General features: G+C 67.8%; 54 protein-coding genes and 3 tRNA genes (1 of these 57 only partly in view). 43 read left to right on the top strand and 14 right to left on the bottom strand.

Annotated features, from left to right (window positions below):
- The 11 genes from dnaA (at position 1) to BWO91_RS00055 (ending at position 11,905) form a co-directional block, all read left to right on the top strand.
- The gene (gene dnaA, locus BWO91_RS00005; RefSeq protein ID WP_064294038.1) at positions 1-1,422 is read left to right on the top strand and encodes a chromosomal replication initiator protein DnaA; all 1,422 of its coding nucleotides are present in this window, start codon (positions 1-3) and stop codon (positions 1,420-1,422) included.
- A gap of 468 nt (positions 1,423-1,890) precedes the next feature.
- Positions 1,891-3,042 carry a DNA polymerase III subunit beta gene (gene dnaN, locus BWO91_RS00010; RefSeq protein WP_064294037.1) on the top strand — a complete coding sequence of 384 codons (1,152 nt, stop codon included), beginning with the start codon at positions 1,891-1,893 and terminating at the stop codon, positions 3,040-3,042.
- A gap of 17 nt (positions 3,043-3,059) precedes the next feature.
- Positions 3,060-3,950: a phosphogluconate dehydrogenase (NAD(+)-dependent, decarboxylating) gene (gene gnd, locus BWO91_RS00015; protein WP_064294036.1), complete on the top strand. Its 891-nt coding sequence runs from the start codon at positions 3,060-3,062 to the stop codon at positions 3,948-3,950.
- Between the two features lie 160 nt (positions 3,951-4,110).
- The gene (gene recF / locus BWO91_RS00020; RefSeq protein ID WP_079003766.1) at positions 4,111-5,340 is read left to right on the top strand and encodes a DNA replication/repair protein RecF; all 1,230 of its coding nucleotides are present in this window, start codon (positions 4,111-4,113) and stop codon (positions 5,338-5,340) included.
- Positions 5,333-5,857: a DUF721 domain-containing protein gene (locus tag BWO91_RS00025; RefSeq protein WP_064294035.1), complete on the top strand. Its 525-nt coding sequence runs from the start codon at positions 5,333-5,335 to the stop codon at positions 5,855-5,857. The genes recF and BWO91_RS00025 overlap by 8 nt, the downstream gene beginning before the upstream one ends.
- 123 nt (positions 5,858-5,980) lie before the next feature.
- A complete protein-coding gene (gyrB, locus tag BWO91_RS00030) occupies positions 5,981-7,990 on the top strand; it encodes a DNA topoisomerase (ATP-hydrolyzing) subunit B (protein ID WP_064294034.1) in 2,010 nt (669 codons plus the stop codon).
- Positions 7,991-8,097: 107 nt separating this feature from the next.
- The gene (gene gyrA / locus BWO91_RS00035) at positions 8,098-10,722 is read left to right on the top strand and encodes a DNA gyrase subunit A (RefSeq protein ID WP_079000358.1); all 2,625 of its coding nucleotides are present in this window, start codon (positions 8,098-8,100) and stop codon (positions 10,720-10,722) included.
- On the top strand, positions 10,712-11,119 hold the full coding sequence (locus tag BWO91_RS00040; protein ID WP_056010202.1) for a DUF3566 domain-containing protein: 408 nt from the start codon (positions 10,712-10,714) through the stop codon (positions 11,117-11,119). Before gyrA ends, BWO91_RS00040 begins: the two co-directional genes overlap by 11 nt.
- A gap of 87 nt (positions 11,120-11,206) precedes the next feature.
- Positions 11,207-11,280: transfer RNA gene (locus tag BWO91_RS00045), tRNA-Ile, on the top strand.
- Between the two features lie 55 nt (positions 11,281-11,335).
- Positions 11,336-11,408, top strand: a tRNA-Ala gene (locus BWO91_RS00050).
- 74 nt (positions 11,409-11,482) lie between these two features.
- Positions 11,483-11,905: an NUDIX hydrolase gene (locus BWO91_RS00055; protein ID WP_079000360.1), complete on the top strand. Its 423-nt coding sequence runs from the start codon at positions 11,483-11,485 to the stop codon at positions 11,903-11,905.
- Between the two features lie 70 nt (positions 11,906-11,975).
- Here BWO91_RS00055 and BWO91_RS00060 read toward each other — a convergent pair whose 3' ends face one another.
- A complete protein-coding gene (locus BWO91_RS00060; RefSeq protein WP_064294029.1) occupies positions 11,976-12,500 on the bottom strand; it encodes a hypothetical protein in 525 nt (174 codons plus the stop codon).
- A gap of 104 nt (positions 12,501-12,604) precedes the next feature.
- Between BWO91_RS00060 and BWO91_RS00065 the strand changes: the two genes are divergently transcribed.
- Both BWO91_RS00065 and BWO91_RS00070 read left to right on the top strand, forming a co-directional pair.
- Positions 12,605-13,162, top strand: coding sequence for a peptidylprolyl isomerase (locus tag BWO91_RS00065; RefSeq protein ID WP_079000362.1), 558 nt, complete (start codon positions 12,605-12,607; stop codon positions 13,160-13,162).
- Between the two features lie 165 nt (positions 13,163-13,327).
- Positions 13,328-14,020 carry a rhomboid family intramembrane serine protease gene (locus BWO91_RS00070; protein WP_240555610.1) on the top strand — a complete coding sequence of 231 codons (693 nt, stop codon included), beginning with the start codon at positions 13,328-13,330 and terminating at the stop codon, positions 14,018-14,020.
- A gap of 435 nt (positions 14,021-14,455) precedes the next feature.
- Here the strand turns inward: BWO91_RS00070 and BWO91_RS00075 are convergent, their stop codons facing one another.
- Positions 14,456-14,701 (bottom strand): cell division protein CrgA, encoded by a 246-nt coding sequence (locus BWO91_RS00075; RefSeq protein ID WP_064294026.1) that lies wholly within the window; start codon positions 14,699-14,701, stop codon positions 14,456-14,458.
- 78 nt (positions 14,702-14,779) lie between these two features.
- Between BWO91_RS00075 and BWO91_RS00080 the strand changes: the two genes are divergently transcribed.
- Genes BWO91_RS00080 through BWO91_RS00085 form a run of 3 tightly spaced genes read left to right on the top strand, consistent with a single transcriptional unit; the run spans position 14,780 to position 16,382 of the window.
- Entirely contained in the window at positions 14,780-15,586 is an 807-nt protein-coding gene (locus BWO91_RS00080; RefSeq protein ID WP_139382341.1) for a class E sortase, read from the top strand.
- Between the two features lie 2 nt (positions 15,587-15,588).
- Positions 15,589-15,750: a hypothetical protein gene (locus tag BWO91_RS19855; RefSeq protein WP_167620404.1), complete on the top strand. Its 162-nt coding sequence runs from the start codon at positions 15,589-15,591 to the stop codon at positions 15,748-15,750.
- Positions 15,747-16,382, top strand: coding sequence for an anthranilate synthase component II (locus BWO91_RS00085; protein WP_079000366.1), 636 nt, complete (start codon positions 15,747-15,749; stop codon positions 16,380-16,382). Before BWO91_RS19855 ends, BWO91_RS00085 begins: the two co-directional genes overlap by 4 nt.
- 74 nt (positions 16,383-16,456) lie before the next feature.
- Here BWO91_RS00085 and pknB read toward each other — a convergent pair whose 3' ends face one another.
- The 7 genes from pknB to BWO91_RS00120 form a co-directional block, all read right to left on the bottom strand.
- The gene (gene pknB, locus BWO91_RS00090; protein ID WP_079000368.1) at positions 16,457-18,148 is read right to left on the bottom strand and encodes a Stk1 family PASTA domain-containing Ser/Thr kinase; all 1,692 of its coding nucleotides are present in this window, start codon (positions 18,146-18,148) and stop codon (positions 16,457-16,459) included.
- 103 nt (positions 18,149-18,251) lie between these two features.
- Positions 18,252-19,994: a protein kinase domain-containing protein gene (locus BWO91_RS00095; protein WP_079000370.1), complete on the bottom strand. Its 1,743-nt coding sequence runs from the start codon at positions 19,992-19,994 to the stop codon at positions 18,252-18,254.
- A complete protein-coding gene (locus BWO91_RS00100) occupies positions 19,991-21,466 on the bottom strand; it encodes a peptidoglycan D,D-transpeptidase FtsI family protein (protein ID WP_079000372.1) in 1,476 nt (491 codons plus the stop codon). Before BWO91_RS00100 ends, BWO91_RS00095 begins: the two co-directional genes overlap by 4 nt.
- Positions 21,463-22,860: an FtsW/RodA/SpoVE family cell cycle protein gene (locus BWO91_RS00105; RefSeq protein ID WP_064294021.1), complete on the bottom strand. Its 1,398-nt coding sequence runs from the start codon at positions 22,858-22,860 to the stop codon at positions 21,463-21,465. The genes BWO91_RS00100 and BWO91_RS00105 overlap by 4 nt, the downstream gene beginning before the upstream one ends.
- Positions 22,850-24,094: a Stp1/IreP family PP2C-type Ser/Thr phosphatase gene (locus tag BWO91_RS00110; protein WP_079000374.1), complete on the bottom strand. Its 1,245-nt coding sequence runs from the start codon at positions 24,092-24,094 to the stop codon at positions 22,850-22,852. The genes BWO91_RS00105 and BWO91_RS00110 overlap by 11 nt, the downstream gene beginning before the upstream one ends.
- 4 nt (positions 24,095-24,098) lie before the next feature.
- Positions 24,099-24,632, bottom strand: a complete 534-nt coding sequence (locus tag BWO91_RS00115) for an FHA domain-containing protein FhaB/FipA (RefSeq protein ID WP_079000376.1) — start codon at positions 24,630-24,632, stop codon at positions 24,099-24,101.
- Entirely contained in the window at positions 24,629-25,375 is a 747-nt protein-coding gene (locus BWO91_RS00120; protein ID WP_079000378.1) for an FhaA domain-containing protein, read from the bottom strand. The genes BWO91_RS00115 and BWO91_RS00120 overlap by 4 nt, the downstream gene beginning before the upstream one ends.
- Before the next feature lie 238 nt (positions 25,376-25,613).
- Here BWO91_RS00120 and BWO91_RS00125 point away from each other — a divergent pair.
- The 6 genes from BWO91_RS00125 to BWO91_RS00150 all read left to right on the top strand — a co-directional run bounded on the left by BWO91_RS00125 (position 25,614) and on the right by BWO91_RS00150 (position 29,348).
- Positions 25,614-25,700: transfer RNA gene (locus tag BWO91_RS00125), tRNA-Leu, on the top strand.
- Positions 25,701-25,965: 265 nt separating this feature from the next.
- The gene (locus tag BWO91_RS00130) at positions 25,966-26,982 is read left to right on the top strand and encodes an ABC transporter permease (RefSeq protein ID WP_167620405.1); all 1,017 of its coding nucleotides are present in this window, start codon (positions 25,966-25,968) and stop codon (positions 26,980-26,982) included.
- Positions 26,979-27,401: a hypothetical protein gene (locus tag BWO91_RS00135; protein ID WP_153303326.1), complete on the top strand. Its 423-nt coding sequence runs from the start codon at positions 26,979-26,981 to the stop codon at positions 27,399-27,401. Before BWO91_RS00130 ends, BWO91_RS00135 begins: the two co-directional genes overlap by 4 nt.
- Complete coding sequence (locus BWO91_RS00140; protein ID WP_064294015.1) at positions 27,398-27,622, top strand: helix-turn-helix transcriptional regulator; 225 nt, start codon at positions 27,398-27,400, stop codon at positions 27,620-27,622. The genes BWO91_RS00135 and BWO91_RS00140 overlap by 4 nt, the downstream gene beginning before the upstream one ends.
- Complete coding sequence (locus BWO91_RS00145) at positions 27,619-28,578, top strand: ABC transporter ATP-binding protein (protein ID WP_079000384.1); 960 nt, start codon at positions 27,619-27,621, stop codon at positions 28,576-28,578. Before BWO91_RS00140 ends, BWO91_RS00145 begins: the two co-directional genes overlap by 4 nt.
- Positions 28,575-29,348, top strand: a complete 774-nt coding sequence (locus BWO91_RS00150; protein ID WP_079000386.1) for an ABC transporter permease — start codon at positions 28,575-28,577, stop codon at positions 29,346-29,348. Before BWO91_RS00145 ends, BWO91_RS00150 begins: the two co-directional genes overlap by 4 nt.
- A 24-nt stretch (positions 29,349-29,372) precedes the next feature.
- Here the strand turns inward: BWO91_RS00150 and BWO91_RS00155 are convergent, their stop codons facing one another.
- The gene (locus tag BWO91_RS00155; RefSeq protein WP_240555612.1) at positions 29,373-29,708 is read right to left on the bottom strand and encodes a substrate-binding domain-containing protein; all 336 of its coding nucleotides are present in this window, start codon (positions 29,706-29,708) and stop codon (positions 29,373-29,375) included.
- Here BWO91_RS00155 and BWO91_RS20050 point away from each other — a divergent pair.
- From BWO91_RS20050 to BWO91_RS00180, 6 genes are all read left to right on the top strand, one after another.
- A complete protein-coding gene (locus tag BWO91_RS20050) occupies positions 29,683-29,856 on the top strand; it encodes a hypothetical protein (RefSeq protein WP_240555614.1) in 174 nt (57 codons plus the stop codon). The two genes, BWO91_RS00155 and BWO91_RS20050, sit on opposite strands and share 26 nt — an antisense overlap.
- A 31-nt stretch (positions 29,857-29,887) precedes the next feature.
- Positions 29,888-31,129, top strand: a complete 1,242-nt coding sequence (manD, locus tag BWO91_RS00160) for a D-mannonate dehydratase ManD (RefSeq protein ID WP_079000390.1) — start codon at positions 29,888-29,890, stop codon at positions 31,127-31,129.
- A 166-nt stretch (positions 31,130-31,295) separates the two neighbouring features.
- On the top strand, positions 31,296-32,378 hold the full coding sequence (locus tag BWO91_RS00165) for a hypothetical protein (protein ID WP_205847555.1): 1,083 nt from the start codon (positions 31,296-31,298) through the stop codon (positions 32,376-32,378).
- 40 nt (positions 32,379-32,418) lie between these two features.
- The gene (locus BWO91_RS00170; RefSeq protein ID WP_064294006.1) at positions 32,419-32,931 is read left to right on the top strand and encodes a hypothetical protein; all 513 of its coding nucleotides are present in this window, start codon (positions 32,419-32,421) and stop codon (positions 32,929-32,931) included.
- 30 nt (positions 32,932-32,961) lie between these two features.
- Positions 32,962-33,867 carry an EamA family transporter RarD gene (rarD, locus tag BWO91_RS00175; RefSeq protein WP_079000394.1) on the top strand — a complete coding sequence of 302 codons (906 nt, stop codon included), beginning with the start codon at positions 32,962-32,964 and terminating at the stop codon, positions 33,865-33,867.
- Between the two features lie 86 nt (positions 33,868-33,953).
- Positions 33,954-34,235 (top strand): hypothetical protein, encoded by a 282-nt coding sequence (locus BWO91_RS00180; RefSeq protein WP_139205469.1) that lies wholly within the window; start codon positions 33,954-33,956, stop codon positions 34,233-34,235.
- A gap of 78 nt (positions 34,236-34,313) precedes the next feature.
- Here BWO91_RS00180 and BWO91_RS00185 read toward each other — a convergent pair whose 3' ends face one another.
- Positions 34,314-35,336 carry a LacI family DNA-binding transcriptional regulator gene (locus BWO91_RS00185; RefSeq protein ID WP_079000396.1) on the bottom strand — a complete coding sequence of 341 codons (1,023 nt, stop codon included), beginning with the start codon at positions 35,334-35,336 and terminating at the stop codon, positions 34,314-34,316.
- 151 nt (positions 35,337-35,487) lie between these two features.
- On the opposite strand from BWO91_RS00185, the gene BWO91_RS00190 reads away from it, so the two are divergent.
- The 5 genes from BWO91_RS00190 (at position 35,488) to BWO91_RS00210 (ending at position 42,814) form a co-directional block, all read left to right on the top strand.
- Positions 35,488-37,497, top strand: a complete 2,010-nt coding sequence (locus tag BWO91_RS00190) for a beta-galactosidase (protein WP_079000398.1) — start codon at positions 35,488-35,490, stop codon at positions 37,495-37,497.
- A complete protein-coding gene (locus BWO91_RS00195; protein WP_079000400.1) occupies positions 37,494-38,438 on the top strand; it encodes a carbohydrate ABC transporter permease in 945 nt (314 codons plus the stop codon). Before BWO91_RS00190 ends, BWO91_RS00195 begins: the two co-directional genes overlap by 4 nt.
- Positions 38,435-39,304: a carbohydrate ABC transporter permease gene (locus BWO91_RS00200; protein ID WP_079000402.1), complete on the top strand. Its 870-nt coding sequence runs from the start codon at positions 38,435-38,437 to the stop codon at positions 39,302-39,304. Before BWO91_RS00195 ends, BWO91_RS00200 begins: the two co-directional genes overlap by 4 nt.
- A 77-nt stretch (positions 39,305-39,381) precedes the next feature.
- A complete protein-coding gene (locus tag BWO91_RS00205) occupies positions 39,382-40,704 on the top strand; it encodes an ABC transporter substrate-binding protein (RefSeq protein WP_079000404.1) in 1,323 nt (440 codons plus the stop codon).
- A 7-nt stretch (positions 40,705-40,711) separates the two neighbouring features.
- Complete coding sequence (locus tag BWO91_RS00210) at positions 40,712-42,814, top strand: alpha-galactosidase (protein WP_346425810.1); 2,103 nt, start codon at positions 40,712-40,714, stop codon at positions 42,812-42,814.
- Positions 42,815-42,886: 72 nt separating this feature from the next.
- On the opposite strand, the gene BWO91_RS00215 is transcribed toward BWO91_RS00210, so the two are convergent.
- Positions 42,887-43,426, bottom strand: coding sequence for a hypothetical protein (locus BWO91_RS00215; protein WP_079000407.1), 540 nt, complete (start codon positions 43,424-43,426; stop codon positions 42,887-42,889).
- Positions 43,427-43,697: 271 nt separating this feature from the next.
- Here BWO91_RS00215 and BWO91_RS00220 point away from each other — a divergent pair, with 271 nt between their 5' ends.
- The 5 genes from BWO91_RS00220 to BWO91_RS00240 all read left to right on the top strand — a co-directional run bounded on the left by BWO91_RS00220 (position 43,698) and on the right by BWO91_RS00240 (position 49,828).
- Entirely contained in the window at positions 43,698-44,546 is an 849-nt protein-coding gene (locus BWO91_RS00220) for a carbohydrate ABC transporter permease (RefSeq protein WP_139205479.1), read from the top strand.
- Positions 44,543-45,481 (top strand): carbohydrate ABC transporter permease, encoded by a 939-nt coding sequence (locus tag BWO91_RS00225; protein ID WP_079000411.1) that lies wholly within the window; start codon positions 44,543-44,545, stop codon positions 45,479-45,481. The genes BWO91_RS00220 and BWO91_RS00225 overlap by 4 nt, the downstream gene beginning before the upstream one ends.
- Before the next feature lie 94 nt (positions 45,482-45,575).
- Positions 45,576-46,910: an extracellular solute-binding protein gene (locus BWO91_RS00230; protein ID WP_079000413.1), complete on the top strand. Its 1,335-nt coding sequence runs from the start codon at positions 45,576-45,578 to the stop codon at positions 46,908-46,910.
- A 46-nt stretch (positions 46,911-46,956) separates the two neighbouring features.
- Positions 46,957-48,861, top strand: a complete 1,905-nt coding sequence (locus BWO91_RS00235; protein ID WP_079003769.1) for a BNR-4 repeat-containing protein — start codon at positions 46,957-46,959, stop codon at positions 48,859-48,861.
- Between the two features lie 73 nt (positions 48,862-48,934).
- Entirely contained in the window at positions 48,935-49,828 is an 894-nt protein-coding gene (locus BWO91_RS00240; protein WP_079000415.1) for a LacI family DNA-binding transcriptional regulator, read from the top strand.
- Between the two features lie 61 nt (positions 49,829-49,889).
- On the opposite strand, the gene BWO91_RS00245 is transcribed toward BWO91_RS00240, so the two are convergent.
- Positions 49,890-50,711 (bottom strand): DeoR/GlpR family DNA-binding transcription regulator, encoded by an 822-nt coding sequence (locus BWO91_RS00245; protein ID WP_064293993.1) that lies wholly within the window; start codon positions 50,709-50,711, stop codon positions 49,890-49,892.
- A 95-nt stretch (positions 50,712-50,806) separates the two neighbouring features.
- Here BWO91_RS00245 and BWO91_RS00250 point away from each other — a divergent pair, with 95 nt between their 5' ends.
- The 4 genes from BWO91_RS00250 to BWO91_RS00265 all read left to right on the top strand — a co-directional run bounded on the left by BWO91_RS00250 (position 50,807) and on the right by BWO91_RS00265 (position 53,211).
- Positions 50,807-51,805: an acetylxylan esterase gene (locus BWO91_RS00250; protein WP_079000417.1), complete on the top strand. Its 999-nt coding sequence runs from the start codon at positions 50,807-50,809 to the stop codon at positions 51,803-51,805.
- A gap of 12 nt (positions 51,806-51,817) precedes the next feature.
- Positions 51,818-52,339 carry a GNAT family N-acetyltransferase gene (locus BWO91_RS00255; protein WP_079000418.1) on the top strand — a complete coding sequence of 174 codons (522 nt, stop codon included), beginning with the start codon at positions 51,818-51,820 and terminating at the stop codon, positions 52,337-52,339.
- Between the two features lies 1 nt (position 52,340).
- Complete coding sequence (locus tag BWO91_RS00260; RefSeq protein WP_079000420.1) at positions 52,341-52,781, top strand: DoxX family protein; 441 nt, start codon at positions 52,341-52,343, stop codon at positions 52,779-52,781.
- Positions 52,782-52,845: 64 nt separating this feature from the next.
- On the top strand, positions 52,846-53,211 hold the full coding sequence (locus BWO91_RS00265; protein WP_064293989.1) for a hypothetical protein: 366 nt from the start codon (positions 52,846-52,848) through the stop codon (positions 53,209-53,211).
- A 65-nt stretch (positions 53,212-53,276) separates the two neighbouring features.
- On the opposite strand, the gene BWO91_RS00270 is transcribed toward BWO91_RS00265, so the two are convergent.
- Positions 53,277-54,626: an MFS transporter gene (locus tag BWO91_RS00270; protein ID WP_079000422.1), complete on the bottom strand. Its 1,350-nt coding sequence runs from the start codon at positions 54,624-54,626 to the stop codon at positions 53,277-53,279.
- 162 nt (positions 54,627-54,788) lie between these two features.
- Between BWO91_RS00270 and BWO91_RS00275 the strand changes: the two genes are divergently transcribed.
- On the top strand, positions 54,789-56,499 hold the 5' portion of the coding sequence (locus BWO91_RS00275; RefSeq protein ID WP_079000424.1) for an FAD-dependent oxidoreductase. It continues 638 nt past the right edge of the window; 1,711 of the gene's 2,349 nt are visible here — the first part of the coding sequence; it begins with the start codon at positions 54,789-54,791; its stop codon lies off the right edge, out of view.

Consider the following 56,499-nt stretch of genomic DNA (forward strand, 5'->3'; position numbering starts at 1 on the left):
ATGTCGGACGCCGACGATGCGATCGCTGAGACCTGGCAATCGGTGCTCGAGATCCTCTCCGTCGACGACCGCATCACCCCGCCGCTCCGCGGGTTCCTCAACCTCATCGTCCCCAAGGGCATCATGGGCGGCACCTTCTACCTGGAGGTGCCCAACGAGTTCACGATGGGCATGCTCAACCAGCGCATGCGGGCACCGATCCTCGCTGCACTCGCTTCCATCGTCGACGGCGGTCCCGTCGGCAATTACGCGATCGTCGTCAACCCCGACATCGTCGAGGAACGGTACGAGCAGACCGGCTTCCAGCACATCGACCCGGCACCGCTCGAGTCACCGCAGCCGCAGCTGACCCCGACGCCCACGCTTCCGGCTCGCGAGAACGACACCCGACTCAACCCGAAGTACAGCTTCGACAACTTCGTCATCGGTCAGTCCAACCGGTTCGCGCACGCGGCCGCGGTCGCCGTGGCCGAAGCGCCGGCCAAGGCCTACAACCCGCTGTTCGTATACGGCGACTCCGGGCTCGGCAAGACCCACCTCCTCCACGCCATCGGCCACTACGCGATGAACCTCTACGCGGGGATCCGCGTCCGGTACGTGTCCAGCGAGGAGTTCACGAACGACTTCATCAACTCGATCGCCAACAACCGCGGCTCGTTCTTCCAGTCGCGGTACCGCGACATCGACATCCTGCTGATCGACGACATCCAGTTCCTCCAGGGCAAGGCGGAGACGCAGGAGGCCTTCTTCCACACCTTCAACACCCTGCACGATCACAACAAGCAGGTGGTCATCACCAGCGACCTGCCGCCGAAGGCCCTCACCGGCTTCGAAGAGCGGATGCGTTCCCGCTTCGAGTGGGGACTCATCACCGACGTCCAGGCTCCCGACCTCGAGACGCGCATCGCGATCCTGCGCAAGAAGGCGCAGAACGAGAAGCTGCACATCCCGGACGAGGTCCTGGAGTTCATCGCCACCAAGGTGTCGAGCAACATCCGTGAGCTGGAGGGCACGCTCATCCGGGTCGTCGCGTTCGCGAGCCTGAACCGGACCGCTGTCGACATGACCTTGGCCCAGACGGTGCTGAAGGACGTCATCAGCCTCGACGACGACAACGTCATCTCGCCGATCGACATCATCAACACGACGGCCGACTACTTCAAGCTCTCTGTCGACGACCTGTACGGCTCGAGCCGGTCGCAGGCCGTGGCGACGGCACGTCAGATCGCGATGTACCTCTGTCGCGAGCTCACGAACCTCTCACTCCCGAAGATCGGTCAGCTGTTCGGCAACCGGGACCACACGACGGTCATGTACGCCAACCGGAAGATCACCGACCTCATGCAGGAGAAGCGCTCGATCTACAACCAGGTGACCGAGCTCACAAGCCGCATCAAGCAGAACCTCCGCTACGGCGCCTGACGCGTCCTGGTGAACGTTCCCGGCCTCTCGGCGCACTCGGTGTGCTCGAGGGGCCGATTTCGTTCATCAGGCGACGACGAGCGCTCATTCGACGACAGGATGTGCGACCGATCTCTCCACATTCCGCCTTCGTAGCCCTGTGGATAACCTGTGGAGAGATGTGGAAGCTCCGGGCGGGCTTGTGAGTGAACATCATTCACCGACCTTCGCGTCCCACACCCTCGTGTCGTTCTCTCCACAGGCCACCACCAAGTTACACACATGTAGTTCCCTGTGTTCGAGCGGGTTCGGCGGACTTATCCACAGTTTCCACACCGGTTAAGACTGTTAACCGTTAATTCAATGATCTCTCCGCCAAACAACCTTTCCCCAGGCTCGCTTCTCCACAGCACCTCGTCCCACTCGACCCCGGAAGCAGACCCACTAGCATTGGTGACGTCATCGAGAGCCAGAGACAGGGGACTTGTCGTGCGATTCAGCGTCAACCGGGATGTATTCAGCGAAGCCGTCTCGTTCGCAGTGAAGCTGCTCCCGCAGCGCCCGACGCTGCCGATCCTGAACGGCATCCTCATCGAAGCCGGTGACGACGGTCTCATCCTGTCCTCCTTCGACTACGAGGTCTCCAGCCAGACCGGCATCGCGGCCGAGGTCGAGGAGGCCGGCACGGCACTCGTCAACGGCCGGTTGCTCTCGGAGATCGCCAGCCGCCTCCCGAACGCGCCTGTCCGGTTCAGCAAGGTCGAGAACCGCATCGAGGTCACCTGTGGTTCTGCCCGGTTCACGCTCGGATCGATGCCCGTCGAGGAGTACCCGACGATCCCGCAGGTCGACGCCGACTTCGGCCTCGTGCCCGCCGATGAGTTCGCCACCGCAGTGAGTCAGGTCGCTGTCGCCGCAAGCCGCGACGACGTGACCCCGGTCATCACCGGCGTGCAGCTCGAGGTCTCCAAGACGAGCCTCAGCCTCGTCGCGACCGACCGCTACCGCGTCGCGGTCCGCGAGATCGACTGGGACTCGGGCCAGGGAGACGGTTCCAGCGAGACGATCACGGCCCTGGTGCCGGCCCGCACCCTCCAGGAGGTCGGCAAGACCTTCGGCCACAGCGGCAACATCAACGTCGCGATCACGAATCGCGACGACCGCGAGCTCATCGCGTTCCGGGCCGACCGCAAGACGGTCACCTCGCTGCTCATCAAGGGCAACTTCCCGCCGGTCAAGCGGCTCTTCCCCGAGACGACCGACAACTACGCGATCATCAACACCGCGGAACTCATCGAGGCGACCAGGCGTATGTCGCTCGTCCTCGAGCGCGAAGCGGCCCTCCGCTTCACCTTCACCATCGACGGCCTCACGCTCGAGGCCGTCGGATCCGAGCAGGCGCAGGCATCCGAGGGCATCGACGCCCTCCTCACCGGCGACGACATCGTGCTCTCCCTCAAGCCGCAGTTCCTGATCGACGGTCTGACCGCGGTCCGGAGCGAGTACGTGCGGTTCTCGTTCACGAAGACGGAGAACACGAACAAGCCGGGACCCATGCTCATCACGAGCCAATCCTCCAAGGATCAGCCGGGTGCCGACAGTTACAAGTACCTGCTGCAGCCGAACCTGCTGCTGCGCTGACACGCAAAGGATCCTCCATGCACATCGGTCTCGTCGGTCTCGGCAAGATGGGCAACAACATGCGCACGCGTCTGCGTGCGAACGGCATCGAGGTCACCGGTTTCGACCGGAACCCCGATGTCACCGACGTCGCGACGATCAGCGACCTCGTCGCTGCGCTCCCGGCACCTCGCACGGTCTGGGTCATGGTCCCCGCCGGGGCCATCACCGACTCGGTCGTCGAGGAGCTGAACGGCCTGCTCGAGGCCGGCGACCTGATCATCGACGGCGGCAACAGCCGCTTCACGGACGACTTCAAGCACGCTGAACTGCTGTCGGCGAAGGGCATCGACTACATCGATGCCGGCGTCTCCGGCGGTGTCTGGGGTGTCGACAACGGCTACGGCCTCATGGTCGGCGGTTCCAAGGAGCAGGTGGAGCGGGTCATGCCCGTCTTCGACGCCCTGCGCCCCGAGGGCCCGCGCGATGAGGGCTTCGTCCACGTCGGAGAGGTCGGCGCCGGCCACTACGCGAAGATGGTGCACAACGGCATCGAGTACGCGCTCATGCAGGCGTACGCCGAGGGCTTCGAGCTCCTCGACAAGCGCGAGGACATCATCAAGGACGTCCCCGGCACGTTCAAGGCCTGGCAGCGCGGCACCGTCGTCCGGTCCTGGCTGCTCGAGCTCCTCGTCCGCGCCCTCGAGGAGGACCCGGACTTCGAGCAGATCGAGGGCTACGTCGAGGACTCGGGTGAGGGCCGCTGGACGATCGAGGAGGCCATCGCGAACGCGGTGCCCGTCCCGACCATCTCGGCATCGATCTTCGCCCGCTTCGTGTCGCGCCAGGAGGACTCGCCGGCCATGAAGGCGGTCGCCGCACTCCGCAACCAGTTCGGCGGACACGCGGTCAAGAAGGCCGACGACTGACGACACGACGTCTCCTGACGAACGAAATCGACCCTCCCGGAGCATTCCGCTTCGCTGGAGGGTCGATTTCGTTCACCCTGCGTCGTCGTGACGGCCGCGCTCGGACGTCCGACGGCGCCCCGACCCGTTCGGCGTCAGGGCGAGGCGGTAGGGTGACGTGGTGATCGTGCGGCACTTGAATCTCACCGACTACCGCAACTACGCGGTGGTCGACGTGGCGCTCGAACCCGGACCCAATCTGTTCGTGGGTCGCAACGGCCAGGGCAAGACCAACCTCGTCGAGGCGATCGGATACCTCAGCAGCCTCGGGTCCCATCGGGTCTCCTCTGAACAGGCGCTCATCCGACACGGTGCCGACGCGGCGATCATCAGGGCACGCATCGTGCACGAAGGTCGTGAGCTGCTCGCCGAGGTGCAGCTCAACCGGGGTTCGGCCAACCGCGCCCAGGTGAACCGGTCCCAGATCAAGCCGCGCGAACTGCCGCGGTACGTGTCCACCGTGCTGTTCGCCCCGGAGGACCTCCTGATCGTCCGAGGCGACCCGTCTGCGCGCCGGCGGTTCATCGACCAGCTCCTCGTGCAGCGGATCCCTCGCCTGGCCGGCGTGATGGCCGACTACGACCGCTCCCTGAAGCAGCGGAACTCCCTCCTCAAGTCGGCGAGGGCGCGCGGGCTGAAGTCCGGGCCCCTGGCGACGCTCGACCTCTGGGACGACCGGCTCGTGCAGTACGGCACGGAGATCATCGCCGAACGTCTGCAACTCCTGGCCATGCTCGGTGGGCCACTGCGTGCCGCGTACGAGGCCGTGGCCGGCGACGATCACCGACCGGTCCTCCTGCCCGTGCTCAGTATCGCCGGCACCGATGCCGAGGACGAGTCGGCGGCCGCCGATCCCACGGAAGGCGTGGAGCCGGGCGCCCCTGTCGATCTTGCGCGCATCGCGGAACGGTTCCGTGCGGCGCTCGCGCAGCGTCGGTCGGCCGAGCTCGAGCGGGGTCTGACGCTCGTCGGGCCACACCGCGACGACGTGTTCTTCGGTCTCAACGGGCTGCCGGTCAAGGGGTACGCGAGCCACGGTGAATCGTGGTCGTTCGCGCTCGCCGCCAAACTCGCCTCAGCCGAGCTCCTCCGCGCCGACTCGTCCCTCGGTGATCCGGTGCTCATCCTCGACGACGTCTTCGCCGAGCTCGATGCACGTCGCCGGGAACGCCTCGCGGCCGCGGTCGCGGAGTACGACCAGGTCATCATCACCGCAGCCGTGTTCGACGACGTCCCCGAACGGTTCACCGCGCACGTCGTGCGCATCGAAGCCGGACGGATCGTGGACGGTCCGGACGGGGCGGCCGGCCCAGTGAACGAGGCGCTCACCACGGAGTCGACGCATGACTGAACCGCGTCGACTCGGACGGGACGCCGACCCGGCGGGGGAACTGTCCGCCACGGTGTACCTCCGGTTCAAGGAGATCTTCGGCGGCGAACGGGTCTCCCGTGATCGCAAGCGCCGGGAACGCTCGGCCGAGGGGCCGCAGGACTCGGTGCCGTACGGTGTCGGACGCGACCCCAAGGGCCTCGGGACGGTCATCGATTCACTGACCGCCGGACTCGGGTGGAACTCGCCACTCGCCCAACACGAGGTTCTCGGGAACTGGGCGGAGTTGTGCGGCGAGGACACCGCCAGGTACTCCGAACCGGTGTCGATCGCGGACGGCGTCCTGCTCGTCCAATGCCAGTCGACGGCCTGGGCGACACAGTTGCGACACATGCGCCACGAGATCCTCGTCCGCATCGCCGAACGCTATCCAGACGCCGGTGTCGACACGATCCGTTTCCAGGGCCCCGGAGCACCCTCCTGGAAAAGAGGCCCCAGGTCGATTCCAGGGCGTGGTCCACGCGATACTTACGGCTAGGGAGGCAAATACGGCCTCCGGGCATGGAAAAGTGCCTCAAACGGGCGTTTTCTCGCGGCTTCACGGGGTCTGTTTGGTAGGATGGAACGGTCGAATCTCGACGGTTTGGAGCCCTCTTTTCCTATGACATCAGAACCCAACACGCACGCCCAAGACTCTGATTACGGCGCAAGTGCCATCCAGGTTCTCGAAGGTCTCGAAGCCGTCCGGAAGCGGCCCGGTATGTACATCGGGTCCACCGGTCCACGTGGTCTGCACCACCTGGTCTACGAGATCGTCGACAACTCCGTGGACGAGGCCCTCGCCGGCTACTGCGACACGATCCTCGTGACCATCCTGGAGGACGGCGGCGTCCGCGTCATCGACAACGGTCGAGGCATCCCGGTCGACATCCACCCGGTGGAGAAGAAGTCGACCGTCGAGGTCGTCCTGACCATCCTGCACGCCGGCGGCAAGTTCGGCGGCGGCGGGTACGCGGTCTCCGGCGGGCTCCACGGCGTCGGTTCGTCCGTCGTCAACGCGCTGTCCACGCGCCTCTCCGTCGAGGTCCGTCGTCAGGGGTCGGTCTGGCGCCAGAGCTTCCAGCACGGTGTCCCCGACGCCCCGCTCCACGAGGACGAGCCGTCCTCCGAGACGGGCACCACGATCACCTTCTGGCCGAGCGCCGAGACGTTCGAGACGACGGAGTTCGACTACGAGACGCTCCGGACCCGCTTCCAGCAGATGGCCTTCCTCAACAAGGGCCTCCGCATCGAGCTCGCCGACGAGCGTCCGTTGCGCGACGCCATCGAGGCCGACGACGTCGACGACAACTCGGCGGCACACTCGCAGCGCAAGGACGTCTTCTTCTACGAGCGCGGTCTCGAGGACTACGTCGAGTACCTGAACAAGGCCAAGCGGGCCGAGCTCGTCCACGACGAGATCATCTCCTTCGAGTCGGAGAACACCGAGCGCAAGATCGCGCTCGAGGTCGCGATGCAGTGGACGACGGCGTACAACGAGAGCGTCCACACCTATGCGAACACGATCAACACGCACGAGGGCGGCACCCACGAAGAAGGGTTCCGCGCGGCGCTCACCACGCTCGTGAACCGTTACGCACGTGAGAAGGGCATCCTCAAGGAGAAGGACGACAACCTCTCCGGCGACGACGTCCGTGAGGGCCTCACGGCCGTCATCTCCGTCAAGCTCTCCGAGCCGCAGTTCGAGGGACAGACGAAGACCAAGCTCGGCAACACCGAGGCGAAGGCGTTCGTGCAGAAGGTCGTCAGCGAGCAGCTCAACGACTGGTTCGACCGCAACCCCAACCAGGCCAAGGAGATCATCCGGAAGGCGCTGCAGGCCGCGACCGCTCGACTCGCCGCCCGCAAGGCCCGCGAGACGGCCCGTCGCAAGGGCCTCCTCGAGGGTGGCGGCATGCCCGGCAAGCTCAAGGACTGCCAGTCGAAGGACCCGTCGCTGTCCGAGATCTTCATCGTCGAGGGTGACTCCGCAGGCGGCTCCGCCGTGCAGGGTCGCAACCCGGAGACCCAGGCGATCCTCCCGCTCCGTGGCAAGATCCTCAACGTCGAGAAGGCACGCCTCGACCGCGCCCTCGCGAACAACGAGGTCCAGGCCATGATCACGGCCTTCGGTGCCGGCATCGGTGAGGACTTCAACCCCGACAAGGTGCGCTACCACAAGATCGTGCTCATGGCCGACGCCGACGTCGACGGCCAGCACATCACGACGCTGCTGCTGACCCTCCTGTTCCGCTACATGCGCCCGCTCGTCGACCTCGGATACGTGTACCTCGCGCAGCCGCCGCTCTACCGCCTGAAGTGGTCGAACGCCGACCACCAGTACGTGTACAGCGACCGCGAACGCGACGCCCTCCTCACCGACGGTGTCGCCTCGGGCAAGCGCATCCCGAAGGAGAACGGGATCCAGCGCTACAAGGGTCTCGGCGAGATGAACTACAAGGAGCTGTGGGAGACCACGATGGACCCGCAGACGCGGACGCTCCTCCAGGTCACCCTCGACGACGCCGCGGCTGCCGATGAGATCTTCTCCACGCTCATGGGCGAGGACGTGGAGTCCCGCCGGACCTTCATCCAGAAGAACGCGAAAGACGTCCGCTTCCTCGACATCTGAGTGGCACGAACCACCCTCATCCACCGGTCACTGAGCTTGTCGAAGTGATCCACCTCGCACCAGACAGGCCCTTCGACAAGCTCAGGGACCAGGAGAAGTAAGAGAACATGGCAGACGAAACCAACGACGAGATCACGGTCCCGGACGAGGACCACGGCGTGCACGGACGGATCGACCAGGTCGACCTGCAGCTCGAGATGCAGCGCAGCTACCTCGACTACGCGATGAGCGTCATCGTCGGCCGCGCCCTGCCCGACGTCCGCGACGGCCTCAAGCCCGTCCACCGCCGCGTGATCTACGCGATGTACGACGGCGGCTACCGCCCCGACCGCTCGTTCTCCAAGTGCGCGCGCGTCGTCGGCGACGTCATGGGTCAGTTCCACCCGCACGGTGACACCGCCATCTACGACGCGCTCGTGCGCCTCGTCCAGCCGTGGAGCATGCGGTACCCGTTGGCGCTCGGCCAGGGCAACTTCGGCTCACCGGGCAACGACGGCGCGGCAGCCCCTCGATACACCGAGACGAAGATGGCCCCGCTCGCCATGGAGATGGTGCGCGACATCGACGAGGAGACCGTCGACTTCCAGCCCAACTACGACGGCGAGTCCCAGGAGCCGGTCGTCCTGCCGGCGCGCTTCCCGAACCTCCTCGTCAACGGGTCCGTCGGCATCGCGGTCGGCATGGCGACGAACATCCCGCCGCACAACCTCCGCGAGGTCGCCGACGGTGCCCTCTGGCACCTGGCGAACCCCGAGGCCAGCCGGGAAGAGCTCCTCGAGGCGCTCATGCAGCGCATCAAGGGGCCGGACTTCCCGACCGGCGCGCAGATCCTCGGTGTCAAGGGCATCCAGGACGCCTACCGTACGGGTCGCGGTTCCATCACGATGCGGGCCGTCGTGAACGTCGAGGAGATCCAGGGTCGGACCTGCCTCGTCGTCACCGAGCTCCCGTACCAGGTGAACCCCGACAACCTCGCGCTGAAGATCGCCGACCTCGTCAAGGAGGGTCGTCTCGGCGGCGTCGCCGACATCCGCGACGAGACCTCCGGTCGCACCGGCCAGCGGCTCGTCATCGTGCTGAAGCGCGATGCGGTCGCGAAGGTCGTCCTCAACAACCTCTACAAGCACACGCAGCTGCAGGACAACTTCGGCGCGAACATGCTCGCGATCGTCGACGGCATCCCGCGGACGCTGCCGCTCGACGGGTTCATCACCAACTGGGTGACGCACCAGGTCGAGGTCATCGTCCGCCGCACCGTGTTCCGACTCCGCAAGAAGGAGGAGCGCGCACACATCCTCCGCGGCTACCTGAAGGCGCTCGACGCCCTCGACGAGGTCATCGCGCTCATCCGCCGTTCACCGTCCGCCGATGAGGCACGCACGGGCCTCATGGACCTCCTCGAGATCGATGAGCTCCAGGCCAGCGCGATCCTCGACATGCAGCTGCGTCGTCTCGCCGCCCTCGAGCGTCAGAAGATCATCGACGAGGCAGCCGAGATCGAAGCGCAGATCGCCGACCTCAAGGACATCCTCGCGAAGCCGGTCCGCCAGCGCGAGATCGTCAGCGAGGAACTGACCGCGATCGTCGACAAGTACGGCGACGACCGCCGCACCGAGATCATGTTCGGTTTCGACGGCGACATGAACATGGAAGACCTGATCCCCGAAGAGGAGATGGTCATCACCGTCACCCGCGGCGGGTACATCAAGCGCACGCGGAGCGACAACTACCGTCAGCAGCACCGCGGTGGCAAGGGCGTCAAGGGTGCCCAGCTGCGCGCGGACGACGTGGTCGACCACTTCTTCGTGACGACGACGCACCACTGGCTCCTCTTCTTCACCACGAAGGGCCGCGTGTACCGCGCGAAGGCCTACGAGCTGCAGGAGGCCGGCCGCGACGCCAAGGGCCAGCACGTCGCCAACCTGCTCGCCATGCAGCCGGATGAGGAGATCGCCGAGATCCTCGACATCCGCGACTACGAGGCCGCGACGTACCTGGTCCTCGCGACACACGACGGCCTCGTCAAGAAGACGGCGCTCTCGGAGTACGACACCAACCGTTCGGGCGGCATCATCGCGATCAACCTGCGCGAGGGCGACGAGCTCACCTCCGCGCTGCTCGTGGAGAACGACAGCGACGTCCTGCTCGTGTCGCGCAAGGGCATGTCGATCCGCTTCACGGCGAGCGACGAGACCCTGCGGCCGATGGGACGCGCGACGAGCGGCGTCATCGGCATGCACTTCCGCGACGACGACAAGCTGCTCTCGGCGTCGGTGCTGCCGTCCGTCGAGGGTGAGGAACGCGAGGCGTTCGTCTTCGTCGTGACCGAGGGCGGCTACGCGAAGCGCACCAACATCGACCAGTACCGCGGCCAGAATCGCGGCGGTCTGGGCATCAAGGTGGCCAAGCTGAACGACGATCGAGGCACCCTCGCGGGCGCCCTGATCGTCGACGAGAGCGACGAGGTCCTTGTGGTTCTTGCCAGTGGCAAGGTGGTAAGGTCTGCCGTGGCCGAAGTTCCAGCGAAGGGGCGCGACACGATGGGCGTCGTCTTCGCGCGTTTCGCGGAGAGCGACCGAATCATCGCGCTGGCCAAGAACAGTGACCGAAACCTTGAGACCCAGGATGTTCCGGAGACGGTTGCAGACGCAGCCGCCTCGGAGGGTGCAGAACCCGAGGCATCCGTGCCGGACGAGACTCCGGCGATGAAGGAAGAAGTAGATGAGCAGTAGCGTCGCAGAGAAGTTGGCCAAGAAGTCGACCAAACGCACCAGCACCAAGCAGGTGCGCCTGAAGCTGGTGTACATCGACTTCTGGTCGGCGGTGAAGCTGTCGTTCCTGGCGGCGATCGCGGTCGCCGTGGTCATCGTGGTGTTCTTCTTCCTCGTCTACACCGTGCTGAACACCACCGGTGTCTTCACGAAGGTCGGTGGCCTGTTCACCGACATCGCGGGCCCGGGGAACAACATCCTGCAGTACGTCAACCTGCCGCAGGTCATGGCCTTCGCGGGCATCGTGGCGCTGCTCAACCTCATCGTCATCACGCTGATGGGAGCCCTCCTCGCGGGGCTCTACAACCTCAGCGTGAAGATCACGGGTGGCCTGCTCGTCGGGTTCACCAACAACTGACGCTCGGTCGGGTCGGCGCCGCGCCGTGCGGCGCCGCCCGATTATGAGTTGCGGCGGGAATCGGGTAGTCTCAACAAGGTTCAAAACGGGGCTATAGCTCAGGCGGTTAGAGCGCTTCGCTGATAACGAAGAGGTCCCAGGTTCAAGTCCTGGTAGCCCCACCCTGCACGACCAGTAACACACCGATTGGATCGGATCCCCGGATCTGTTCCATCCGGGGCCTTAGCTCAGTTGGTAGAGCGCCTGCTTTGCAAGCAGGATGTCGGGAGTTCGATTCTCCCAGGCTCCACAGTCCAGAAACGCCCTCGGCAGACGCCGGGGGCGTTCTCCGTTGTCGCGGGGCCCGGCGGTTAGGCTGGCGGCATGGATATCCGCGTCGCTGCATATGCCGTCATCGTCGACGAACGGGGCATGCTGCTCTCCCATTGGAACGAGAGCGGACACAGCGGATGGACGCTCCCCGGCGGCGGGATCGACCCCGGTGAGGACCCGGCCGACGCGGCGGTCCGCGAAGTGTTCGAGGAGACCGGCTACCACGCCGAGCTCGACGAGCTGATCGGCGTCGACTCGCAGGTCGTGCCGGTCGAGCGCCGGCTCAGCACGGCTGCCTCCGGGCCGCTCCACACGCTGCGCATCGTGTACCGGGCGCACCTCGTCGGCGGCACGCTGACCTACGAGGCCGACGGCAGCACTGATTATGCCGCGTGGTACCCGCTCGAGGAGGTCGGCTCACTCGACCGTGTCAGCCTGGTCGACGTCGGACGACGCTTCGCCGGCCTCATCTGAGCACAGCCGTCACAACACGAAGCCCCTCCCCGGTCGGAACCGGCGAGGGGCTGCGTCGTGCGATGCGGGATCAGGAAGCGGCAGGCTCCTCGTCGGAGACCCACAGCTCGTCGTCTGCGCGGAACGTCTGCCAGACGGCGTAGGCGACACCGGCAGCGGCGAGGACGCCGAGGCCGATCGCGATGACGGTACCGGCGCTCGCGCCCTTCTTGGCGGGCAGCACCTGCTCGGGGACGTGAAGGCGGCGGAGGGCTGCCTGCACGCGGGTGTCCTTGGCGATGTCGCCGATGCTCAGCACCGTGCCGACGACGCCACCGACTGCGGGGACGACGCCATCCGAGATGCCCTTCTTCACGCCGTCGACGGCGTTGCGGGAGACCTTGATCCCCCGGTCGACCGTCGGGACGACGCGGTGCTCATAGGTGTCGCGGACGACGGGGACCACCTGCTCCTTCGAGAAGTTCCCGAGCTGACGGCTCACCTCACGAGCGACTTCGTTGGCGTGGTTCAGGACATCCTGCTGGGAGTCCCAGAGGTCGGCAGCGGAACCCTTGAGCTTCTTGAGCTCTTTCCGGCGCTTGCGTGACAGGCTCATGTGGTCATCTCCAATGATCGCGGCAACAACGTAACCTCCATCTTGCCACTTAGACCCCTGGATACCATCCGAGAGTCCCGAACCCTTGTGCAAGAATTGGGAGTATGTCAAAGCACACCGCAGTCGCCACGTTGCACACCAACCACGGTGAGATCAAGGTCAACCTCTTCGGGGACCACGCTCCCAAGACGGTCAAGAACTTCACCGACCTGGCGACCGGCGGGCGCGAGTGGACGGACTCGAAGACGGGGCAGACCCGGAACGACGCGCTGTACAACGATCTCATCTTCCACCGCATCATCCCCGCGTTCATGATCCAGGGCGGCGACCCGCTCGGAACCGGCACCGGTGGTCCGGGTTACAACTTCGACGACGAGATCCACCCGGAGCTCAACTTCGACGAGCCCTACATCCTCGCCATGGCGAACGCCGGCAAGCGCCGCAACGCCATCACGGGCGCCGTCGAGGGCACGAACGGTTCGCAGTTCTTCATCACGACCGTTCCCACCCAGTGGCTCCAGGGCAAGCACACCATCTTCGGTGAGGTCGCCGACGCCGAGTCCCGCGCGGTCGTCGACGCCATCCAGGCCGTCCCGACCGGTGCCGGCGACAAGCCGATCGAGCCCGTCGTCCTCGAGAGCGTCACCATCTCCGAGGCTTAGACCCCGCTCGGAGGACAGACCGTGACCCTGCCCCGGGATCCGTCGGCCAATTTCTGCTATCGCCACCCCGACCGACAGAGCTTCGTGCTCTGCCAGCGTTGCGGTCGGACGATCTGTGGAGAATGCCAGACGCCCGGGGCAGTCGGTTTCATCTGTCCGGAGGACATGAAGGCGCAACGACAGAGCGCCCCTCGCAACCGTCTCGGCGCGAGGATCAGCAACTCCTCCCCCATCGTCACGTACGCGATCATCGCCGTGACGGCGTTCGTGTTCCTGCTGCAGTGGATACCCGGGCTCGGTGTCACGAACGCGCTCCTCTACGCCGGCGTGTACTCCGATCCGTCGTACGGTGCCTTCCAGCCCTGGCGGATGCTGACCGCCGTGTTCGTGCACTCGCAGGGCTTCATCTTCCACATCCTGCTGAACATGTACACGCTCTGGATCTTCGGCCGGATCCTCGAGACCATGCTCGGGCACTGGCGGTTCCTCGCCCTCTACCTGGTCGCCGGGTTCGCCGGTTCGGTCGGTGTCCTGTTCCTCGCCGACCCGACGACGGCCGTGGTCGGCGCCTCGGGCGCGATCTTCGGTCTGCTCGGCGCGTTCCTCGTCATCCAACGACGCATGGGTGCCGACACCCGCGGGCTGCTGGTGCTCCTGGGCATCAACCTCGTCATCGGTTTCATCCCCGGCGTGAACATCGCCTGGCAGGCCCACCTGGGCGGGCTCGTCGGCGGCGCCCTCGTCGGCCTCATCCTCGTCAACACCCGCAAGCGCACGCAGCAGCCGCTCCAGGCAGTCCTGATCGGCGCCTTGAGTGTCGTCCTCCTGGGCGCCAGCCTCCTTCCCGCCCTCCTCTGAGCGGGACCGCACTTCGACAGGCTCAGTGACCGGGTTCGGCTCCGTAACCGATTTCGATTCAGTGACCGGGTTCGGCTCAGTGAACGGGTTCGGCTCAGTGAACGGGTTCGGCTTGGTGACCGGGTGTGGGCCGGTGATTCGCCATGGCACGGTGACCGTGTGTCGACGATCGCCGCGCTCGGCGGCGAGCCGCAACCATGCAGGAGACGTTGAAGGTTGCCTGAGTTATCCACAGAGTTATGAACACTGGGGATAATTACACCGGTGTGGTTCCCCGTGTTTCCGGGACTCCCTGCGGTTCTCCACACCGGCGTGTGGATAACTCGGAAGTTCTCCACATTCCTGTGGAGAACTCGATGCGTCGGATCCCGCGCACAACGAAACAGCGGGCCGTCCGAGAGGACGACCCGCTGTGCACGCGTGAAGTGAGGGAGGCTAGCGCCACCTGGTGGTCATGAGGAAGCCGATGAAGGCGATGCCGAAGCCGACGAGGATGTTCCACGGGCCGAGCGACTGGATCGGGAGCAGCGTGCCGCTCAAGTAGTAGACGACGATCCAGGCGAGGCCGAGCAGCATGAAGCCGAACATGACCGGCTTGAACCAGACCGCGTTCGGTGCGGGTTCGCCGCTCGTCTGCTCGGGTTCGCGGGACGGTTTGCTTCGTGACTTCGTGCGTGCCATGCCGACATTCTACCTGTTCACCCCAATCGGTGCCTTGGGGATCAGCCGATCCCGAGTTCTTCTCGGTAGAATCCATGCGTGACCGACGACCTACCTTCGCGAGCGAGCGCACGCGCCGCTGAGCGCAGAGCGCCGTCGAAGCACCGCATCAGCGTCTTCGGGGTGGCCGGCGAGCTGCTCATCACCGCGGGCATGGTGGTCCTGCTGTTCCTCGCGTGGCAGCTCTGGTGGAACGACATGATCATGGCCGGCAGTCAGGCCAACGCCGCATCGAGCCAGTCGCAGGAGTGGATCAAGAACGCCGAGACCGCTCCCGCGCCCGAACCGACCGTGGATGCGACCGGCGCGCCGAACTACGGTGAGCCGCCCGTGACCGCCCGCCCCGCGCCGGGCGACCCGTTCGCAGTGCTCTACGTGCCGCGGTACGGCGCCGACTACCGCCGCGTCGTCGCCGAGGGTGTCGACACCGCGACCGTCCTCAACAGCTTCGACCTCGGCGTCGGTCACTACCCGAGCACCCAGATGCCCGGAGAGGTCGGCAACTTCGTCGTCGCCGGTCACCGCAAGGCCTACGGCGGTGCGATGACCCTGATCAGCGACCTGCAGATCGGCGACAAGGTCTACGTCCAGACGGCCGACGGCTACTACACCTACGTGTTCCGGAACATCACCTACGTGTTGCCCACCCAGGTGGACGTCCTCAATCCCGTCCCACAGGTGGACGGCGTCGCACCCACGCAGCGCATCCTCACCCTGACCACCTGCAACCCGCTCTACTCGACGGCGGAACGCAGTATCGCTTACGCGGTGTACGAGTCCTGGCAGCCGCTGTCCGCCGGACCGCCCGCCGAGATCGCCGCGTCCGTCGCGGCCGCTGGAGGCTGACGATGTACGGCGCACTCTGGAGGATCCTGCCCGGACCCGTCTGGCTGAGGATCATCATCCTCGTCGTCCTGTTCGTGGCGGTCGTGGCCGCCCTCTTCACGTGGGTGTTCCCCTACGTGGACTCGTTCATCGTCGATCAGAATGTGACCGTCGGCGACGAATGACCCGAGTCCTGGTCATCGACAACTACGACAGCTTCGTCTACACGCTGAACGGGTACGTCGAACAACTGGGTGCCGAGACGGTCGTCGTGCAGAACGACGGCATCGCGCTCGACGACCTCGAGCAGCGGATCCGCGGGTTCGACGGCGTCATCGTCTCGCCCGGACCCGGTCGGCCATCCGACGCCGGAATCTCACTGGACACCGTGCACGCGGCATACCGCACCGGGACACCACTCCTCGGGGTGTGCCTCGGCCACCAGGCGATCGCTGAGGCGTTCGGAGCGACCGTGCACACTGCCGACGAGCTGATGCACGGGCAGAGCTCGCTCGTCGAACACGACGGCAGTGTCTTGTACCGGGGAATCCCGCCGCAGTTCAACGCCACCAGGTATCACTCGCTCGCCGTCGTCGACGGCAGCGTGCCCGAGGAGCTCGTCGTGACGAGCCGGACGACCGGCGGCGTCATCATGGGGCTCCGCCACCGTGACGCCCCGATCCACGGCGTGCAGTTCCATCCGGAGTCGGTTCTCTCCGAGGGCGGCTACCAGCTCCTGGCGAACTGGCTCGAGACGACCGGGCTCACCGGTGTGCATGAGCGGGCACGAGGGCTCAGCCCGCTCATGACCCGGTAGGCCCTTCGAGAGGCTCAGGGACCGGTGAGCCTGCTCAGGGACCGTCCTTCGACAGGCCCAGGAACCGGCGCAGCCTACGGACCGGTGCAGTAGGTGAGCGTGATGACGGACTTCTGCGGGATGTCGCCCGGTGCGGGAGACATCGCCGTGACCGGGTCGCCGGCGACGGCCTTGCACGTCGCGTCGGCCTGCGGCTGCACGGTGAACTGCCTCGTCGAGTCCTGCAGGTAGTTCGTCGCGTCGAGGAGCGGCTGCCCGACGACGTCCGTCAGCGTGACGTTCCCGCTGGAGACCACGAGGTTCACCGTGGACCCCTGGTCGACGGAGGTACCCGCTCCGGGATCCATCCGCAGTACGACACCTGCCGGCACGGTCGGCGAGTTCTCCCGGGTCACGGAACCTTGCGCGAGACCGGCAGCGGCGACCGCGGCCCACGCAGCCTCGGAGGACTGGTTGACGACGTCGGGGACCTCGACCTGGGCACGGCCGGTCGACACGTAGACCTTGATCTGCGTGTTCTTGGTCACCGTGGTGCCGCCGGGCGGGTCGGTGCGGATGACGTGACCCGCCTTGTAGTCGCTGCTTGCTTCGTCGAACTTGGTCGGGACGAGCTCAAGCTGCTCGATCGTGCTGTTCGCGCTCTCCCACGTGGCGTCGACGAGATCCGGGACCTCTCTCGAGTCCGTGGAGATGCTCGTCGCGGGCGGAAGCTGCACCACCCAGAACACGAGGGAGAAGAGGACGACGGCGATTCCAGCGATGGCGGCCCAGATCCACACGACCGGTGGCCGGCGCTGGGTACGCGTCACGGTGTCGTCCGAGGTGAGCTGACGGATCGCCTGCTCGGTGCTGGACGCCGCCGTCGGAGACGGGCCGAACAGTGAGTCGTGGTCGTCGCGTCGGACCGGCACATGGCCGGCTCCGGCTTCGTCGAGGTCCTCACGGAACTCGACGGCGCTCTGGTACCGCTCGAAGCGATCCTTCGCGAGGGCTCGGAGGACGACCTGATCGAGTGCCGGCGACACCTTCGGGTTGATCGAGCTCGGCTTCACCGGGCGCTCGCTCACGTGCTGGTACGCGACTGCGACGGCGGTGTCGCCGCGGAAGGGCGCCTTCCCCGTCAGCATCTCGAAGAGGACGACGCCGGTGGAGTAGAGGTCGGTCCGCGCGTCGACCGTCTCGCCCTTGGCCTGCTCGGGGGAGAAGTACGCGGCCGTGCCGAGGATGGCGGTCGTCTGGGCGACCGTCGTGGACGAATCGGAGACGGCGCGCGCGATGCCGAAGTCGGTGACCTTGACGTCGCCGGCCGTGGTGATCATGACGTTGCCCGGCTTGATGTCGCGGTGCACGACGCCGGCGCGGTGGGAGTACTCCAGAGCGGTGAGGATGCTGTGCGCGATGCGCACCGCCTCCTCGGACTCGACGGGACCCTCGGCGATGAGATCCTTGAGCATGCGCCCTTCGACGTACTCCATGACGATGAACGGCTCGATGAGGTCCTGACCGGAAACGTCCTTCACCCGCTCCTCGCCGGCGTCGTAGACGCGGACGATCGTCGGGTGCGCCATCCGCGAGGCGGCCTGCGCCTCTTGCCGGAAACGGGAGCGGAAGGCGGGGTCGGTGGCGAGCGTGGACTTCAGGACCTTGATGGCGACGGTGCGACCGAGCTTGGTGTCCACGCCGCGGAAGACGTTGGACATGCCCCCGCGGCCGATGAGGTCGCCGACGACGTATCGGCCTGCGAGCAGGCGTTGATCGTCAGCCACGTACCACCCCTGAATTCGCTTGGAGGACAAACACTAACAGCTTACCCGGGCACCTTCCGAGTGCTCTCAGGGATGACCCTGAGAGCACTCGTCGCGGCATCGGCTACTGCTCCTTGATGACGTTGATCGACTCCGAGGACGGCGATCCGGAGGAGGTACCGGTGCTGCAGCGGACCGCGTACGAGACCGAGAGCGTGCCCACCGCGTCGACCGTGATGGTACCCGTCGTGGTGTTCGCATCGAACTGGCCCGAGGAGTTGTTCTGGAAGTAGCCGCCGGAGACAGCGACGGTGTACCCGAGGAAGTCGGACCCGGTCGGGCAGGCGTTCTGCACCGCGAGCCAGTCGACCTTGATCGAGGTCGAGGTCGCGTCCTTCGGGATGACGAGCGATCCGTCGTCGAGTGCCGACTGGTCGAGCTTCGGTGCCTCGGTCGGCGGGTTGATGACCGCGATCTCGTCGTACACGGTCAGCGTGATGGCCGAACCGGTCTTGACGTTGCCCGTGGGGTTCACGTCGTAGACGGTGTTGACCTGTTCCGGCGTCGTGGCCGGGTCGCCGACGTTCCTCGACACGCTGAAGTTGTACGGCGGCGCGCTGAAGATCGTGTTGAGTTCGTCGAAGGACCGGCCCTGGAGGTCGCTCAGGTTGATCGGGAACACCGTGGGCGTGGGCGTCGGTGTGGGCGTCGGGGTCTTCGTCGGCTTCGGCGTCGTGGACGTCGTGGCCGACGGAGTCGTACCTCCCGCGTCGTTGCCCTGGTTCGCGAACACGGCGATCAGCGAACCGACCAGCACGATGACGAGCAGGGCGACGAGACCGATGAGCGGCCAGGTCCACTTGCTGCGCTGCTTCTTCTCGCCCTCGCCCTCGACGTCGTCCTCGAGCTGGTCCGCTTCGGCGGCGGACAGCAACTGCGTGGTCGCGTCGTCGGCTGCGGGCATCCGGCGGGTCTGGTCCATCACGGTGGTCGCGGCGTCGCCTGCCCCACCGAGGATCATCGGGACGGCTGCGGCCGCGGCGTTGAGGTCTCCCCGGCGGAGCGCCTGGGCAGCGCGCGCGACGTGGGCGGACGATGCCGGACGGTCGACCGGGTTCTTCGCGATCATCGACATGACGAACCGGCGGACCGGCTCGGCGATCGTGACGGGGAGCTCCGGCGGCTGCTCGTTGATCTGCGCCATCGCGATGGCGACCTGCGACTCGCCCGTGAACGGACGGCGTCCGGCGAGGCACTCGTACGCGACGATGCCGAGCGAGTAGATGTCCGTCGACGGTGAGGCGGGGTGCCCGCTCGCCTGCTCGGGCGAGAGGTACTGCACGGTGCCCATGACCTGACCGGTGGCCGTGAGCGGCACCTGGTCGGCGATGCGGGCGATGCCGAAGTCGGTGATCTTGACGCGGCCGTCCGGCGTGATGAGCAGGTTGCCCGGCTTGATGTCTCGGTGGACGAGGCCTGCGGCGTGCGCGGCCTGGAGTGCCGACGAGGTCTGCGCGACGATGTCGAGCACCTTGTCGGTGGGCAGGACACGCTCGCGCTCGAGCACGGTGGACAGGGCCTCACCGGGCACGAGTTCCATGACGAGGAACGCGCTGCCGTCCTCCTCGCCGTAGTCGAAGACGTTGGCGATGCCCTCGTGGTTCACGAGTGCGGCGTGCCGCGCTTCGGCGCGGAACCGCTCGAGGAACCCGGGGTCCCCCATGTACTCGTCCTTGAGGATCTTGATGGCGATGGTCCGGCCGATGACCAGGTCAGTGGCCTGCCACACCTCGCCCATGCCACCGATCGCAATGCGAGATTGCAGTTCGTAGCGACCTCCGAAGGTCAGCCCGGCTGTCGGTCTCATTTGTTCAGCACCGCCTCTAGTACTTTCTTCGCGATCGGCGCGGCCACGAGGTTGCCGTAACCGTCCTGTCCGAGTCCACCGCCATCTTCAACAACGACCGCCACGGCGACCTTCGGGTCGTCCGCAGGCGCGAAACCGGTGAACCACAGCGTGTACGGATCGTCGGATCCGTTCTGTGCCGTGCCTGTCTTTCCAGCCACATCGACCCCATCTATTCTTGCATTAGTCGCAGCACCGCTCTGGACGCCCTGGACCATGATGTCCGTGATCTCCTTGGCCACCGAGCTCGAGATCGGCTGCGACAACTGCGCCGGTTCGAACTCCTTGAGCACGCTCAGATCGGGGTTCACGACGCGGTTCACCAGCTGCGGGTTGCAGACGATGCCACCGTTCGCGATACCGGCCGAGACCATGGCCATCTGGAGTGCCGAGGCCCGCACGGTGTACTGCCCGAAGGCGGCCATGGCGGTCTGGTCGTCGCTCAGCGCGTTCGGGAAGGTGCTCGGCTGCATCGGCATGGGGTTGAGTCCCGTTCCGGTGATGTTGACGTCCATGTTGAAGCCGAAGCTCTGCGCCATGTCGCGGATCTTCTCGTAGCCGAGTTCGACGCCGAGCTCCGCGAGCGGGATGTTGCAGCTGAGCTCGACGGCCGTCGCGATGGACACCGTCGCGCCGCCGCCGCAGCTTCCACCCTCGGAGTTGCGGATGACGGTGCTCGTCCCGGGCAGCGTGTAAGTGGAGGGGTTCGGGAACTCCGACTCCGGCGTGTAGTCGCCCGACGCGAACGCGGCGGCCGCGGTGACGAGCTTGAACGTGGAACCGGGCGGATCGAGGTCGCCGTCGACGCCCTTGTTGAGGAGTGGCTGGCGGTCGTCGTCGTCGAGGGTCCGGTAGGCGTCGAGCACGGCCGCGTTGTCGTGACTGGCCAGGACGTTCGGGTCGTAGCCGGGGCTCGACACCGAGGCGAGGATCTTGCCCGTCTTCGGCTCGATGGCGACGATCGCGCCCTCCTGGTCACCGAGTGCGTCGAAGGCGGCCTGCTGCACGATGGGGTCCAGGGTGACCTCGACCGCGGCACCCTTCGGTGCCTGACCGGAGATGAGCCGGTTGATGGAGTCGAGGAACTGCGAGTTCGAGGTACCGCTGAGGAGGTCGTTGGTCGCGAGTTCGAGACCGGACGAGCCCTGGGTGGGCGAGAAGTAACCGGTGACGGGCGCGTACAGCGGGCCGTTCGCGTAGACGCGCTGGTACTTGTACTCGTCGTCACTCGCGACGGACGAGGCGATGGCGGTCCCGTCCGTGAGCAGGATGGGACCCCGCTCCGTCCGGTAGCTGTCGTAGAGCGTCCGGGTGTTGCGACCGTCCGCGTTGAGGGTGTCGGCCTGGAACATCTGGATGATCGTGGTCGACCCGAAGAGCGCCAGGAACATCGCCAGGACGACGATGCTCACCCGCTTGAGTTCGCGATTCATGAGACCACCGCCTTGGGTTGGGTTCGGACCGTGTCGGAGATGCGGAGCAGGACGGCGATGATGATCCAGTTCGCGACGAGCGAGGACCCGCCGGCCGCCAGGAAGGGCGTGGTGAGCCCCGTGAGCGGGATGATGCGGGTCACGCCGCCGACGACGACGAAGACCTGCAGCGCGACGGTGAACGCCAGGCCGACCGAGAGGAGCTTGCCGAAGTCGTCGGTACCGGCGTAGCCGACCCGGAAGCCCCGCGAGACGAGCAGCAGGTAGAGCGCGAAGATCGCGAAGAGACCGGCGAGACCGAGCTCCTCACCGAGGCTGGCGATGATGTAGTCGCTCTGCGGGACTGGGGTGATCTCGGGCATGCCCTGGCCGAGCCCGGTGCCGAGCAGTCCGCCGTGGGCGAGGCCGAAGATGCCCTGCACGAGCTGGTAGCTGCCGCCGTCGCGGTCGAAGACCTCCGGGTTGAAGGCGTCCCACCAGTTGTGGAAACGACCGGCGACGTAGGACAGGGTCTGACCGGCGATGAACGCACCGGCGAAGAACATCGTCAGGCCGATGATGATCCAGCTGGCACGGCTCGTCGCGACGTACAGCATGACGAGGAACATGCCGAAGTAGAGCAGACCGGTTCCGAGGTCGCGCTGGAAGACGATCACGCCCATCGCCATCGCCCACACCACGAGGATCGGACCGAGGTCGCGCAGGCGGGGGAACTGGATCCCGAGGAACTTCTTGCCGACCATCGAGAGGCTGTCGCGCGTGCGCACGAGATAGCCGGCGAAGAAGACCGCGAGAGCGATCTTCGCGATCTCGCCGGGCTGGAAGGTGACCGCGTCGCCGATGCCGATCCAGACGCGGGCGCCGTTGACCTCGCGACCGATGCCCGGCAGCAGGGGCAGCAGGAGCAGGACGAAGGCGAAGAGGCCGGCGATGTACGTGTACTTGAAGAGGACGCGGTGGTTGCGGATGATCAGGACCACGGCAATGGCTCCGGCGATCGCGATCGCACTCCACACCATTTGTCGGACCGCGGCGCTCGCCCAACCGGAGTCGCCGAGGGCGATGTCGATCCGGTAGATCTCGGCGATGCCGACGCCGCCGAGCACGGTGGCGATCGGCAGCAGGAAGGGGTCGGCCTCCGCCGCGGTGTAGCGCAGCACGATGTGGAAGGCGAGGACCAGGAGCGACAGGCCCGAGCCGAAGGTGATCAGAGCGAAATCGAGGTGTCCGAGCGCGCCCAGCTGCACGAGCATGACCGCGACCGCGTTGATGGCGAACGCGAAGATGAGGAGCGCGAGCTCGAGGTTGCGGAGCTTCTTCGGCAGCCGGAGTCGGCGCATCGTCTTGATGACGCCGGTGTCGGCTTGGATGGGGGCTGCGACGTCACTGGTCATCGGTCACCCGCAATCGCTTCACGATGTCGAGGGCCTCGGTGAACGAGGACGCGCTGATGGTCTGGTCGACGGCCTGGCGGTCGAAGTCGGAGAGCGAGCCGAGCGGGATGCCGGTGTCCTCCTTGACGCTCGACAGTTGGATGGGGCCGATGTCCTGCTGGATGCCCTGGTAGATGACGACGGTGTCGTCGTCGCCGCCGACGAAGTAGCGGGTCTGGGTCCAGGCGTACCCGAGCACGACCCCGCCGACGATTGCGACGATGACCACGATGAGGCCGACGAGCCAGGTGATGCGCCGACGTCTCGCACGACGCTCGTCCTCTTCGATGAGCTCGTCGAGGTAGTCCTCGGAGGCGGGCTCGAAGTGCGAGTTGCCGAGCGAGGTGACCCGGCCGGGGTGCAGCCAGCTGTTGGGGATGAACGAGGGTTTCTTCACCGACGGGGTGAGCGCGAAGGCCACGGGCTTCGAGGCCGAACCGACGACGACGGGCTCGCCGTCACTCACCGGCTCGTCGACGATGTCGACGACCACGACGGTGACGTTGTCCGGTGCACCGCGGTCGAGGCTCTGCCGGACGAGTTTCTCGGCAGTGCGCTGCGCTGAGAGCTTCTCGGTGAGGGTCGCGGTGATGTGCGTCTCGTCGACCACGCCGGAGAGGCCGTCGGAGCAGAGGATCCAGCGGTCACCCGGCTGCGTCCCGAGCGTCATCGTGTCGATCTCGGGGGAGGCATCGACGTCGCCCAGGACGCGCATCAGCACCGATCGGCGGGGATGGACCATCGCTTCCTCGGCGGTGATCCGGCCGGAGTCCACGAGGCGCTGGACGAAGGTGTGGTCGACGGTGATCTGGCTGAGCTCGCCCTCGCGGAAGAGGTAGATGCGGGAGTCGCCGATGTGGGCGATGGCGACCTCGTTGCCGATGACCGCGAGCGCGGAGACCGTGGTGCCCATGCCCGTCAGCTCGCGGTGCTTCGAGACCGTGTCGCCCAGGATGGAGTTCGCCGCGAGGATCGCGGACTGGAGCGTCGCCTCAGCGGCTTCGGAGGACGGATACGGTTCGTCGGCCTCGATGATGCGGTTGAGTGCCATCGCCGAGGCGACGTCACCGCCGGCGTGGCCACCCATGCCGTCGGCGACGACGAACAGGTGGTGCCCGGAGTAGCCGGAATCCTGGTTGTTTGAGCGCACTTTACCCACGTGGGAGAGCGCTGCGCCGGCGCCGCTGGTCGTCACCGGGTTACCGCCGCAACTCGAAACTGGTCTGGCCGACCTTGACGGGGGTGTCGAGTGGGATCTGCGTCGGGACGCTCACGCGCTTGCCGGCGAGGAAGGTGCCGTTGGTGGAGTCGAGGTCCTGGACCATCCACTCGTCGTTCCAGAGCATGAGGCGCGCATGATGCGTCGACGTGTAGTCGTCGCGGATGATGAGGCCGGAGTCCGCTGAACGACCGATGGTGATCGGCTCGCGGCCGAGTGGGAGCTCGGTGCCCTGCTTGGGGCCGGACACGATGACGAGGCGCGAGGTGTTGTCGACCGTGGCGCGCGGAGGCGTTCCGCTCGATCCACCGGCGGCGGGCCGACTGGGGGCCGGGGCGGCCGCGGCGCGCATCGGCTGCGGCGGGGTGGCCAGGGCGCCGTTCGACGACTGCTGCGGCTTCCGGACGCGCGGTCCGAAGAGGTCGGTGCGGAGGGCGTAGACGATGCCGAAGACGAACGTCCAGAGCAGGAGCAGGAAGCCGATGCGGAGGACCAGCAGGGTCAGTTCGCTCACGCGCCGTCCCCCCACGAGTCGCCGAAGGACGACACATCGTGACGTCGGGTCGCGTCGCTCATCTGGCGATCGGATCCGCCGGCCTTGGCGACCACCCGGAACACGATCCTGGTGCGGCCGATCTCGATGACGGAGTCGGGGGAGAGGGCCGCCTGGCGGAAGGGCTGGCCGTTGAGCTTCGAGCCGTTCGTCGAGCCGAGGTCGCGCGCCTGACCTGCGTTGCCGTCCCAGAGGATCTCGACGTGCTTCCGCGAGGTGCCGGTGTCGGGGATCGTGATGTCGGCCTCGGTTCCGCGGCCGATGACCGTGCGGGCCTGCGTGATCGGGTACCGCTTGCCGCCGATGTCGAGCACGGGCGCCCAGGTGACGGAGCCCTTGAGGTTGACGCTGTCGATCTGGACGAGGCCGTCGGGGAGGGAGCGGTCGCCGGAGAGCTTGATGGTCACGGCACCGGGGAAGGAGTAGCCCTGGCTCTTGGCGTGCTTCTGGACGAGCGAACCGAGCTCGTCGATGAGGGAGGGACCGATGGCGTCCATGCGCTCGAAGTCGGTGGGCGACATGCGGACGGTAAACTTGTTCGGCACGAGGATGCGGTCGCGGGACACGACGGCGGCCTTGGTGTCGAGCTCGCGTCGGAGCGCGCTCGTGATCTCGACCGGCTGGAGTCCGGACTTGAAGGTCTTCGCGAAGGCGCCGTTGACGGCGCGCTCGAGCCCCTTCTCGAAGTTGTCCAGAATGCCCACGGTCTCTCGATTCGTGTCGGTGTCCAGGCAATGTTAGACGGTTTGCCTGCACACGAGGCCAATCGACGCGGGCGCCGACGCCAGGTGTTCACCCGCTCGGCAGCAGGAGATCAGCATCGACGCCCGACCGTCGGGGCCGTTTCGTCCTGCTCTGGCGCGGATCTCCGGTGTTCTGCCACCCGGGCTCCGCGTGCTATCCTCGATAAGTTGCCGCGAGAGCGGTGACGTCTGGTGTCTCGCGCGAGTGGCGGAATTGGCAGACGCGCTGGCTTCAGGTGCCAGTGCTCGAAAGGGCGTGCGGGTTCAAGTCCCGCCTCGCGCACCAGTGGATGTGACACGAAGGCCCCCGAGGAATCGGGGGCCTTCGTCGTTGTCGGCGTCGATCGTCGAGTCGGGTCTCGATGTTCGTGGAGCCAGGGCGTCCGTCGCGCGCTGACAAGGTCACTTGACACGTCATCGTGTGACAAGCATGCTTGACGTATGTCAGGTTTCCTTGTCACCGCGGATCGCGGACCCGAGGTGTGTGGCTGATGGCGGCGCTCACCAAGTGCGCGGGGCGCGGTGGTGCCGCGTTCCGCAGGCTGGCGTCGATGAGCGCTCGCGACGTGCTCAGGAACCCGCTCACCGGGATCTCGATGTGGTTCATGACCGGCATCGTCCTCGTGATCTACGTCTCCATGTGGCTCGCGTTCGTCGTCCTGGGCCCCGCTCCGGTCGTCGCGCTGGACACGGACGACCCGGGAGTCCCCTCGGCTCTGGAGCGGGCCGGTGTGCGGTTGGTCACCGACGACGCCCCCGATCGGAACACGCGGGTGACCGTGCACGAAGGGAGCGCCCTGGTCGTGCTCGACGCTGCCGACCAGGCTGCGTGGGACCCGGTCTGGCGGGGGCTGCGCGACGCAGGCGTCCCTGCGCACGACGTGACGGTGACGGATGACGAGGGCGACGTGAAGATCGACCCGCTCCAGAAGAACCTCGGGATCGTGGTCCTGGTCGGGGTCGCGAGCCTGGCGTTCGTCGGGACGACCGTCCCGCTCGTGGCGATGCGGGAGCGCGGGCTGCTCCGGCTGCTCGGTGTGACGCCGCTCCGACGGTCGACGTTCCTCCTCGCGCAGCTCCCTTTGCGTGCGCTGGTGGCGGTGGGGATCCTGGTGCTGACGACCGGGATCGCGGTCTGGCGCAGGTACGTCGACGGTGTGGACCTCCTCGCCCTGGGGGTCTCGTTCTTCCTCGGAGCGGCGATGCTGTTCGCTCTGGCGTTGGTGTTCGCCGCCCGATCGCGGAACGCCGAGGCGACACAACAGACGATGGTGATGGTGACGATCGGGCTCGTGTTCGCGTCGGGTGGGCTCCTGCCGCAGTCCATCCTCCCTGCCGCCGTGCAGGTCGCCATGGACTGCCTGCCGACCACCTGGTTCGCCGCCGCCGCGAGTGCCTCACTGACCGGGGCCGAACCGTTCCTCCCCGTCCCCGCGCTCTGGGGGCTCATGTCGCTCGTCACCGTCGCAGCAGGCGTGCTCGCCGTGCGGTGGTTCGAGTGGGATCAGTCCGAGCGCGACGGGCGGACGACCACGACGTCCGACACACAACGAGAGGTGGCTGCATGAACGAGCACACGACACGGGGATCGACGCCACAGGAGCGTCGTGCGTCCCGCAGATACATGTGGGAGATCGCGGCCGGTGCCGTCGGGTTCCTCGTGACGTTCCTCTTCCTGCCGGAACTGTTCCCCACCGAGCCGGGATCGCCCGCAGCCGTCGTGGTCGCGCTCGTCCCGCTCGTGCCGGTGGTGTGGATCGCGATCGCGCTCGTCCGGCACGTGCGTCGTGTCGACGAACTGCAGCGCGGAGTGATCGTGCTGAGTCTCGCCATCGGGTTCGGTGCGGCGATGCTGATCAGTCTCGCGGTCGTGTTCCTGTCGACCGCCGGTGTCGTCGTCCCCCAGCCGGAATGGTGGGTGTTCATCGGCGGGATGGCGGTCTGGGGCGTGACCATCGGTGTCGTCTCCTTCCGGGCCACCCGATGAAGAACGACGTCCGCGTCCTGCGCACCGAACGCGGGTGGACCCAGGTCCAGTTCGCCGAAGCACTCGGCGTCTCCAGGCAGACGGTGAACGCACTCGAGACCGGGCGCTACGACCCGTCCCTGCCGTTGGCGTTCCGCGTCTCCGCACTGCTCTCCCGCCCGATCGAGGAGATCTTCTTCCCGGGTGAACACGATGCCCCGCCGTCTGGAGGACGACGATGAACGGACCGGACCGAGTGGTCGTCACCGTCGACCGGCTCAGCAAGCGCTACGGCGACCGCAGCGTCCTGCGTGACGTCTCCCTCCGGGTCCGCGCGGGCGAGGTGTTCGGACTGCTGGGACCGAACGGTGCCGGGAAGACCACCACACTCGAGACCATCGTCGGTCTCCGCCGTCCCACCGACGGAACCGTGCGGGTGCTCGGACGAGACCCGGCGATCGACCGCCGGTACCTGACCGAGCGGATGGCGGTGCAGCCGCAGGCCGCCACCCTGTTCCCGACGCTCACGGTCGCGGAGACGCTCGACCTCTTCGCGTCGTTCTACCGCGACGCGCGGCGCCCCGAGGAGGTCTTGGACGAGCTCGATCTGCGCGAGGCGCGGCGCGTGCGCGTGAAGCACCTCTCGGGCGGCCAGGAGCGGCGCCTGCTGATCGCCATCGCGTTGATCGGCGATCCCGAGATCGTCGTCCTCGACGAGCCGTCGGCCGGACTCGACCCGCAGGCCCGACGGAACCTCTGGGGCATCATCCGGCGCCAGCAGGAACGCGGGACCACGATCCTGCTCTCGACGCACCACATGGACGAGGCCACCCAGGTCTGCGACCGGATCGCCGTCCTCGTGAACGGCTCGATCGCCGCTTCGGGGGAGCCTGAGACCCTGGTCAGGGAACACGCTGCCACGGCCACGGTGACCTTCGAGATCCCCGGCCCGACCACCGCGGACGAGCTGCGTTCCCACGACCTCCCCGGCGAGATCACCGTGACGGCGAAGGGCGACGTCAGCCTGGTCGGGATCGTGACCGACGACCCTGACGCCGTGCTGCGTCGACTCACCTTCTCCACCGGTCTCAGACCGCGCGGGTTCCGAGTGGCGCACGGATCACTCGAGGACCTCTTCATCGATCTCGCGAACCGGCCGACGTCAGCGAACACGGGCGACCCGGCCCACAGCCCATGAGCACGACGCATGCGTTCCCGGCGCAGGTGCGGAGCTTCGCCGCGGCCCACGCGCGTGACCTCGTCCGGGACCCGCGCTCGGTCATCGCACTCGTGGCGAGTTTCCTGGCCTTGATCGCACTGCTCTGGGGTGTGGACGCCCTCGTGGCGACGGCGTCCGGCGCGCCTGCCGGTGTGCTGGAGCGTGGCCTCCCGCTCGTTTCGAGCACGGGATCGATGGCGATCGCGTTCATGCTCACCACGGTGCCGCTGGTCCGGCATCGCAGCACCGGCCTGCTGCGGGCGCTGTCGACCTCGCCGGCCCGTCGCGACGCCTACCTGCTCGGACATCTGCCGATCCGCGTGGGGTTGGTCGTCGTCGAGGCTGCGGTGATCATCGCCCTGGCCGCCTGGACGGTGCCGACCCGTCCACTCCCCGACCTCGTCGCGATCGCCGGCACGATCCTGCTCGGTGGCGCGATGCTGCTCGGCTTCGGCTACCTCCTCGCGGCGCGGTTGTCGAACCCGGACATCGCCATGCAACTCGCGTACCTGCTGCCGATGCTCGCTCTCGCCACATCCGGGGCGCTCTTCCCGCTCGCGGCCCTTCCGGAGTGGGTCGCCGGTCTCTTCCGGCTCCTGCCCACGACCTGGATCGTCGGCGCACTCGAGGCGATCATCTCCCAGGGCCCTCAGCCCGTGCCGCTCGCGGTGGTCTGGAGTCTGATGGCGGCGTGCGCGGTCGTGTCGGGTCTCGCGGCCGCTCGTCTCCACCGATGGAACGCCGGCTGATCGGGGGAGCTGCGGTCCGCCGCGTCAGTCCCGACGCGGGGGTGCCGTCGAATCGCGCACGATGAGCTGCGAGTCGAGACTCGCGACCGAACGGGGCGACCCTCCGGCCATGGCCTGGAGGAGCACCTCGACCGCCAGCGACCCGCACCGGTTGATCGCGAGCCGCACGGTGGTGAGACCGGGCTGGCGGATGGACGCCATCTCGATGTCGTCGGTGCCGATGATGCTGAGGTCCTCGGGGCAGCGCTTGCCCATCGAGGTGATGCCGGCGTCGATACCGAGGGCGACCAGGTCGTTGTAGGCGATGACCGCCGTCGCACCGCTCGCCACGATCGTGGCGACCGGCGCTGGCCCCGTCATCGCCGCCGCCTGGGTGTCCGCCGCCACCGGCTCCTTCATCCCGATCATCATCATGCTCGGCGTCTTCACCCTCCGCGCCCTGGTCGCGTCCATCTGGATGCCTGAAGTCGCCGCTCGGGACCTCACCGACCCGCGCGACGCCATCTGACCGGCACCCGACCTCCTCGAAAGGAACCCCCATGAGCATCGAACGCGCGGACGTCATCGTCACGAGTCCCGGCCGGAACTTCGTCACCCTGAAGATCACCACCAGCGACGGTGTCGTGGGCTGGGGTGACGCGACCCTCAACGGACGCGAGCTCGCCGTCGCGTCGTACCTCGGCGACCACGTCGCGTCGATGCTGATCGGCCGCGATGAGGACCGCATCGAGGACACCTGGCAGTACCTGTACCGCGGACCCTACTGGCGGCGCGGCCCCGTCACGATGGCGGCCATCGCCGCGGTGGACATGGCGCTCTGGGACATCAAGGCCAAGAAGGCCGGGGTGCCGCTGTACCAGCTGCTCGGCGGTGCGAGCCGATCGGGTATCCGGGCGTACGCGCACGCCTCGGGGACGGACTACCAGGCACTCGCCAACGCGATCACCGGGTATCAGGAGCTCGAGTTCACCGCGGTGCGCGTCCAGACCGGTGTGCCGGGGCTCGGGCAGGTGTACGGGGTGTCCGCCTCAGGGCCCGGCGTCCGCTACGACTACGAGCCGGCGAAGCGAGCGGCGGACGGCTCGGCTGCCACGGCACCGACCGAGGAGTCCTGGGACACCGCCGGCTACCTCGCGCACATGCCGGGCGTCTTCGAACGGATCCGCGAGGACTTCGGGACGGGCCTCCGGATCCTGCACGACGGACACCACCGCATGTCGCCCATCGAGGCCGCCCGGTTCGCGAAGGACATCGAGCCGTACAAGCTCTTCTGGCTCGAGGACTGCACACCGGGGGAGGACCAGACCGCCCTGCGACTCGTCCGCCAGCACTCGACCACGCCGCTGGCGATCGGCGAGGTCTTCAACTCGGTGTACGACTATCAGACCCTCATCACCGAGCGCCTCATCGACTACGTCCGTTCGGCGGTGACGCACACCGGTGGCATCACGGCGATGAGGAAACTGCTCGACTTCGCGGCCGTCTACGGGATCCGTTCCGGCATCCACGGCCCCACCGACATCTCGCCCATCGGGATGGCCGCAGCGTTGCACCTCGACCTCGCGATCCACAACTTCGGGATCCAGGAGTACATGCCCCACAACGAGCAGACCCTCGAGGTGTTCCAGACCTCCTTCACCTTCGACGACGGCTTCCTGCATCCCGGCGAGCAGCCCGGCCTCGGCGTCGAACTCGACGAGGACGCGGCTGCCGCATTCGAGTACACGAAGGCGTACCTGCCGGTGAACCGGCTGACGGACGGCACCGTCCACGACTGGTGAGCGGCGGCGGTGGCATCTGGTGCTCCGCGGCTGTGAGGTGAGATGATGCGGTGCTGCCTCGAACGCGTGCGGTCCTCCGCCACGTCCGTCCCGATGCGCGAGGCGCTGCGGGTTCCGGGACGGCAGCTCCTCCCTGCGACCCGGAATCGAAGGATGCCCGGTGCACGTGGACCCGACCGTCGGCGCGGCCGACACCGCTGAACCAGCCACCCGAGGCGGCAGCGTCGCCCCCGTCGCTCCGCCGTCGCACCGACTGCGTCCGGTCGCCCTCGGTGGTGTCATCGCCGCCACGGTCGTCGTCGCCGCGGCCTGGGTGATCGGCGCGTCGGTGTCGCTGACAGCGGCCACGGCACCGTCGGTGATGCTGCAGCCGTATCTCGACGCACTGGAGGACGGGCACCTCGAACGGGCCGTCGCGATGGACGGGACCGCTGCCGCCGCCGCTGAACTCGGCTACAGCGTCGACCTCCTGACCGATGAGCGGTATGCACTCGCGACCGACCGCCCGACGGCCTATCGCGTCGGTGCGACCCGGACCGAGAACGGGGTCGCCACGGTCGACGTGGCGTTCGAGCGCGGCGGTGAAGGGCAGACCACGGCGTTCACGCTGCGCGCACAGCCGTCCGGCTTCCTGTGGTTCAGCGCGTGGCGCATCGAACCGGCGAGCCTGCCGACCATCACGGTGCCCACGGTCAGGTTCGGTGCGCTGGACCTCTCCGTCGGAGGCGCGCACGTGGGCACGGTGGACGAGACGACGGTCTACGTCGTCGGACCGGGGAAGTACGACATCGCGGCCGACTCGACCACCGGCTTCTTCGACTTCGAGGTGCCCAGCGTGGAGGCCGAATGGGACGGCAGGCCGACGGCGTATCTGTACCCGACACTGACGGCGCTCGGGCAGGAAGGGGCGACCGCTGCGGTCCGCGCGTACGTGGACGCCTGCATCGCATCGACGTCCTATGAACCCGCGGGCTGCTCCATCGCGATCGACAATTCGGAGGGCGACGAGATGTCGGGCGTCACCTGGCTGTTAACCCGTGGTCCCGAGTTCGAGTTCTCGGAGTACTCCGCGACGGCGGGGTTCCTCGTGACCACCACCCGTCGGGGCAGTGCCGACTTCGTCGCCGCGTTCGCCTCGGCCTCGGGCGAATACGGCATCGTGACCGCGGAGGATTGCGAGGTGTGGGTGGACGGCGCCGTCGTGTTGTCGACCGACGGCACGTGGACCTTCGACCCGTACACCTGGTGAGGATGGGCGATGTCATGCACCAGATGAGGGGTGGGGACGCGTGAAGTACGTTCCAGCGTTCGGCCTGAAGGCGCAGGTGTTCATGCTCTGTGTGGCGCCGCTCTTCCTCTTCCTGGTGACTCCGAAGGACAAACTCGCGTCCGCCGGACCGGTCCTGGCCGTGGCCTTCGTCGTGCTTGCAGCTGCGGCATGGACCACACTCGTCGTGACGGCACACCGGATCGTCGTGCTCGATGAGCACCTGGTGGTGTACACGGCCTTCCGCTCCCGCGTCGTCCGTATCGACGACGTCAGCTCGATCGGACCGAACTGGAGACCTCAGAGCTTCCGCATCGCTCTGAGGGATGGTCCGAGCATCAGGGGCCACTGCCGCAACGGCTACGCCGCGTTCGCGGAGGACCTGACGACCGGACACCCGTCGATCGAGTTCCGATACTCCATGCTGAAGCCGAAGACCGATCAGTTCATGGAATCGGGCTACTCGGAGCTGACGGAGGACGAACGTCGCGAAGCCGAGTCCCTCGTCCTGGCCGCCCAGTCGGCCGCGAGCTGAGCTGCCCGCGCGACGATAGGGTGAGGACCCGTGACGGCCGCCCTTCCCCCTGAGCATCGCGAGACGACGCCCCGCGGGGTCCTCGTCTCCGTCGTCGCCTCATTCCTGTTCGCGGCGCTGTTCTTCCTGCCACCGCTGCTGGAGCCGTTCGGAGCGAACGAGATCTTCGCCTGGCGCGTGATCGCGACGGTGCCGGTGCTGGCGACGCTCATCGCGGTGTTCGGGTGGTGGCGGGAGGTCCGGGACATCGCGGTCCGTCTCGCGCGTCGTCCGATCCTCGTCCTCGTGGTCGTGCTCGACGGGCTCCTGTTGTCCCTGCAGCTGTGGCTCTTCGGTTGGGCACCGCAGACGGGGCACGGGCTCGAACTCGCACTCGGCTACCTCCTGATGCCGCTGGCGATGGTCGTGGTCGGCGTCGTCCTGCATCGGGAGCGACTCGCGCCGCTCCGGATCGCGGCTGTGGCCGCAGCCGCCCTCGGCGTCACCGCCGCGATCGTCGTGGCCGGTGGGCTGTCCTGGGCGACCATCGCGGTCGCGGTCGGCTACCCGGTGTACTTCGCGATCCGGCGCCGAGCCGGGCTCGACTCCATCGGTGCGTTCTGCTTCGAGCTGGCGGTCCTCGTCCCCGTCGCGATCGTGCTGGCACTGCAACCGTCCTCACTCGCCGTCCTCGCCGCGCACCCGCAGCTGAGCTGGGGGATCGTGCTCCTCGGGGTGATCGGTGGTGTCGCCCTCGTGCTGTACCTCGTCGCGAGTCGCCTGCTGTCGTTCGGCGTCTTCGGGCTGCTCAGCTACCTGGAACCGGTGCTGCTCGTCCTCGTGGCGGTCCTGCTCCTCGGCGAATCGCTGACGGTCGCCGACGGGTTCGTCTACGGCCCGATCGTGGTGGCCCTCATGCTCCTGGGGCTCGAGACCGTGCGACGCCCGTCGCGCTGATCGTCCACCTGCAGCCCGGCGCGTCGCCGCGAACCTGTGAAGTCAAGCCTCGAGACGCGTTCCGCGAGCGCGCCTAGCCTGATGGCATGGTTACGAAGCATGCTCCAGCAGTGTCGCTCGAGTCGCCGTTTCCTCCAGCGCGAGACTCGTCCGAACGGCACCACGTCGTCCCGATCGGTGCCCGGCAATGGCGGATCTCGAACGACGCCGATCCCTCCTCACCCGAATGTTGTCTCGCGTACGTCGAGGCACAGGGCACCGGCTACGACGTCCTCATCGTCGCGCCCAGCCCGCCCGAATGGCTGCATGTGGACACCTTCGACGAGGCCAAGCGCGCCGCGATCCGACGGCCGTCGCCGCAGCTCTGAGTCGCTCCGTCGGCGTTCATTCGCCCATGTTCGGGCGACGGAATGCCGGTTCGCCCAAGTATGGGCGAACGAACGGGTTCAGACGCTCCCGCGACGCACGATCGACGTGGGGACGAACGAGCCGGTGGGCGAGATCGTCTCACCCCTGAGCTGCGCGAGGAGCACCTCCGCCGCGCGCTGACCGACGGCCGCCGCCGGCTGGTGGACCGTGGTGAGGGGCGGGTGGCAACGGAGCGCCCACGCCGAATCGTCGAAGCCGACGACCGACACGTCCTCCGGCACACTCCGCCCCGCCGCACGGAGGGCTTCGAGCGCTCCGGCCGCGACGGCGTCCGAGGCCGCGAACACGCCGTCGACGGCCGGCTCCCGGCGGAGCAGCTCCACCATCCCGGCGAAGCCGTCCTGGTGCGAGTAGAGCGGGACCTCCACGACGAGTCGTTCGTCGAAACGGTCGCCGAGCGCATCGCGGAATCCGGCCAGTCGGTCGGAGCCGGAGTCCCGGTCGAGGGCTGCGGCGATCATGCCGATGTGCCGTCGACCGGCGCCGAGCAGCTCACCGGTGATGTCGACCGATGCCGCCCGGTTGTCGATCCCGACGAACGGGAGCTCACGGAGGTCGGGCGGGTGGCCGACGAAGGTCGCGGGGAGACCGAGGCGCTCGATGACGCGCGTGATCGGGTCGTTCTGGCGGGCGGAGACCATGATCACCCCGTCGACGAAGCCGCCCGAGAGGTACCGGGTGATGCGGTCGGTGTCGCGCTCGGAGTCGACGACCAGGCAGACGAGCTGGTGGTCGGCCTGTGACAGCGCCTCGTTCGCCCCGAGCAGGATGTTGCCGATGTTGGGGTCGTCGACGAACAGGCTGTGCGGCTCGTGGACGACGAATCCGACGGCCTGGGTGCGCTGCATGACGAGGTTCCGGGCGGCCGTGTTCGGCACGTAGCCGACCTTCTCGATGGCGGCCTCGATGGCCTCGCGCGCTTCGGCCGACACGTAGCGCTCGCCGTTGACGACCCGGCTGACCGTGCCTCGAGAGACGCCGGCCTCGACGGCGACATCGTGCACCGTCGCTCGCTTGCGTCGGGTCGGCGGAGGGGTCACGGCTCCACCCTAGCGCCGGTCCGGGCGGCCGCCGGCGGGCTCCGTGTTGACAGATTCAGAACGGCACGCCTACTCTGTGTACGTTCACAGACTCTCAACGTGGAGTTGTCGCTCTTCGATCTGTGCACGTTCACAGATCGCGGAAGGCACCATGAGCACCACCCCCACGTTCAGCCACGACGGCATCGCCTACGGCTGCGACTACAACCCCGAGCAGTGGGATCGGTCCGTCTGGCGCGAAGACGTCGCGCTCATGCAGGAGGCGGGCGTCGACCTCGTCGCCCTCAACATCTTCGGCTGGTCGCACCTCGAGCCACGGCCGGGCGAGTTCGACTTCGCCGGGCTCGACGAGATCCTCGACCTGCTCCACGAGGCCGGCATCCGGGTCAACCTCGGGACCGGCACCGCATCGGCCCCACCGTGGCTGACGTTCCGGCACCCGGAGATCCTCCCCGAGACCGAGGACGGGACGACCCGCTTCCCTGGCGGTCGCCAGGCCTGGTGCCCGTCGTCCGCGGTCTTCCGTCGCTACGCCCTCGAGCTCGTGGAGCGTGTCGCCAAGCGCTACGGCACACACCCCGCCGTCGAGCTCTGGCACGTGTCGAACGAACTCGGCTGCCACAACGCGCTCTGCTACGACGACGAGAGCGCCGAGGCATTCCGAGGCTGGCTCCGCGCCCGCTACCAGACGATCGAGCGTCTGAACATCGCGTGGGGCACGTCGTTCTGGAGCCAGCAGTACAGCGACTTCGCCGAGATCCTGCCGCCGCGCCTGACCCTGTCGAGCCGGAACCCGAGCCAGGTCATCGACTTCCACCGCTTCTCCTCCGACGAGCTCCTCGGCTACTACCGGGCCGAGCTCAAGGTCCTGCGCCGTCACAGCTCGGTGCCCGTCACGACCAACTTCATGGTCACCGCGCACATCCGGAACCTCGACTACTGGCAGTGGGCGCCCGAGATGGATGTCGTCGCCAACGACCACTACCTCGACAACCGCCTCGCGGACCCCACGGCCGAACTCGCGTTCGCGAGCGACCTCACGCGCGGTCTCGCCGGGGGCGGCGCCTGGTTGCTCATGGAGCAGTCCACCGGTGCGGTCAACTGGCAGCCGCAGAACCTCGCGAAGGCACCGGGCGAGATGACCCGGAACTCCCTCACGCACGTCGCGAAGGGCGCGGAGGCGATCTGCTTCTTCCAGTGGCGCGCGTCGCTGCAGGGCTCGGAGAAGTTCCACTCGGCCCTCCTGCCGCACGCGGGCACCGACTCCGACGTGTGGCGCGAGGTCGTCGAGCTGGGCGGCACGCTCGACCGACTCGACGAGATCACCGGCACGCGCGTCCAGGCCGATGTCGCCCTCCTCTTCTCCTGGGAGAACTGGTGGGCCGCCGACGGCGAGAGCCGCCCGACCCACGCGATCGACCACCTCTCGCAGGTCCACGCGGTCCACGCGTCGCTGCGTCGTCTGGGCCACACCGTCGACGTCGTGCGTCCGGGCGCCGACCTCTCCGCCTACCGGCTCGTCGTCGTCCCGAACCTGTACCTGGTGCGCGACAGCGAGGCCGCGGTCGTCTCGGACTTCGTCGCAGCCGGTGGGCACGCCGTCGTCACGTTCTTCAGTGGGATCGCCGACGAGGAGGACCGGGTCCGCCCCGGCGGCTACCCCGGTGCGTTCCGTGACCTGCTCGGCGTCAACGTCGAGGAGTTCGCCCCCGTCCTCCCCGGCCAGGTGCTGACGCTCGCGTCGGGCCGGACCGCGACGGCCTGGTCCGAGCGGACCCGCGTCCGCGGTGCCGAGGTCGTCGACTCCTTCGCCGACGGTCCGTCGACCGGTCGCCCGGCCATCACGCGCAACCGCATCGCGGGTGGCGGCGACGCCTGGTACCTCGCGACGAACCTGGATGCCGTCGCGCTCGACGAGGTGCTCCGCGACGCAGCCGCGGGGGCCGGGGCGCTGCCACAGGGTGATCCGGACCAGCCGGGCCTCGAGGTCATCCGCCGCGCCGATGAGGGTCGGAGCTACCTCTTCCTCATCAACCACTCGACGAACGACGTCGAGCTGCCGGCCAGCGGGCGCGAGCTCGTCACCGGCGAACCCGTCGACTCCATCGCACGCGTGCCAGCCGGCGCCGTGCGCGTCATCAGAGAGGACCGCACGCGATGAGCGTCAACATCGAGACGGCCGAGGCGACGTCGCCACGGCCCGTCCGCCCGCCGAGGGCGGCCAAGCTGCCGAAGGCGGTGGTGCAGCACAAGCGAGCGATCGCCATCTTCATCGTCCCGTTCGCCGTGCTGTTCGCGCTGTTCTACCTCGTGCCGATCGGGTACGCGGTCTACCAGTCACTGCTCGTGATCGAGCGTGACGGCACCTTCGGTCAGGCCCGGGAGGTGTTCGGCGGACTGGCGCAGTACGTGCAGGTCTTCCAGAACGGCCCGTTCTGGCAGTCCGTCGGACGGGTGCTCCTGTTCGGCGTCGTCCAGGTGCCGGTGATGCTCGGGCTCGCGCTCCTCTTCGCGCTGCTGCTCGACTCACCGCTCCTGCGGGGCAAGCGGTTCTTCCGTCTCGCGTTCTTCGTCCCGTACGCGGTGCCCGGCGTGATCGCCGCCATCATGTGGGGCTTCCTCTACTCGCCGAACCTGTCGCCGTTCACCGCGATCACGCAGAACGTGGACTTCCTCTCGGCCGATCTCGTGCTCTGGGCCATCGCGAACGTCGTCACCTGGGTGTTCGTCGGCTACAACATGCTCATCATCTACTCCTCGCTGCTCTCCATCCCGACGGAGATCTACGAGGCCGCGCGGCTCGACGGCGCCGGTCAGGCGCGCATCGCCTGGTCGATCAAGATCCCGCTCGTGATGCCGGCGATCGTGCTCACGTCGATCTTCTCGATCATCGGCACGCTGCAACTCCTCGCCGAGCCGCAGGTGTTCCGCACCTTCAGCTCGGCCGTCAGCAGCACCTTCACCCCGAACCTCACCGTCTACACCACCTCGTCCATCCCGAACGTGAACCTCGCAGCCGCCTTCTCGGTCGTGCTCGCGCTGGCGACCTTCGTCCTCTCCTTCGGGTTCCTGAAGTTCACGCAGCGAAAGGAAGGCAAATGACCGCCATCCTGTCCACCGGCCGCGGCCCGCAGGAGAGCCGCCTGTCGCGCGCCGGCGCGCTCATCGTGATGCTCGTCTTCACGCTCTACTTCCTCATCCCTATCTGGTGGCTGTTCATCGCCTCGACGAAGTCGTCAGCGCAGTTCGGCAACTCGGCTCCGCTCTGGTTCGCGGACTTCAACCTGTTCGACAACATCGGCCAGCTCGTCGCCTACCGCGACGGCGTCTACCTCAAGTGGATGCTGAACTCGGTGCTGTACGCCGGCCTCGGCGCCCTGCTCGGCACGCTCTTCGCGGCCATGTGCGGCTACGCCCTCGCGAAGTACCGGTTCCCGGGACGCGACCTGATCTTCAACGTCGTCCTCGGCGGTGTGCTCGTCCCCGCGACCGCGCTCGCGCTCCCGCTGTTCCTCATCTTCAGCCAGGTGGGCCTCACGAACACGTTCTGGGCGGTCTTCCTGCCTTCGCTGGTGAGCCCCTTCGGTGTCTACCTGACGCGGATCTTCGCGGCGTCGAGCGTGCCCGAGGAACTCCTCGAGGCATCGCGTCTCGACGGTGCCGGTGAGATCCGGACCTTCTTCACCATCTCCGTACGCCTGATGTTCCCGGCGCTCGTCACCGTGTTCCTCTTCCAGTTCGTCGCCATCTGGAACAACTTCTTCCTGCCGCTCATCATGCTCCGCGACGAAGCCCTGTTCCCGGTCACCCTCGGGCTCTACTCCTGGAACTCGCAGGTCAACCAGATCCCCGAGCTGCGCCTCTACGTCCTCGTCGGCGCATTCCTGTCGATCATCCCGCTCGTCATCACCTTCCTCCTGCTCCAGCGGTTCTGGCGCTCCGGCCTCGGCGCCGGCGCCGTGAAGTAGTCGGACCGACCAGCAGGCATCTTCTCCATCCCGCACCAACACCCATCCCACACCATTCACAGAAGAACGGATTCGCTATGAACCTCAAGAGAACAGCGGTCGCCGCAGCGGTGCTGTCGGCCGTCGTCCTGAGCGGCTGCTCCTCCACCGGGTCGGAGGGCGGCAGTGCTGCTGCCTCCTGCGCCCCGGCCGAGGGCAAGGTCGACCTCAGCTTCACCTCCTGGATCCCCGGTATCGAAGAGGTCGTCGACGTCTGGAACAAGGAGAACCCCGACATCCAGGTCAAGGTCCAGACCGGCCCGAACGGCAACAGCGGTACGTACCAGAACTTCTTCAACCAGCTGAAGGCCGGCAACGCCCCCGACCTCGGCCAGATCGAGTACGACGCCCTCCCGAACTTCCGCGTGCAGAACGGCCTCATGGACCTCGGTGCGTGCGACGACGTCATGGCCGCCAAGGACGACTTCGTCGACTGGACCTGGGGTCAGGTCTCGCTCGGTGAGTCCGACTCGGTCTACGCCGTCCCGCAGGACTCCGGCCCGATGGCCATGTTCTACCGCGCGGACCTGTTCGAGCAGAACGGGATCGCCATCCCGACGACGTGGGCGGAGTACAAGGAGGCCGCCAAGAAGGTCCGCGCCACAGGTGCCTACATCACCAACTTCTCGCAGGGTGACATCAACCAGTTCGCCGGCTTCGTCTGGCAGGCCGGCGGCAGCTGGTTCGACAACGACGGCTCCGACTGGACCGTCGACCTGACCGACCCCGCCTCCAAGAAGGTCGCCGACTACTGGCAGGACCTGATCGACGAGGACCTCGTCTCGACCGTCCCCACCTGGACGACCGAGTGGGACAACGCGTACAACTCCAGCGCCGCCTGGACCTGGAACTCCGCCGTCTGGGGCGCGAACTCCATCGCGTCGGGTGCTCCCGACACCGCCGGCAAGTGGGCCGTCGCGAAGGCTCCGCAGTGGGAGGCCGGCGACTCCGCGGCAGGCAACTGGGGCGGTTCCTCGACCGCCGTCTTCACCGGTTCCAAGCACCCCTATGAGGCGTCGAAGTTCGCGCTGTGGCTGAACACCTCGGACGAGGCGCTCACCATGCTCAACACGAGCGCCAACATCTACCCGGCGACGAAGGAGGGCCTGAACCTGCCCGTTCTCAAGGAGGGCGTCGACTTCTACGGCGGCCAGCCGATCTACGATGTCTTCGCGGAGGCTTCCTCCGAGGTGTCGGAGGACTTCGCCTGGGGTCCGACGATGACGCAGACGTACAACGACGTGTCCGACGGCTTCAAGGCTGCGGTCTCCGGCGACGGAACCCTGCTCGACGCCCTCACCAAGGGCCAGTCGGCGACGATCGACGCCCTCAAGGCGCAGTCCATCCCCGTCAAGGAGTGACAGAGCAGTGATCCACCACCTTCGTGCCGCGGGCGTCAGCCTGATCGTCGACGCCCGCGGCACGGAGGTGCCCACCATCCTCCACTGGGGAGCCGATGTCGGCGAACTCGCCACCGACTCCCTCACCGACCTCGCCGACGGGCTGACGCCGGCGATCCCGCCCTCCTCCATCGATGCCCCGCCGCGCCTCAGCCTGCTGCCCACCGTGTTCGATGGTTGGAGCGGTCGCCCCGGTATCGGCGTGCACCGGCCGGGCGGAACCGATGCGTCGAACCTGCTCGCGCTGCGGCTGATCGACCAGCAGGCCACCGACACCTCGCTGATCCTGACGACGTCCGACGAGCGCGCCGCGGTGACGATCGTCTCGACGATCGAGTTGACCTCCCAGGGTGTGCTCCGCGTCAGGCACACGGTGCGGAACGACGCCGAGGTCGACCGACCCCTCGCCGTCGACGCCCTCGCCGTCGTGCTCCCACTTCCCGACCGCGCCACGGAACTCCTCGACTTCACCGGTCTCTGGACGCACGAGCGCACGCCGCAGCGCCACCGCCTCGGGCAGGGCGCCTGGACGCGCGAGCACCGTCACGGACGACCCGGTCACGACGACGCGTTCCTGTCCGTCGCGGGCGCACCCGGCTTCGACTTCCGCTGCGGCGAGGTGTGGGCGACCCACCTCGCGTGGAGCGGCGACAAGGTGATCTGGAGCGAGCGCTCGCCACTCGGTCCCGTGGTCACCGGCTCCGGTGAACTCCTCGCGCCCGGTGAAGTCACGCTGGCACCGGGGGACACCTACGAGTCGCCGTGGACGGTCGCCGTCTACTCCGACGCGGGTCTCGACGGCGTCTCCGCGCGACTGCACCCCTGGATCCGCTCGTGGAGCACGATCACGAAGCCCCGCCCGGTGGTGCTGAACACCTGGGAGGCCGTGTACTTCGACCACGACTTCCCGACACTGCTCACCCTCGTGGAGCAGGCCAAGCGCGTCGGTGTCGAGCGGTTCGTCCTCGACGACGGCTGGTTCACCGGTCGCACGGACGACCGCCGCGCGCTGGGCGACTGGTTCGTCGACCCGGATCGCTGGGCGGGCGGGCTGTCGCCGCTCATCGACGCGGTCACCGGTGCCGGCATGGATTTCGGGCTGTGGGTCGAGCCTGAGATGGTGAACCCCGACTCGGAGCTCGCGCGCACGCATCCCGATTGGGTCCTCGGGCATCCGGACGCTCCGACCTGGCGCTTCCAACGGGTGCTCGACCTGGACAACCCGGACGCCTTCGCGTACCTCCTCGGACGACTCGACGCGTTGCTGACCGAGTACGACATCGCGTTCCTCAAGTGGGACCACAACCGCGACCTCCTCGGCGGCTCGGCGCACCGGCAGACGACGGCGCTCTACCGACTGCTCGACGAGGTGCGTGCCCTGCACCCCGGTGTCGACATCGAGTCGTGCGCCTCAGGTGGCGCGCGGATCGACCTCGGCATCCTTGAACGGGTCGAGCGGGTGTGGACGAGCGACACGAACGACCCGCTGGAGCGGCAGTCGATCCAGCGCTACACGGGGCTCGTCGTTCCACCGGAGTACCTCGGCGGTCATCTCGGTGCGGCCCGTTCGCACACCACCTGGCGCACCTCGGACCTCTCGTTCCGCCTCGCCACAGCCCTCTTCGGCAGCGCTGGCATCGAGTGGAACCTCAACGAGGCGAGCGAGCCGGAACTCGAGCTGATCGCGACCTGGATCGCGCACTACAAGCGCCTCCGCCCGCTGCTGCACACGGGCGAGATCGTCCGCATGGACAGCGCCGACCCGGCACTGCACGCGCACGGGGTGATCGCCCAGGACCGCTCGTCCGCGATCGTCGCGCAGGTGGCGCTCGCCGCACCGCTGACGGCGATCCCCGCGCCGCTGCGCGTGCCCGGCCTCGATCCCGAGCGTTGCTATCGGGTCCGCCCGCTCGACCTCGGCGCGCCCGCCCGGTCGATCCAGGACGTACCGCCCCGGTGGTTGGTCGAGGGCTCGGTCGTGCTCACCGGCCGTGCGCTGGCCGAGGTCGGGATCGCGATGCCGCTCCTCGCTCCCGAGCAGGCGCAGCTCTTCACCCTCGACGCGGAGTAGCCGCCGCGTTCGTTCGCCCATCTTCGGGCGAATGTGTGTTCGTTCGCCCATGTTTGGGTGAACGGAGCACGGTCAGTCGATGCCGATGTCCTCGCCGACGACGGTGATCTGGGCCGGGACGGGCCAGGGGTGGTCGCCGACGGGTGCGAGACGGACGAGCTCGGTGACCCGGGGCGCCGGCGCACCCGCGGAACCGATGAGCCAGCCGCCCACGAGGAAGGTGGTGCCGGGGACCGACCAGACGGCGATGCCGGTCACGCCGAAGTCGCCGTAGGCGCCGTCGGAGAACCGCACCGTGACGAGGTCGCCATGTGCGAGCTCGGCGAGCTGAGCGGCGACGGCACCGGGGTCGGGGTCGACGGGGTCCAGCTCGGGGATCGTCTCGAGCACCTGGAGCGGCTTCGTCGGCTTGCCGTTCTGGTCGAGCGCCGTACCGGCCAGGAGGAGCCCGCCGATGATCGGCGAGCGGCGGGCCCGACCGACGAGATCGAACACGCCGTAGCGGGGCGCGCTCAGACGCGCTTGCAGTGAAGCAGCGTCCTCGGCCGACTCGATGGCGGCCGTGAGGCCTTTGATGTCGCGGCGAGCAGGAGCGCTGAGGTCGTAGTTCACCCATCAACTCTCCCATGTCCACTCCGGCAGCGGACAGACACTCTCAAGCAACAAGTTCAACCAAGTATGAACAGTCCGTTATGGAACCGTGACCAGTCTGCGTTGACCTGTCCCGGGGACACCCGGCATGCTGAACAACACTTGGCCGCTGATACTGGCGCCGCCGCCCAGGACGACCCGCATGCAGCGGACTGCTCCTCACAAGGATGTGAGTATGACGACTTCACAATTGGTTGCAAATTCAAACAAGCCGAGGCGGATGCCGGACGGGATGTTCGCGTTCGTCCTCGTCCTCCCCGGACTCGCGCTCCTCGTCGCGGTCGTCGCCTATCCGCTGCTGACCGCTCTCGTCACGGCGTTCTTCAAGCAGAGCCTGGTCGTGCCAGGCCGCGAGTTCGTCGGATTCCAGAACATCATCGACGTGCTGCAAGGTGACTTCCTCAAACTGCTCGGGCAGACGATGGTCTTCACGCTCGGCACGACGATCGCCCCCTTCGTCATCGGTTTCGCACTGGCCCTCGCGCTCAACACCCGCATCCGCGGTGCCAAGGTGATGCGCGGACTCATGCTGATCCCTTGGCTCGTTCCCGGCGTCGTCGTGTCGTTCCTCTGGATGTGGATCTTCAACGCGAACTACGGAGTGGCGAACGCCATCCTCGGTCTGTTCGGAATCGACGCGCAGGCGTGGCTGGCACAACCCCAGACGGCCATGTTCGCGGTGATCGTCGCGAAGACCTGGCAGTCCTTCCCCTGGATCATGGTCATGCTGCTCGCCGGCCTGCAGACCGTGCCACAGGAACTCCACGAGGCGGCCGAGATGGACGGCGCCGGGACCATCCGACGCTTCTTCTCGATCACGGTCCCGCAGCTGAAGGGCATCATCGGCCTCGTCCTGCTGCTCGAGTTCATCTGGAACTTCCAGCACTTCGACATCATCTACGTCCTGACAGGCGGCGGCCCGGCTGGGAGCACCCAGACCTTCGCCACCGCCGTCTACGAGACCGCCTTCCGCGGCTTCGACCTCGGCCACGCGGGCGCCCTCGGGCTGCTCTGGCTCATCCTCCTGATGGCGCTCGTCGTCGTCTACGTCCGATTCTCGGAGAAAGGCGAGCAGAAATGAGCGTCTCCACCGCCCCGCCGGCACCGCAGGACACCACGCCAGACCCGCAACCGCCGTTCGTCGCGAGCGAGCTCGGCACGCTGCGACGCCGTCCGTCGCTCTTCCGCTCGGAGAGCCGGGCGGTCCGGATCAGCGCTTGGGTCGCGGTGATCGTCTGCGGCGGCTTCGGGCTGCTGCCGGTGTACTGGTTGCTGGCCACCTCGCTGACCCCACGCGCCCAGGTCTTCTCGTACCCACCGAAGCTCTTCCCCACGGAGATCAGCTTCGAGGCCTACACCGCCCTCGCATCGAACCCGGACCTGTTCGGTTACCTGCGGAACAGCATCATCGTGTCCGTCATCACCGCCCTGCTGTCCGTGATCGTCTCGGCCTACATGGGCTACTCGTTCTCGAAGTTCCGCTACCGCGGGCGTCGATCACTCATGTACTTCGTGCTCGCCTCGCAGATGTTCCCGCAGGCGTTGCTGCTGATCACCCTGTACTCGGTGTTCAGCGCCTACGGACTCCTCAACACATACGCAGCGCTGGTGCTGTCGTTCACGACGTTCACCCTGCCGCTGTGCGTCTGGATGTTGAAGGGGTTCTTCGACACGATCCCGGACGAACTCATCGAGGCGGCCCGCGTCGACGGGGCGTCCCGCCTGCGGATCATCCACTCCATCGTTCTGCCGTTGTCCGCACCCGGCCTGGTCGCCGCGGGCCTGTTCGCCTTCGTTCGCGGGTGGAACGACTTCATCTTCGCGCTCACGCTCGCGGGACCCGACAAGCAGACACTCCCGCCCGGCCTCGTGAACACCTTCGTCGGTGAGGCGGCCACGGCCTGGCCCGAGCTCATGGCCGCGTCCCTCGTCGTCTCCCTACCCGTGGCGATCGCGTTCATGGCCCTGCAGCGTCACCTCGTCGGCGGACTGACCGCCGGCGCCGTGAAGGGCTGAGCGCAGTACACCGGACCGGCCCGCCGCCGGCCTCCCCACAATCCGTCCCACCAACCCAGACACGTCCCACCAGGATCACGCTCGAGGAGGAGCCATGTCCCACCGCACCCCGTCCTTCGCCACCGCCGCACAGCAGACCGTCATCACCCGCCGCCGTGCCCTGCAGTTCCTCGGCATCGGCGTCGCCGCAGCCACCCTCGCCGGATGTGCACCCACCGGTGCCGCACCCGGGGCTGGATCCATCCCGAAGGCGACCGCCGGCGGCACCGCGACCGACTTCGACTTCGCGAGCTGGTCGCTCACCGAGAAGGCTTCGGCACCCGCCATCCAGAGCCTCCTGCAGAAGTACGAGGGCAAGGCCAAGATCGACGTCGGTGAGGTGTCCTTCCCCTACAACGAGTACATCAACCAGCTCATGCTGCAGGTGCGCGGCGGGCAGTTCTCCGGTGTCGCCCACGTCGACGTCGCTTGGCTCGGCTCGCTGGCGAGCCTCGGCAAGCTGCAGGACGTCTCCGGGCTGACCGAGGGACGCGGATACACGAAGGCAGGCCTCACGGCCGCGACATTCGACGGCGTGCAGTACGGCCTCCCGTGGACGATCGGCGCGATCGGCCTCGTCACCAACCAGGCGATCCTCGACCAGGCCGGCATCGGCGAGTTCCCCACGACGATCGACGAGTTCGAGGGGTCGCTCAAGCAGCTCAAGGGTCTCGGCAACGGCATGATCCCCTACGCCGCGTCGACGAAGGCCGCGCAGCTGAAGGACATCCTCATCTGGATGCAGACCTTCGGCAGCCCGCTGGTCGACGGGGACACCGTCACGATCGGCGACGACGCGAGCATCGAGGCGGTCACCTGGTACAAGAGCCTGTACGACCAGGGCCTCATCGCCGCCGACGTCGACCGCTTCGACGCACGCTCACTGTTCGCGCAGGGGCGCACTGCGATCTACGACGACGCGATCGTCGGACGGAGCGCCGTGACCGGCGAATCACCCGACCCCGACTTCGCGAGCAAGCTGCAGCCGGTCTCCCGGCCGGTCCTCAAGGAGGGTGACACGCCGCGTGCGCTCGTCTGGGGTGGGGCGCTCGCCGTGGTCGACGGTCCGGCCGCCGGCACTGCAGCGGACTTCGCCCAGTGGGTGACGTCCGACCCGGAGACCGTGCTCGAGGACTTCGCCGCCCGAGGTCTGCCGCCGGCGACCGAGGATGCGCTCAACTCCGACGCCGTGAAGAACGACTCGTTCGCCACGAACTTCAGTGACCGCATCACCAAGACGAGCTCGACGAACCCGTTCTGGAAGTTCGTGCAGTACTCGCAGATCGAGACGAAGATCGCGGAGAAGGTGCAGGCGGTCCTCGTCGGGCAGGAGAAGCCCGCTGAAGCCATGAAGTCCGCAGGCGAAGCCGCTCAGAAGCTCGTCGGCTGAGCCGCGGATCGACGATCGGACGCTTGTGACCGGCACCGGGGGAACCATGCGACGCAGCTCATCGAACACCGTCCGCGCGCTCGCCGCGGCCGCGCTCACGGTCCTCGCGCTGGGGGTGATGGCGCCGGCGGTCGCCGCCCCCGGAGGACCGGTGCGTGGTGACGCGGGCGGGAATGCGGTGACCGACACGGTCGAGACCGTGCCCGTCACCGTCGACACGTCGAACCAGGCCGGCTGGTGGCGACCGCTCGACGTCGTCGACGGTGTCTCCTACTTCGCCTTCAACGCGCCGGCGGCCACCGCGTCCAAGCACGAGGTGCACCTGGCCTCGCGGGGCGCGGACGGGACGTGGACCGAAGGGTGCCTGCGCTCGACGGCCGGAGGTGCCTGCGTGACCTTCACCGACGACAACGGCCACAACCAGCCCTCGATCGTGGTCGACGGCGACGGCGTCATCCACGCCTTCGTGTCGATGCACAACGAGCAGTGGAACGTGTTCCGCTCCTCAGTGCCCGGCGACGTCACCTCGCTCGTGGAGGCGACGTCGTCCATGCCCGACCTCGACGCGGCGATCACCTATCCGGTGACGGCGCGCGGGCCGGACGGCGACGCCTGGGTGCTCGTGCGCGTCGGGACGGACACGCAGGGGCGACGAGAGGGTCGGCTCTACCGGTACGATCTCGACACCGGTGTCTGGGAACGCGAAGCGGTGGTCGCCGCGGCGACCGGCTACTCCTTCTATCCCGACGACCTCGAGGTGGACGCCGACGGCCGCGTCCACGTGCTGTGGGAATGGGGCCCGTTCCCGGCGGACCCGGCGCGGCACCTCGGGTCGTACGCGACGTACGACCCGTCCGACGGTTCCTTCGCCGACGTCACAGGGACCGCGCTCACCGGACCGATCACCCCGACCACCCCGGGATCCGTCGTCTGGCGCCCCTTCGGTGCCGGCGAGGCCATCGGCAGCTACACGCCGGCGTTGCAGACCGCGAAGCTCGCCCTTGACGGCACGGCGCTCGCGGGGATCGTCTACCGGTTCGTCGAAGCCGATCAGACCGCGTACGACGTGCGATACACCTCGTGGGACGGCGGTGCCTGGAACGACGAGTCGCTCATCGACGCCTCCGCGCTCGGTTCCGGTGTCTCGACCGTCGCCGCGATCGACGCGACGAGCGCCGGCGGAGTCGACCGCGTCTACGCGGTCCTCGCCGTACAGGTCTGCGGCGAGAACCGCAGCCAGGTGGTCCGGCTGGAGCGCGAGACGGTCGGCACCCCGTGGACGGCCCGCACGGTCGGCACCGATCGACTCGGCCAGCAACGGCTGCGGGCGGAGACCGTCGACGGCACGGATGTGCTCTACCTGAGTGCGCCACTCAGCGAGACCACTCGCGGCACCGTCCGGTACGCGGCGATCCCGCGAGCGGCGTCGGCCGAGACCGGCGGGACCTCGCTCCAGGACATCGTGTCGGGCCTTCGTGGCGAGGCATCCGGCACGAACGTGGCACTCGGTGCGACCGTCAGCGTGTCGTCGTCGCTGCGAGCCGACACCGGCGGGGCACTCGCCGTCGACGGCGAGTGCACGGACGCGAGTCGCTGGATCTCGGCGGTCGGCGACACGGCACCCACGATCACGGCCGCCTGGCAGGCCCCGACGGCGCTCGCCGAGGTCAGGGTCAAGAGCGGCTACGCCGGGGGAGTCTCGACCGATTCGGTGCTCCGTGACTTCACCGTCGAGGTCCGGACGGGCGGTGCCTGGGTCGAGGTCGGACGGTTCGACGACAACACCGCCGGTACCGTCACCGCGACCGTGGACGGACTGGTCGTCGACGCGGTGCGCCTGCTCATCACCGACCCCTCCGCCTCGGCGACCGACGTCGCGCGGGTCTTCGAGATCGAGGCGATCGCGGCACCCGCCACCGAATCCACGAGGAACGACGATGTCCCGAGATAGCGTTGTGCTCAGTCGGGACCGCAACGGTCCCGAGCGGCCGGGATCCACCCGGTCAGCAGTGAGGAGCAGCACCATGTCGGACGCCGCTTTCGGCTCTCAGCGATCGGCACCGGTACCGCGCCGTTCGCGCACGGGCATGGTGGCGCTCGCCGTCCCGAACCTGGACGAACCGTACTTCGCGGAGCTCACGACGCTCCTCGTCCGCGGCGCCGACGAGCGTGGACTGTCGATCCTCATCCAGCACACCGAGGGCGACCACGATCGCGAGGTCGACATCGCCAACGGGGTGGGCCTGCCGCTCACGGACGGACTCATCCACATCCCCCGCTCGCTGACGGTCGGCGACCTGACGCGGCGGACCTCCCCGGGGCCGCTGGTGCTCCTCGGCGAGCACATCCAGGTGAGCCCGTTCACGCACATCTCGATCGACAACCGGGCGGCCGCCGACGCCGCGACGACCCACCTCGCCGAGGTCGGCTGCTCCCGCATCGCGTTCATCGGGCCCAGGGACGAACGTCCGTCCGACGCAGCGGATCAGCGGTACGCCGGGTATCGGGACGTGGTCGCGCGGCTCGGGCTCGCGCAGGAGCCGTCGCTCATCGGGCACGTCGACGCGTTCACCCCCGAGGAGGGACGCCGCGTGATGCGTCGGATGACCGCCGAGGGCGTCGAGCTCGACGGTGTGGTCTGCTCCAACGACTCGATCGCCTTCGGCGTGCTCGCGGCCCTCCACGAAGCCGGCCGGCGGGTTCCCGAGGAGGTCGCGGTGATCGGTATCGACGACGTCCACGCCGCCCAGTTCTCGACCCCGTCGCTCACCACGGTCGCTCCCGACTACGAGGCGATCGTGCGCGCGGCCTTCACCGAGCTCGAACGTCAGATCGCCGCCCCGCCCGGTGCCGACACGCCGGTCCGGCACGTGGTCGTCGACGCGCGGATCGTCGCGCGGAACAGCACGGCACGCTGAGGTCCATGAGCGGGAGGACAGGCCGGCGCTCCGCTGTGCCGGGGTGCTGGAAGCGGTGCGGTCAGTCGTCCATGCGGTCGTCGTCGACCGAAGCGGAAGCGACCGGCGCGAGCCAGACCTCGCCGAACTGCGCGCGGAGCGTGGTCTCGACGTCCTCGGTCACGTCGTCGTCCATGACGAGGTGGTCCACCTCGCGGAGGTCGACGATCGTCGTCAGTCCGACGGCACCCCACTTCGAGTGGTCGGCGAGGACCACGGAGCGACGCCCGGCGCCGACGAACGCCCGGTTGGTCTCGGCCTCGAGGAGGTTCGAGGTCGTCAGTCCCGCCTGCAGGTCGATCCCGCGGACGCCGAGGAAGACGACGTCGCAGTGCAGGGACTCGATCGCGCGCACGGCGACCGGACCGACGAGGGCGTCCGAGGGGGTACGGACGCCGCCGGTCAACACGACCGTCTGGGTGTACGGCTCGTCGGCGCGGTCGGGCCGCGCGAACACGTCTGCCACCGGGAGGGAGTTCGTGACGATGGTGAGCTCCGGGATGGCGCGCAGCTCCTGCGCGAGGGTCCAGGTGGTGGTGCCGCCGGACAGGCCGACCGACATGCCGGGCTCGACGAGGACGGCCGCGCGACGGGCGATGGCGCGCTTCTCGGCCAGCAGTCGGCGTGCCTGGTTGGGGAAGCCGAGCTCGACACGGTCGGGCAGCCGGGGCGTGGTGGCGCCACCACGGACGCGGTCGACGAGGCCCTCCGTGGCGAGTTGCTCGATGTCGCGCCGCACGGTCATCTCGCTGACGCCGAGCGCGGTCGCGAGGTCGACGACGCTCGCCGCACCGTTGCGGCGCACCTCCGACATGATCTGCGATCTGCGTTCTGCACCGAGCACAGCGTCCTCCTTCGACCCGGTTGCCAGTCTGGCACGAGCGCGTGCCGGGCTGAGGCACCGGCGATCCACGACGACGAGACGGAGGCGGACGACGCATGCGTGAGGTACGACATCGGGACTGGTTCGGCGATGAGGTTCGCGACGGCACCTACGGCTACGACCTCGAGGCGCTCCTGGCCGTCGAACCGGTCGTGCCGCCGGCCGGATTCGAGGAGCTGTGGCGCGGGTGGTACGCGGCGGCACATGAGGTGTCTCCGGATCCGGTCCTGACCCCGATCGGCCGGCAGGGCGCGCACGAGGTCTTCGTCGTCGAGCACACGGTCGCCGACGGCCTCCGTCTGCGCGGATGGCTCGCGATGCCGGCGGGCGGGCCTGCACGCTTCGGGATGGTGCATGGACACGGGTACGGCGGGCGGGAGGAGCCGGACTGGTCTCGTGTCCCGGACGACGCTGCCGTCATCTTCCCGATCGCCCGCGGCCAGGGCGTCTTCAACGCGGGACTCGGAGCGCCGACACCGGAGGACGGGCATGTCCTGTTCGGCATCGACAGCGTCGAGCGGTATGCGCTCGGCCGGTGTGCCGTCGACCTCTGGCACGCGGCGTCTGCGCTGCTCGACGTCGTCGGACGGCTCCCGCTCTACTTCGTCGGTGAGAGCTTCGGCGGCGGGATCGGTGCGCTCGCCCTGCCATGGGACGACCGCTTCGTCGGAGCGACGCTCGTGGTGCCGAGCTTCGGTCAGTACGACCTGCGTCTGCGCCTGCCGTGCGAGGGGAGCGGAGAGCGGGTTCGACACCACGTCGCCGAGCACCCGGAGGCGCGTGAGGTCCTGCGGTTCTTCGACGCGTCGACGGCCGCGGGGTTCGTCCACGTGCCGGTGCGGGTGGAGGCCGCGCTCTGGGACGGACACGTGCCACCACCCGGGCAGTTCGCCGTCGCCAACGCTCTCGAGGACGTCGAGCTGAGCGTCCTCCCCGCCGGGCACACCGAGTACCCGGGGCTCGATGCCGTGCTGGCGGAGTCGTATGCGGCGACGAGGGCGCACGCGCTCCGGTCGGTCGCGCGGGCAGTGGGAGGAGCTGCAGGCGCGAGGTGAGAGGGTGGATGGATGATCGCTGCCCTCACGCTCCCCGCCGCCCTCTCCACACCGGGGCAGGAACTGCTGCTGCGCCGAGCCGACCTGGCCGACCTCGACGCGCTGATGGTGCTCCTCGCCGACGACCCGATCAGTGCGTCCCGCGGTGACCTGGCGAACGAGAGCGATCTCCCCGCCTACGAGCGTGCGCTCGCGGACCTCATCGACGACCCGGCGAACGAGATCCTGCTGGTCGTCGACGCGGCGGGGGCCGTCATCGCGACGATGCAGCTGACGCGCATCCCCGGGATGGCTCGCCGCGGCTCAACCCGACTGCTCGTCGAAGCCGTGCGGGTCTCCTCCGCGCTGCGATCCGGCGGCGTCGGAACGGCGATGATGCGCTGGGTGACGGACGTCGCCGCCCCGGCGACCGGCTCCTCGATCGTGCAGTTGACCTCCGACGAGGCCAGGGTGGACGCCCACCGCTTCTACGAGCGCCTCGGCTTCGTCGGCTCGCACCGCGGCTTCAAGTACGCCGTGACGGCCGCGAGCTGACATGGAGTTCGTCCGCACACTCGCCCGTTGGCTCCTCGGAGCTGTCCTCACCTTCGCCGGCGTCGGCCACCTCACCTTCGCGCGGCAGTCGTTCGTCGCCCAGGTGCCGCAGTGGCTGCCACTGCCGGTCGACGTGGTCGTCGTGGCGTCGGGAGTCGTCGAGATACTCCTCGGCCTCTCGCTCGTCCTGCTCGCCCGGTACCGCATCGCCGTCGGCTGGATCGTCGCAGCGTTCTTCGTCGCGGTGTTCCCCGGCAACATCGAGCAGTTCGTCCGCGGTACCGACGCCTTCGGGCTCGACAGCGATGTCGCGCGCGGTGTCCGACTGGTGTTCCAACCGCTCCTCGTCGTCTGGGCGCTCTGGTCGACGGGAGCGTGGCGAGCGTGGCGGACCAGCCGCCGCCGGTCGTCGTCGACCGAGTCCGGCCTCGGAGCCGCCTAGTCATCCGGCCCCACCGGGTGTCAAGGGGCCTGAGGTTCCAGGCCTGATCCGGCAGGGTTGATGCATGCGATGCATTACATACGCGGGTGAGAACGTTGTGACGACCGATGAGGTCGCGGGCCTCCTGGTGGAGCTGACCGCCGAGCTCGCCAAGCGAGGTCGGGCCGAAGCGGTCACGATTCCGATCGTCGTGGAGTCCGACGCCGAGGACGCATCCGCCCAACTCGTGATCGGTCTCGGCAACGATGTGCTCTCAGTGCCGCACGACTGGGACCGCGACGTGCCGGACTTCAGCGAGGCCGAATCGCGTCTGCAGGGCTATCTCGACGACCTCCGCCCGTCCACGACGGCGTACGAGCCACGCGACTCCCTCGAGACCTCGGACGTGCTCGAGGACCCCGACCTCGACCTGCGCGACTTCTCCCGCTGAGACGGACCCGCACGACAACGCCGGCGTCGACCCATCTGGTCGACGCCGGCATTCGTTCGGGTCGCTCAGCGCGGGAGCGGCAGCTTGGCCGTCTCGCGGGCCCGCAGCACGACGATCAGCGTGATGAGCGCGGCCGCCATCACGTAGAACGCGGGGGCGAACCGGTTGCCGGTCGAGGCGATCAGGAATGTCGCGAAGTACGGCGTGATCCCGCCGAACACGGCGACCGACAGGTTGTACGCGATCGCCATCGAGCCGTAACGGATGCTGGTCGGGAACAGCTCGGCCATCGCAGCACTCGACGCACCGTCGTAGGCGGCCATGAAGACACCGAGGATCACCATGGCGACCGCCGCCGCCGCGAAGTTGCCCGCACTCATGAGCATGAGCGTCGGGTACGTCAACACCAGGAACCCGGCGCAACCGGCGATCATCACCGGCTTCCGCCCGATGCGGTCGCTCAGCAGGCCCATGAACGGCACGAGGATGGCGATCGCGAGCAGCCCGAGCACGGTGACCGCGTAGCTGAGCGGTTGCGAGTAGCCGAGATCGGTCTGGAGGTACGACGGCATGAAGGTCTGCAGGATCCAGTGGCCGACGGCCTTGATGACGACGAAGCCGACGCAGAAGAGCAGCGCCTTCCAGGACGTCCGCAGCGAGGTCCGCAACGGTGACTTCGAGACGGCCCCCTTCGCTTGGATCGCCTGGAACTCGGGGGTGTCCTCGAGCTTGTTCCGCAGGTAGAGGCCCGCGAGGCCGAGCGGCAGGGCGAGGAAGAAGAGCGCGCGCCAACCCCACTCGTTGAGGGCGTCCGTGCCGAGCGTCGAGGTGAAGAGGAGCACGAGGCCCGCACCGACCACGAAGGCCGCGAAGCCGAACACGTCGATGAAGCTCGTCACGAAGCCGCGCCGGTTGGACGGGGCGTACTCGGCGAGGAGTGTGGTGGCACCCGAGCTCTCGCCGCCGGCGGCGAAGCCCTGCACGAGCCGCACGATCACGAGCAGGATCGGCGCCCAGAGGCCGATGAGGTCGAACGTCGGTAGCAGACCCATCACGACCGTCGCCCCGGAGGTCACGAGGATCACCGTCGCGAGGACCGTCTTGCGCCCGATGCGGTCGCCGAGCGAGCCCCAGAAGAGGCCACCGAGCGGACGCATAACAAAGCCGGCGCCGAAGACGGCGAACGCGGACAGCAGCGCCGCCTGGGTGTTGCCCTGCTGGAAGAAGTTGAGGCTGATGACGGTCGCGAGCGTGCCGTAGAGGCCGAAGTCGAACCATTCGACGAAGTGACCTGCCCCGGCCGCCCAGATCACCTTCCGCATACGGCGTGATCGCTCCGCATCGTCGTAGGGGGTCTGTGCGCTGTGCGCGGCGGCTTCGGCCAGGGCTGCAGCCTGGGTCCTGCTCTCGTCCATCGGTCCTCACATCGTTGTCGGGGTGCTTCGAGGTTCACCTGCCGAAGAATCTTACCCACTGAATGGGAAAGTCATACCGCTGAATGGTAGCGTGGCACTCGCCTGGCGGTCGCCACCAGTTCGACGGCCTCCAGGATCGCGCATCACGAAGGAGTGTCATCCATGCAGCACCGCACCCAGACCGCAGACGTCGTCGTCATCGGCGGTGGCCTCGCGGGCGTGTCAGCCGCCGTCGCCGCTGCCCGCCTCGGTTCGCGGGTCTCGCTCGTCACCAATCGCCCGGTGCTCGGTGGGAACTCGTCGAGCGAGGTTCGGGTGTGGGTGGTCGGAGCGACCGCGCACGGCCACCAGCGGTTCGCACGGGAGACCGGGATCATGGGGGAGCTCTTCCTCGAGAACCAGTACCGCAATCCGGAGGGCAACCCGTTCTACTGGGACCAGACCGTCCTCGACCTCGTGCGCGCCGAGCCGAACCTGCAGCTGCACCTCAACACCGACGTCCGCATCGTCGCGATGGAGAAGCCGGCGGACGGTGAGGAGTCGCCGTCGCCGCGGATCGCGTCCGTCACCGGATGGACGATGGGCAGCGAGATCGAGACCGAGTTCGTCGCCCCCGTCTTCATCGACTGCACGGGAGACGGGCTGGTGGGGCATCTCGCCGGTGCCACCTCCCGCATCGGGCGCGAGGGTCGCGCCGAGCTCGGCGAGCCGTGGGCGCCCGAGGTGGCGGACGACGAGCTCCTCGGCAGTTCGATCTTCTTCTACACCAAGGACGCCGGACGCCCCGAGCGGTTCGTCGCCCCCGACATCGCGCGCGACATCCGCGACACCCCGATCCTCACCAACCGGATCATCCGGACCGGCGACAACGGCTGCAACTACTGGTGGATCGAGTGGGGCGGCGAGCTCGACACCGTCGCCGAGAACGAGCAGATCCGAGACGAGCTGTGGAGCGTCGTCTTCGGGATCTGGGACTACATCAAGAACTCCGGCGAGTTCGACGCCGACACCCTCACGCTCGAGTGGGTCGGATCCATCCCGGGGAAGCGCGAGTACCGCCGGCTCCTCGGCGACCACACCCTCACGCAGAACGACCTGCTCGACCAGGTCGACTTCGAGGACACCGTGGCCTTCGGAGGTTGGTCGATCGACCTGCACCCCGTGGAGGGCGTCTACGCCGAGACCGCCGGTGCGCAGCAGCGGTTCAGCAACGGCACCTACGGCATCCCCTTCCGCAGCCTGTACTCGCGGGACGTCGACAACCTGCTGTTCGCCGGACGCAACATCTCCGCCTCCCATGTCGCGTTCGGGTCCACCCGCGTCATGGCGACCTGCGCCACGCAGGGTCAGGCGGTGGGGACGGCTGCGGCGCTCATCGCCCGCGACAGGCTGACGCCGCGGGAGCTCGCCGGGCAGGCGCTCCCGCTCCTGCAGCGCACGCTCCTCCGCGAGGACGCCCCGGTCATCGGCATCACCACGGACGACCCCGACGATCTGGCCGGGCGGGCGACGGTCTCCGCGTCGAGCGCGCTCGACGCGATCTCCACGCTGGAGCACCTCGGCTCCGGCGAGCGGTTCACCCTCGACCGCGACGTCGCGATCCTCGTACCCGTCGCTCCGTCACTCGACCAGATCACCCTGCTCGTCGACGCTGCACGCGACACGACCCTCCGCGTCGAACTGTGGAGCACGGGCAAACGCCAGAACGCCGTCCCGGTCGAGCACCTCCTCGACGGAGCCGCGGAGATCGCCGCCGGGGTCGGCGTGTCGGCCACCGTCCGCTTCGGATGGACGCCGGAGATCGAGCAGAACGCGGTGCTCGTCGTCCGTGCCAACCCGGACGTCAGCCTGCTCCTCACGGAAGGTCACCCCT

The organism is Plantibacter flavus, assembly GCF_002024505.1.
Lineage (GTDB): Bacteria > Actinomycetota > Actinomycetes > Actinomycetales > Microbacteriaceae > Plantibacter > Plantibacter flavus_A.

What these genes read in the sequence shown, in the direction of transcription:
- BWO91_RS00155 (WP_240555612.1), bottom strand. Translation starts at nt 29,708, where the DNA reads ATGACGGGGCCAGCGCCGGTCGCCACGATCGTGGCGAGCGGTGCGACG.
- BWO91_RS00230 (WP_079000413.1), top strand. Translation starts at nt 45,576, where the DNA reads ATGTCCCACCGCACCCCGTCCTTCGCCACCGCCGCACAGCAGACCGTC.
- BWO91_RS00255 (WP_079000418.1), top strand. Translation starts at nt 51,818, where the DNA reads ATGATCGCTGCCCTCACGCTCCCCGCCGCCCTCTCCACACCGGGGCAG.
- BWO91_RS00075 (WP_064294026.1), bottom strand. Translation starts at nt 14,701, where the DNA reads ATGGCACGCACGAAGTCACGAAGCAAACCGTCCCGCGAACCCGAGCAG.
- BWO91_RS00190 (WP_079000398.1), top strand. Translation starts at nt 35,488, where the DNA reads ATGAGCACCACCCCCACGTTCAGCCACGACGGCATCGCCTACGGCTGC.
- BWO91_RS00065 (WP_079000362.1), top strand. Translation starts at nt 12,605, where the DNA reads ATGTCAAAGCACACCGCAGTCGCCACGTTGCACACCAACCACGGTGAG.
- BWO91_RS00250 (WP_079000417.1), top strand. Translation starts at nt 50,807, where the DNA reads ATGCGTGAGGTACGACATCGGGACTGGTTCGGCGATGAGGTTCGCGAC.
- BWO91_RS00085 (WP_079000366.1), top strand. Translation starts at nt 15,747, where the DNA reads ATGACCCGAGTCCTGGTCATCGACAACTACGACAGCTTCGTCTACACG.
- BWO91_RS00055 (WP_079000360.1), top strand. Translation starts at nt 11,483, where the DNA reads ATGGATATCCGCGTCGCTGCATATGCCGTCATCGTCGACGAACGGGGC.
- BWO91_RS00265 (WP_064293989.1), top strand. Translation starts at nt 52,846, where the DNA reads ATGCGATGCATTACATACGCGGGTGAGAACGTTGTGACGACCGATGAG.
- BWO91_RS00060 (WP_064294029.1), bottom strand. Translation starts at nt 12,500, where the DNA reads ATGAGCCTGTCACGCAAGCGCCGGAAAGAGCTCAAGAAGCTCAAGGGT.
- BWO91_RS00105 (WP_064294021.1), bottom strand. Translation starts at nt 22,860, where the DNA reads ATGACCAGTGACGTCGCAGCCCCCATCCAAGCCGACACCGGCGTCATC.
- BWO91_RS00070 (WP_240555610.1), top strand. Translation starts at nt 13,328, where the DNA reads ATGAAGGCGCAACGACAGAGCGCCCCTCGCAACCGTCTCGGCGCGAGG.
- BWO91_RS00095 (WP_079000370.1), bottom strand. Translation starts at nt 19,994, where the DNA reads ATGAGACCGACAGCCGGGCTGACCTTCGGAGGTCGCTACGAACTGCAA.
- BWO91_RS00135 (WP_153303326.1), top strand. Translation starts at nt 26,979, where the DNA reads ATGAACGAGCACACGACACGGGGATCGACGCCACAGGAGCGTCGTGCG.
- BWO91_RS00145 (WP_079000384.1), top strand. Translation starts at nt 27,619, where the DNA reads ATGAACGGACCGGACCGAGTGGTCGTCACCGTCGACCGGCTCAGCAAG.
- BWO91_RS00040 (WP_056010202.1), top strand. Translation starts at nt 10,712, where the DNA reads ATGAGCAGTAGCGTCGCAGAGAAGTTGGCCAAGAAGTCGACCAAACGC.
- gyrA (WP_079000358.1), top strand. Translation starts at nt 8,098, where the DNA reads ATGGCAGACGAAACCAACGACGAGATCACGGTCCCGGACGAGGACCAC.
- BWO91_RS00180 (WP_139205469.1), top strand. Translation starts at nt 33,954, where the DNA reads ATGGTTACGAAGCATGCTCCAGCAGTGTCGCTCGAGTCGCCGTTTCCT.
- gnd (WP_064294036.1), top strand. Translation starts at nt 3,060, where the DNA reads ATGCACATCGGTCTCGTCGGTCTCGGCAAGATGGGCAACAACATGCGC.
- manD (WP_079000390.1), top strand. Translation starts at nt 29,888, where the DNA reads ATGAGCATCGAACGCGCGGACGTCATCGTCACGAGTCCCGGCCGGAAC.
- gyrB (WP_064294034.1), top strand. Translation starts at nt 5,981, where the DNA reads ATGACATCAGAACCCAACACGCACGCCCAAGACTCTGATTACGGCGCA.
- BWO91_RS19855 (WP_167620404.1), top strand. Translation starts at nt 15,589, where the DNA reads ATGTACGGCGCACTCTGGAGGATCCTGCCCGGACCCGTCTGGCTGAGG.
- BWO91_RS00235 (WP_079003769.1), top strand. Translation starts at nt 46,957, where the DNA reads ATGCGACGCAGCTCATCGAACACCGTCCGCGCGCTCGCCGCGGCCGCG.
- BWO91_RS00205 (WP_079000404.1), top strand. Translation starts at nt 39,382, where the DNA reads ATGAACCTCAAGAGAACAGCGGTCGCCGCAGCGGTGCTGTCGGCCGTC.
- BWO91_RS00150 (WP_079000386.1), top strand. Translation starts at nt 28,575, where the DNA reads ATGAGCACGACGCATGCGTTCCCGGCGCAGGTGCGGAGCTTCGCCGCG.
- BWO91_RS00100 (WP_079000372.1), bottom strand. Translation starts at nt 21,466, where the DNA reads ATGAATCGCGAACTCAAGCGGGTGAGCATCGTCGTCCTGGCGATGTTC.
- BWO91_RS00140 (WP_064294015.1), top strand. Translation starts at nt 27,398, where the DNA reads ATGAAGAACGACGTCCGCGTCCTGCGCACCGAACGCGGGTGGACCCAG.
- BWO91_RS00260 (WP_079000420.1), top strand. Translation starts at nt 52,341, where the DNA reads ATGGAGTTCGTCCGCACACTCGCCCGTTGGCTCCTCGGAGCTGTCCTC.
- BWO91_RS00025 (WP_064294035.1), top strand. Translation starts at nt 5,333, where the DNA reads ATGACTGAACCGCGTCGACTCGGACGGGACGCCGACCCGGCGGGGGAA.
- BWO91_RS00240 (WP_079000415.1), top strand. Translation starts at nt 48,935, where the DNA reads ATGTCGGACGCCGCTTTCGGCTCTCAGCGATCGGCACCGGTACCGCGC.
- BWO91_RS00200 (WP_079000402.1), top strand. Translation starts at nt 38,435, where the DNA reads ATGACCGCCATCCTGTCCACCGGCCGCGGCCCGCAGGAGAGCCGCCTG.
- BWO91_RS00130 (WP_167620405.1), top strand. Translation starts at nt 25,966, where the DNA reads ATGAGCGCTCGCGACGTGCTCAGGAACCCGCTCACCGGGATCTCGATG.
- BWO91_RS00225 (WP_079000411.1), top strand. Translation starts at nt 44,543, where the DNA reads ATGAGCGTCTCCACCGCCCCGCCGGCACCGCAGGACACCACGCCAGAC.
- BWO91_RS00195 (WP_079000400.1), top strand. Translation starts at nt 37,494, where the DNA reads ATGAGCGTCAACATCGAGACGGCCGAGGCGACGTCGCCACGGCCCGTC.
- BWO91_RS00220 (WP_139205479.1), top strand. Translation starts at nt 43,698, where the DNA reads ATGTTCGCGTTCGTCCTCGTCCTCCCCGGACTCGCGCTCCTCGTCGCG.
- dnaA (WP_064294038.1), top strand. Translation starts at nt 1, where the DNA reads ATGTCGGACGCCGACGATGCGATCGCTGAGACCTGGCAATCGGTGCTC.
- BWO91_RS00270 (WP_079000422.1), bottom strand. Translation starts at nt 54,626, where the DNA reads ATGGACGAGAGCAGGACCCAGGCTGCAGCCCTGGCCGAAGCCGCCGCG.